Below are 54302 nucleotides of genomic sequence, written 5' to 3'. Positions count from 1 at the left end.
GATATGTACGGCCCCACCGTGGGTGACCGGGTCCGCCTCGGCGACACCGAGCTATGGATCGAGGTGGAGCGCGATGCCACCCACTACGGCGACGAGGTGAAGTTCGGCGGCGGCAAGGTGATCCGCGACGGCATGGGGCAGAGCCAGCGTCATGACGACGGCGTGATGGACACCGTGATCACCAACGCCCTGATCCTCGATTGGTGGGGCATCGTCAAGGCCGATGTGGGGCTCAAGGCCGGGCGCATCAAGGCCATCGGCAAGGCCGGCAATCCGGATACCCAGCCGGACGTGGAGATCGTCGTAGGTCCGGGCACCGAGGTGATCGCCGGCGAGGGCAAGATCCTCACGGCGGGCGCGCTCGACGCCCATATCCACTTCATCTGTCCGCAACTGGTGGAGGAGGCGCTGATGAGCGGCATCACCACCATGCTGGGCGGCGGCACCGGGCCGGCCACGGGGTCAAATGCCACCACCTGCACGCCGGGGGAGTGGCACCTCGGCAAGATGCTCCAGGCGGTGGACGACCTGCCCATGAACATCGGCCTGCTGGGCAAGGGCAACGCCAGCCTACCCGAGGCGCTGGAGGCCCAGCTCGAGGCCGGGGCCATGGGCCTCAAGCTCCACGAGGACTGGGGCACCACCCCGGCATCCATCGATAACTGCCTCTCGGTGGCCGAGCGCTACGACGTCCAGATCGCCATCCATACCGACACCCTCAACGAATCGGGCTTCGTCGAGGATACCCTGGCGGCGTTCAAGGAGCGCTGCATCCATACCTACCACACCGAGGGCGCCGGGGGCGGCCACGCACCGGACATCCTTACCGCCTGCGCCAAGGAGTACGTGCTGCCGTCCTCCACCAACCCGACGCGGCCCTATACGGTCAACACCATCGACGAGCACCTCGACATGCTGATGGTGTGCCACCACCTCGACCCGAACATCCCCGAGGACGTGGCCTTCGCCGACTCGCGGATCCGCCGCGAGACCATCGCCGCCGAGGATATCCTCCAGGACCTGGGGGTGATCTCGATGATCGCTTCCGACTCCCAGGCCATGGGGCGGGTCGGCGAGGTGGTGTGCCGCACCTGGCAGACCGCCCACAAGATGAAGGTGCAGCGCGGCCTGCTGCCGGAAGACGCGGCGCTGGGTGCCGACAATTTCCGCGCCAGGCGCTATATCGCCAAGTACACCATCAACCCGGCCATCACCCATGGGATCAGTCACGAGGTGGGCTCGGTGGAGGTCGGCAAGCTGGCCGACCTGGTGCTCTGGGACCCGGCCTTCTTCGGCGTCAAGCCGGCGCTGATCCTCAAGGCGGGGATGATCGCCGCGGCGCCCATGGGCGACCCCAACGCCTCCATCCCCACGCCCCAGCCGGTGCACTACCGCTATATGTTTGGCGCCTTCGGTCGTGCGGCCAGCCAGACCCGGCTGACCTTCGTCAGCCAGGCGGCCCTGGACGCCGGCATCAAGGAACGGCTGGGCCTGGCGAGCGAGCTTTCCGCCTGTCGCAACGTGCGCGGCGTGCGCAAGGCCGACATGAAGCTCAACGACGCCTGCCCCGACCTGAAGGTCGACCCCCAGACCTACGAGGTGCGGGCCGACGGCGAGTTGCTGACCTGCGAGCCGGCCACCGAGCTGCCGCTCGCCCAGCGTTATCACCTTTTCTAGGAGCCCATATGTTGAGACTGACCGAACGGCTGGGGCCCATCGCGGCGGATCGGGCCAGCGATACCCTGACGCTGCCCTATGAGCGGCGCATGCTGGGCCGCCTCAAGGCGACGAGCGATGCCGGACGCGAGCTCGGCCTGTTCCTGGACCGCGGCCCGGTGCTGCGCGACGGTGAGGGCCTGGGTGCCGCGAGCGGCGAGGTGGTGATCGTCAGGGCGGCCGTCGAGCCGGTGGTCACCGCACGGGTCGTCGCCGGGCTGCCACTGGCGCGGCTCGCCTACCACCTGGGCAACCGCCATGTGCAACTGGCGCTGGGCGAGGACGCGCGCGGCGGCTTCGTGCGCTTCCCGCCGGACCATGTGTTGGAGGAGCTGGCCGAACGGCTGGGGGCGAGCCTCGAACGTGTCGATGCCCCCTTCGACCCGGAGCCGGGCGCCTATCGGCAACCGGGCGGGCACTCTCATTCACACGGCCATGATCACGAACCAGGACATCACCATGCCCACTGAATTGGTCGACCTGCCGAGTGGGGGGCAGGGCGACGATCTGGCACTGCTGGGCCTGCTGCAGCTGGTCAGCCCGGCGTTGCCGATCGGCGCCTTCGCCTTCTCCCAGGGGCTGGAGAGCGCCTTCGAGCTGGGCTGGGTGAGCGACGAGGCGAGCCTCGGTGACTGGCTCGCCGGCGTGCTCGACGATGGCCTGACCCGCTGCGAGCTGCCGGCGCTGGCGCGCCTGTACGCCGCCTGGGCCGAGGGCGATGACGAGGCGCTGGCCGAGTGGGACGCCTGGCTCGCCGCCAACCGCGAGACCGCCGAGCTCGTCGCCGAGGATGCCCGACTGGGCAGCAGCCTGGCACGGCTGCTGGCGAGCCTCGACTTGCTGCCGGAGAGCCCTTCGCGGGAGGCGCCGGCGCTGCCTGCGGGCGCCGGCTATGTGACCGTCTTCGCCTGGGCCGCCCGGTGCCGCGGGGTGCCGGTGCGCCAGGCGCTGCTCGGCTTCGCCTGGGCCTGGCTGGAGAACCAGCTGACGGTGGCCTGCAAGGCGCTGCCGCTGGGCCATACCGCCGCCCAGCGCCTGGTGGAGCGGCTGCGACCGGCGCTGGTGGCCGCGGTGGATGAGGCGCTCTCGCTGCCCGACGACGAGCTCGGCCCGGCACTGCCCGGCCTGGCGCTGGCCAGCGCCCTGCACGAGACCCAGTATTCGCGGCTGTTCAGAAGTTAGCGCCGAACGTCAAGACAGGACGGCAGGGCGATCACTGGCGAATCCACCTCGCGCGGCCGGAGGGCCAGGGTTTCGGCCGCGTGGCGTGGTGAGGCCAGTGGGTCGCCCGTGCCGGAAAGGCAAACGATTGAAGCATGCATGAGGAGAGAAAAAGATGACACATTGCCTGCGCGTAGGCGTCGGCGGCCCGGTGGGTTCCGGCAAGACGGCACTGCTCAAGCAGCTCTGCCTGGCGCTGCGCGACCACTACGATATCGCCGTGGTCACCAACGATATCTATACCCGCGAGGATGCCGACTTCCTGCTCAAGCACGAGGCGCTACCGGCGGATCGCATCCTCGGCGTGGAGACCGGTGGCTGTCCGCACACCGCCATCCGCGAGGACGCCTCCATGAACCTCGCCGCCATCGACGACCTCCAGGCGCGCCATCCCGACCTGGAACTGGTGCTGGTGGAGTCCGGCGGCGACAACCTCTCGGCCACCTTCAGTCCGGAACTCTCCGACCTCACCCTCTACGTGATCGACGTCTCCGCCGGCGACAAGATCCCGCGCAAGGGCGGCCCCGGCATCACCAAGTCGGACCTGCTGATCATCAACAAGATCGACATCGCCGAACAGGTTCATGCCTCGCTCGAGGTGATGGAGCGCGATGCGAAGACGATGCGCGGCGAGCGTCCCTTCGTGTTCACCAATCTCTACGACGGTGTCGGCCTCGAGGAGATCATCCGCTTCATCCTCGACCGCGGCATGCTGCCGGAGCGCCGGCCCCAGGTCGCCACCACACCCGCCTGATCCCTTTCTGCAACGATGCCCCCAAGACCAGGAGATTCACGATGACCCTCAGGCTTTCTCCCTTCGCTCGTTCCCTCTCCCTGGGTGCTGTGGCCCTGGGGCCGGTCAGCACCGTCCTGGCCCACCCTGGGCATGGCGCCCCAGGGGTCCATGCCCATACCGGCAGCCCCTCGATGCTGGCCGTACTGGCGATCGGCATCCTGGGCGTGGCAGCCATAGCGGCCATGGCCAGGCTCGTCCTGCGTCGTCGCCGGTTGGCACGCCGTCGCTGAAGTCGAGCGATAGCGTCATGCAGCGCGCCCGGCTACGGCCGGGCGCGCTGCGTTCCGGTCGGGTCCCGGGTTATGCTGGCGACGGAGGTCGCCGGCGGGTGCCGGCAGGCAAGGGGCAGGGAGGCAGGCGACATGGCCGAGACGGGGAGGCGACGGATGTGGCCCTGGATATTGGGGGCGGTGCTGCTGGCTTGGGTGGCCATGGGAACCTGGCAGCGCATGAAGCCGCTGCCCGAGGGGCTCGGCCGGGCCGGGCCGGAGCGGCCCGCCGCCGAAGTGCGCTTCCTGGCCGACAGGACCTGGTACGACGCCGCGGGCCGGCGCCACCAGCAGCAGTGGATCTTCGACGAGGTGCTGGCGCTGATCGGCCAGGCCCGCCGCCTGGTGGTGGTCGACATGTTCCTGTTCAACGCCTTCGCCGGCAACGCCGACGGCGAGGACTTCCGGCCGCTCTCCCGCGAGCTGAGCGAGGCGCTGATCGCGGCCCGTCGGCGCCACCCGGGGCTCCGGGCGGTGGTGATCACCGATCCGCTCAATACCCTCTACGGTGGCCTCGAGCTCGAGCATCTCGAGCGGCTGCGCGAGGCCGGCGTACGGGTGGTGGAGACCGACCTGACCCGGCTGCGCGCTTCCAACCCGCTGTGGTCCGGCGCCTGGCACCTGGGGCCGCGCTGGTTCGACAACAGCGCCGGGGCCGGCTGGCTACCCAATGCCCTGGGGCCGGGGCGGGTCACCCTGCGCAGCTACCTGACGCTGCTCAACTTCAACGCCAACCACCGCAAGACCCTGGTGGTCGACCGGGGCGACGACTGGGCGGGCCTGGTGACCTCGGCGAATCCCCACGACGCCAGCAGCCGCCACGGCAACGTGGCGCTGGTGTTCCAGGGGCCGGCGGCCCTGGACCTGCTCGACTCCGAACGGCCGGTGGCGGCCTGGTCCGGCGTCACCCTGCCCGGGCCGTCGGCTCCCGCGGCGGCGGGCGACCTCGCCGGCCCCCGGGTGCAGCTGCTCACCGAGGGCGCGATCCGCGACGCCCTGCTGGCCGCCATCGCCGCCAGTCGCCCCGGCGACCGCCTCGACCTGGCGGTCTTCTACCTGGCCCATCGCGGGGTGATCGAGGCGCTCAAGGCCGCCCGGGCCCGTGGCGCCGAGGTCCGTGCACTGCTCGATCCCAACCGCGACGCCTTCGGCCTGGAGAAGGGCGGCATCCCCAACCGCCCGGTGGCCCGTGAGCTGGCGGCGGCGGGTATCGAGGTGCGCTGGTGCGCCACCCGTGGGGAACAGTGCCACAGCAAGCTGCTGCTGCGTCGCCCCGCCGACGGGGGCGAGGCGGAGCTGATCCTCGGCTCGGCCAACTTCACCCGACGCAACCTCGACGACCTCAACCTCGAGACCAGCGTGCGCCTGGCCGGCCCGACGGACATGCCGGCGTTGATCGACGCCGCGGCCTTCTTCGAGGAGCGCTGGGTCGACACCCCCTCGCGCCATACCAGCGAGCCCTTCGCCGCCCACGACGACGCCACCGCCTGGCAGAGCTGGCGCTACCGGCTCATGGAGGCAACGGGACTTTCTACCTTCTGACGGTTGAAGACGCTCGACCCTCTGAGGGGCGTCAGTCGACGTGGGTCACCGCCTGACGCCGCGGGTCGACGTGCCAGGGCAGGCCGAGGCGGGCGTTGCGCTCCAGCTCGGCGATCACCTGGGCACCCAGCAGCAGGATGACGGCGCCCACCTCGAGACTGAGCAGCACCACGATCAGGGTGGCCAGGGAGCCGTAGACGGCGTTGACCAGCGACAGGTTGGCGAAGTAGTAGACCAGCAGCAGGCGTACCCCCTCCCACAGCAGGGCGGCGACGAAGCCGCCGATCACCGCGCGACGCAGGGCGATCTTGACCACCGGCAGCACCTTGTAGATGGCGCTGAACAGGGCGAAGACCCCCAGGAAGCTGGTCAGGTTGAGCATCGGCTCGGAGAGGCCCGCCAGGGGCAGCTGGCGATCGAAGAGCGCCAGCCACAGGGCATTGACGGCGCTGCCCAGGCTCACCAGCAGGGTAAGCAGCAGCAGGCCGGCGCCCAGCACCAGCATGAAGGCGTAGGGCAGCAGCACCGAGACCCAGATGCTGCGCCCGTGGTGGGTGTCCGGGGCATGGAAGAGGATCGCCAGGGCGTCTTCCAGCATGCGGAAGGCGAAGGAGCTGAACAGCAGCAGCACCGGCAGGCCCAGGATGCCGATGACGTCACGGGAGTCGAGCAGGCTGCGCACGGCGTCGATCAGTACCTCGGCATGGGCCGGGGCCAGATGCTGGGCCTGCACCGCCATGACCTCGAGCAGGTGCTGCTCGTCCACCACCCGGGCCAGCAGCACCACCAGCAGGGCGAACAGCGGCACGATGGAGAGCAGGATGTTGTAGCCCACGCCGCCGGCCAGCAGGATGCCGCGGTTGCGCAGGAAGGCGGTGAGCACGCGCCAGGCGAAGCGCCCCGTCCGCCTCAGCGGCGGGGGGAGAGACGGCTTGCGGGAGGCGGGGAAGGGCGTCATCGCGCGGTCCATGGCGGCGTGTCACTCCAGCATAGGCCGCGGGCTGCCTGCCGAGTCAATGGCGGTATCGCGATCGAGTTGCGTCATCACGACTACCCTTGGACTCATGGGACACTTCATGATGATTATCGGTCGTGGCATGCGGGCCGCATGGCGGCGGGGTCGCAGGGGGCCGGCCTGGCCGGCGCTGCTGACCCTGTTGCTGTTGGCCGGCTGTGCGGGGCGGCTGGTGCCCCCGGAGGAGCCGGTGGCGCCGGTGACCGTCTACCTGCTGGATCACGGTCGCCACGCCAGCCTGGTATTGCCTCGCGAGGATGGACGCCTGGCGCGCTACAGCTATGGCGACTGGCATTGGTACGTGGAGGGGCGGCGCGGTCTCCTGAGCGGCCTGGCCGCCCTGCTGTGGCCCACGCCGGGTGCCCTGGGGCGCGGCCTGGGCGAGGGGGACGGCGATCCACGGGCCCTGGCGCCGGAGGGGGTCGAGCGGGTTCACTCCCTGCGGGTGGAGCGCCGGCGGGTCCAGGCCCTGCGGCGGCGTCTGGATGCCCGCTTCGCGGCGGCCGGGGCGGCCCCGGTTCGCAGCGCCGACTTCGGCCTGGACTTCGTGCCCCATCCGCGCGCCTACTGGTTCCCCCACCAGTCCAACCTGGTTGTGGCGGACTGGCTGCGAGAGCTGGGCGTCGAGGTGGGCGGCTCGCCCTGGTTGTCCGACTGGCGTCTGGTGCCCGGCTCGGCGGCGTTCTGAGCGAGTCGCCGTTGGCTGCAACTTTCTCCCTTGCGGTCGGCTCTGTATGCTGATTGAGGCAGTATCCGGGCCGGTGCGCCGCGGCGAACCGGCGAGACGCAAGGTTGAAGCAGAGAAGGAGAGGTCCCATGACGGAAACCTCGCAGTCATCACCCTTCAAGGACAACCGGGTCAGGGCGCTGGCGGCCGTGGCGGTGGTCGCCGTGATCTGGGCCATCATCGCCCAGTCCAGCGCCGGTTCCCATCAGGAGGCGCGAGAGGCCCTCGAGGCCGAGTTCGAGGTGCTGGAGTCGCGCAACCAGTCCCTCTCCAGCCAACTGGAGGAGCACGACCAGGCCGGCGAGGAACTCGAGGCGCTGGAATCGCAACTGACCGAGCTCGACGAGCAGCGCGAGACGGCCGCCGCCGACCTCGAGGCGCGCCAGGCCGAGATCGGCGAGGCCGAGACGCGCCTCGAGGAACTGCGGGCATCGCGCGAGACCCTGGAAGCCGACGTCGCCTCCCTGGAGGAGGAGCAAGCCTCGGCGCAGGAGGCACTGACGGCCCTGCAGGAAGAGCATGATGCCGTCGATCAGGCGCGCCAGGATGCCGAGGCGGCCCGCCAGGAGGCCGAGGCCGCGCGTCAGCAGGCCGAAGAAGAGCGTCAGGCCGCCGAGCAGGCGCGCCAGCAGGCCGAACAGGCGCGCCAGCAGGCCGAGGAGGCGCGCCAGCAGGCCCAGGCCGATCTCGAGGCCCTCGAGGAGGAGATCGCTGCGGCACGCGACGAGCGCGACGGCCTGCAAGAGGAGATCGAGGTCCACCAGGCCGAGCGCGACGATCTCGAGGCGACCCTGGAGGAGCTCGCCGCCGAGCGTGACGAGCTGAACCAGGCGGTCGAGTCGGCCCGCCAGACCCGCGACGAGACCGAGGGCGATGTCCAGGCCGCCCGCACCGAACTCGAGGACCTGAAAATCGCCATCGGCATCGGCCGCGACGAGGTCGCTACCCAGGAGGGCGAGGTCGAGCGCCGCGAGGAGCAGCTCGAGCGCCTGGAGCAGCAGCTGGACACCTGGCGCAGCGAGCTGACCGAGCTCGAGGCCGGGGTCGGCGGCGCGGAGACCGAAGAGGCCACCGGAGAGGAAGAGGCCACCGGAGAGGAAGAGGCCACCGAGGAGCAGGAGGCCGCCGCGGAGTAGGCGGCCTCGTCTTCCACCCCACTGCGACGGCGGGCCGGGAGGCCCGCCGTCGTACGTCCTGCGCCTTGTGTGGTCAACGGGGTGGACGGGTATACTGACCAGATACTGTCGGCCCTGCCGGCAGAGTCGAACCACCAGCGAAGGAGCAGGACGTGATCGAAGGGGTCAAGCACATCGTCGCCGTGGCATCCGGCAAGGGCGGGGTCGGCAAGTCCACCGTCGCCGTCAACCTGGCACTGGCCGCGGCCGCCGAGGGCTACCGCGTGGGTATCCTCGATGCCGACATCCACGGCCCCAGCCAGGCCCGGATGCTGGGCGTGGGCGAGGGGGTGCGCCCCCAGGAGGCCGGCGAGAACCGCATGCGCCCGCTCGAGGCCCACGGCATCCAGGCCATGTCCATGGCCTTCATGGTCGACATCCGCGAACCCATGGTATGGCGCGGGCCCATGGTGGCCGGCGCCTTCCAGCAGTTGTTGACCCAGACCCAGTGGGACGACCTGGACGTGCTGTTCATCGACATGCCGCCGGGCACCGGTGACATCCAGCTCACCCTGGCCCAGAAGGTGCCGGTGGACGGCGCGGTGATCGTCACCACACCCCAGGACATCGCCCTGCTCGACGCCCGCAAGGGCATCGAGATGTTCCGCAAGGTGAACGTCCCGGTGCTCGGCGTGGTGGAGAACATGAGCCTGCACCTCTGCTCGAACTGCGGCCACGCCGAGCCGATCTTCGGCGAGGGAGGCGGCGAGCGCATCGCCGAGGAGTACCAGACGCGCCTGCTGGGGCGCCTGCCGCTGACGCTGGCCATCCGCGAGCAGGTGGATGGCGGGCGGCCCAGCGTGGTGGCCGAACCGGATGGCGAGGTGACCGCCACCTTCCGCGACATGGCTCGCCAGGTGGCCGCGCAACTGGCCGCCCAGTCGCCCGAGGGGCCGAGCATCTCCTTCAGCGACGACTGAGCGGCAGCCGCCGCCCTACCTCCTTCCGGGGAGGCCGTGACGCCCGCTTCCGGGGCCGCTATCATGGCGGCCCCGGCGCCGTCAGGCCCCCGTTCCCACTCCAGCAGGAAGCGTCCCGATGAGCATCAAGTCCGACAAGTGGATCCGCCGCATGGCCGAGCAGGAGGGCATGATCGAGCCCTTCGAGGCCGATCAGGTTCGTTACGTCAACGATCGCCGGGTGATCTCCTACGGGACTTCCAGCTACGGCTATGATGTGCGCTGTGCCGACGAGTTCAAGGTGTTCACCAACATCCACTCGGCGGTGGTCGACCCCAAGGCCTTCGACGACAAGAGCTTCGTCGACGTCAAGGGCGACGTCTGCGTGATCCCGCCCAACTCCTTCGCCCTGGCGCGCACCGTGGAGTACTTCCGCATCCCGCGCAGCGTGTTGACCATCTGCCTGGGCAAGTCCACCTATGCGCGCTGCGGGATCATCGTCAACGTGACGCCGCTGGAGCCCGAGTGGGAGGGCCACGTGACCCTGGAGTTCTCCAACACCACCAACCTGCCGGCCAAGATCTATGCCAACGAGGGCGTGGCCCAGATGCTGTTCCTGGAATCCGATGAGGTGTGCGCGACCTCCTACAAGGACCGCGGCGGCAAGTACATGGGACAGCGGGGGGTCACGCTTCCCCGCACCTGAGCCCGGGCCCAGGAGCTTGAAGCGGGAAGAGCGGCGCTTCGCGGCTGGAAGGGCCGGGCTTCGCCCGGAGGTTTAAGCCTGAAGCTGGAAGAAAAACCTTGACCCAGGCGGTGGAGGTTTCATGCTCCCTTCCAGCTTCCAGCTTCCAGCTTCCAGCTTCCAGCTTCCAGCTTCCAGCTTCCAGCTTCCAGCTTCCAGCTTCCAGCTTCCAGCTTCCAGCTTCCAGCTTCCAGCTGTCAGTCCTCGTCCAGCTCCTCCGCCGCATCGGCGTGGGACATGCGTAGCCCCTGGGGCGGCAGTGGGGTGCCGTCGAAGGTGGCGCCGCCGGCGGTGAACTGCAGCCGCCCCTCCAGACACCACTTCACGGCGATGGGGTAGATCAGGTGTTCGCGGGCGTGGACCTTCTGCTTGAGGCTCTCCTCGGTCTCGCCCTCGGCCACCTCGACTGCCGCCTGCAGCACCACCGGGCCGCCATCGAGCTCCTCGGTGACGAAGTGCACGCTGCAGCCGTGCTCGGTGACGCCGTCGGCCAGGGCCCGGGCATGGGTGTTCAGGCCCTGGTAGTCGGGCAGCAGGGAGGGGTGGATGTTGATCAGCCGACCCAGGAAGCGCTGCACGAAGCGCGGGCTGAGGATGCGCATGAAGCCCGCCAGTACCACCAGGTCGGGCTCGTGGCGCTCGATGACCTTGATCAGGGCGCCGTCGTAGGCGTCGCGGCTGTCGTACTCGCGATGGGGCAGCACCACGGCGTCGATGCCCGCCTCCCGGGCGCGCACCAGCCCGTAGGCATCGGGCTCGTTGGAGATCACCGCGACGATCTTGCCGCCCAGCCGCTCGTGGACCTGCTCGTCGATCAGCGCCTGGAGGTTGCTGCCGTTGCCGGAGATCAGCACCACCACCCGGCGGGCATCCGTCGGCTCGGGGGTGAAGTCGCGCAGGGTGTCGCTCGCGTGGTTCTCGCTCATGCCGACAGGTTCTCCAGCACCACGCGCTCGCCGCCTTCCGTGCCGGCGACGATCTCGCCGATGCGATAGACCGCCTCGCCCTGGGCCTGGAGGTGGGCGCGGGCCTGGTCGGCCTTCTCGGCCGGCACCACGATCACCATGCCGATACCGCAGTTGAGCACGCGGTACATCTCCTCCTCGGCGACGTTGCCCTGGTCCTTGAGCCACTCGAACACCGCCGGACGACGCCAGGCCTCCACGTCGACCCGTGCCGCGAGCCCCTCCGGCAGCACCCGCGGCAGGTTCTCGGTGAGGCCGCCGCCGGTGATGTGGGAGAGCGCATGGACCGGCACGCCGCTCTCGCGGATCAGCGACAGCAGCGGCTTGACATAGATGCGGGTGGGGGCCATCAGGGCGTCGGCGAGGGGGGCGCCATCGATGGCGGTGTCGAGGCTGGCGCCGCTCACCTCGAGGATCTTGCGGATCAGCGAGTAGCCGTTGGAGTGCGGCCCGGAGGAGGCCAGGCCGAGCAGGACGTCGCCCTCCGCCACGCGGCTGCCGTCGAGGATCTCGGACTTCTCGACCACCCCGACGCAGAAGCCGGCCAGGTCGTAGTCGTTGCCCGCATACATGCCGGGCATCTCGGCGGTCTCGCCGCCGACCAGGGCGCAGCCCGCCTGCTCGCAGCCTGCGCCGATGCCGCTCACCACGTCGGCGGCGATGTCCACGTCGAGCCGGCCCGTGGCATAGTAGTCGAGGAACAGCAGCGGCTCGGCGCCGGCCACCACCAGGTCGTTGACGCACATCGCCACCAGGTCGATGCCGATGGTGTCATGGCGGCCCAGGTCCATGGCCAGGCGCAGCTTGGTGCCGACGCCGTCGGTGCCGGAGACCAGCACCGGCTCCCGGTAGCCGCCGGGCAGCTCGCAGAGTGCACCGAAGCCGCCCAGCCCGCCCATCACCTCGGGGCGGGCGGTGCGCTTGGCGACGCCCTTGATGCGGTCGACCAGGGCATTGCCGGCATCGATGTCGACGCCGGCGTCCTTGTAGCTGAGCGAGGGGCGTGGGGAGGAATCGGTCATCTGGGATCCTGTCGGGTCGTGATCGGCATGTCGACGGCGCGCCGTGCGGGCCGCTTCATGGTGGGCAAGTCAGGGTGCGAATTGTAGCATCACGTCAGGCGACTGGCAGCCTGTCGGTCGCGGCGTGACAGGGAGGTGGAAGATGCGCAGGCAGTGGTGGGTGGTAATCGGCGTCCTGGCGTTGGCGCTATGGTTCTTCATCAGCATCGAGCCGGTGCTGATGCCCTTCTTCGTCAGCATGGTGCTGGCCTATCTGGGCGACCCCCTGGCCGATCGCCTCGAGGCGCGGGGGCTGTCGCGGCGGCTCTCGGTGTCGCTGGTGTTCCTGCTGCTGACGCTGATCATCGTGGTGGGCCTGCTGCTGGTGGTGCCGGTGCTGGGGCGCCAGTTGGGGCAGTTGGTGGAGGCCTTGCCGGCGGTGCTCAACTGGGTACAGGAGACCGTGGTGCCCCGGGTCCAGTCGCTGACCGGCCTGGACCTCTCCACGGATATCGACCAGCTGCGCCAGGCGGTGGTCGACAACTGGAAGGAGACGGGCACCTTCGCCGCGACCCTGCTCTCCCAGGTGTCGCGCTCGGGGCTGGCGCTGCTGGGCTGGATCGGCAACCTGGCGCTGATCCCGGTGGTGACCTTCTACCTGCTGCTGGATTGGGACATCATCGTCGCCAAGGTGCGCGACTGGTTGCCGCGTCGCTGGGAGGCCACCGTCATCCGCCTCGCCGGGGAGTGTGACGAGGTGCTCTCGGCCTTCCTGCGGGGCCAGTTGATCGTCATGCTCTGCCTGGGCATCATCTACGCCATCGGCCTGACCCTGCTGGGCGTACGCTTCGGCCTGCTGATCGGCCTGCTCTCGGGGCTGGCCAGCATCGTGCCCTACCTGGGGGTCATCGTCGGCATCAGCGTGGCCGGCCTGGTGGCCTTCTTCCAGGGCGGCGACTGGCTGATGTTGCTGGGCGTGGCGGCGGTGTTCGGCCTCGGTCAGGTGGTGGAGAGCGTGCTGCTGCAGCCCAAGCTGCTCGGCGACAAGATCGGCCTGCACCCCGTGGCGGTGATCTTCGCGGTGCTGGCCGGCGGCAACCTCTTCGGTTTCACCGGGGTGCTGCTGGCGCTGCCGGCGGCGGCGGTGATCATGGTACTCTTGCGGGAACTCAACGACCGTTACAAGCACAGTCCCTTGTACGACGAGACGCTCTCCCCCCACCACGACGAGGAGTCGCCATGAGGCGTGCGCCGGCACAGCTGCCGTTGGGTGTCGGGCTGCGTGACGATGCCACCTTCGTCAATTTCTTTCCCGGGCCCAATGCCAGCCTGGTGGATCGCCTGACTCGCCAGTTCGACCCCGACGGCGAGCCCTTCCTCTACCTCTGGGGGGCGCCCGGCGTGGGGCGCAGTCACCTGCTGCAGGCCGCCTGCCACGCCGCCTCGGACCGCGGGCGGCGCGCCCTCTACCTGCCGTTGGAGGAGTTGGGCCATTTCCCGCCGCTGATGCTGGAGGAGATCGAGCGCCTCGACCTGGTGGCCATCGACGACCTGGAGCGGGTGGTGGGGCGCCGGCGCTGGGAGGAGGCGCTGTTCCACGCCTTCAATCGCCTGCGCGACGCCGGCAAGCGCCTGGTGGTGGTCGCCGAGGCCCCGCCGCGCCGGTTGCCGGTGCAACTGCCCGACCTGGCCTCGCGACTGACCTGGGGGGTGACCTTCCACGTCCAGGGGCTGGACGATGCGGGCCGCCTGGCGGCCCTGCAGCTGCGTGCCGGGGTTCGCGGCATGCAGCTGGCCGACGAGGTGGCCCGCTACATCCTGCATCGTGGGCCGCGACGCCTGGACGAACTCTTCGGGATGCTCGAGGACCTGGATCGTGCCTCGCTGTCGGCCCAGCGCAAGCTGACCATCCCCTTCGTCAAGCAGGCGCTGGGCTGGTAGGGCTCACTGCTCGCTGCACAGCCAGTCGGTATCGAAGCGGAAGGCGTTGAGGATGTCGTCCTGGGTGAAGCCGTAGCCGCTCAGGGTGTCCTCCCAGGCCTGGGTGTTGCGGTAGTCGAGCAGCGCCTCGTTGAAGGCGTCGCGCAGCGATTCGGCGTCGAGCGGGAAGGCGAAGCCCCCCCAGCTGCGCACCATCTCGCCGTCCACCTCGGGATCGACGAAGTTCTGCGCGACCTCCACCTGGCGGTCCCGTTCGGCCAGTTGGCTGACCGTCAGCCCCGTGCCGGCGTAGGCTTCCGCCTCGCCGTCGAGGATCGTGTCGATCGCCTGGGCATTGCTGTCGATCGCCACCAGGCGGCTCTCGGGTACGCCGAGCGCGGTCAGGATATCGACCTGGGTGGCGCCCGAGAGCACCGCGACGCGGATGTCGTCGCGCTCGGCGAAGGCGTCGTAGGCGTTGATCTCGTGGGGGTTCGCGGCTCTCACCAGCAGCCCCTCGCCATAGGAGGTGTTGGGTTCGGAGAAGAGCACCCGCGCGCAGCGATCGGGGCGGATGGCCATCTCCGCCGCCGCCATGTCGAACTCGTCTTCCTCGAGCCCGGGGATCAGGTCGTCGAAGTCCACGACCTGCCACTCGATCCGCTCGATGCCCAGCTGTTCCAGCAGGTGCCGAGCCACCTCGGGGCCGGCGCCGCGCCCCTCGCCATCCTCGTCCAGGTAGCCATAGGGCTCCTCATCCGCCACCGCCACACGGATATGGCCGCGCTCGCGAATCTCCTCGAGCGTGGCCGCCTGGGCGGCGGTGGGCAAGGCGAGCAGAACCGCCAGCAGCGGAATGCCCAGGCCGCCGGTGGGGGTAGCGATGCGTGTCGTCCTGTCCATGTCGATCCTCCTGAAACGCGGATATCGTCCCCGCGTGGGGCGCGATACTCAGCTTCCAGCCTAGCAGCCACCCGGCCGTCCTTCTCGCGACAAGCGGTGGAATACGGCAGGCGGCGGGAGGGCACCGCAGCGGGATCGGTGCCGAGCCGTCAGCGGCTCAGCTCGACCTCGCGCCGCTGGCCCTTGCCCAGGCCGACCTGGCGGATGACCACCCGGGTCTGGCCGCTGGCCGGGTCGCGGCCGCTGCCGGAGACGTAGAACTCCCCGGCAGGGAGATCGGAGACGCGGAAGTGACCATTGCCGTCGGTGCGCGTGGTGCGGGTGTATTCGCGGGCTCGGGGATCGGCGGGTTCCACTGCGATGCCCGCCAGCGCCTTCTCGGCGGCCTCGGCGGAATAGGTGGTGACCGGGGCCACCGAGATGCCGGCGCCGGCGATCGGCCGGCCACTCAGGGTGAGGCGCCCGCTGATCACGCCGCTGCCGTGCTTCTCCAGGGCGGCATATTCAGCCTCGGGGAAGGCGACCTCGCGGGGGGCCCGGCCGGGGGTGGGCTGGGGTTCTTCCTCGCGGGGCTCCGGCGGGCGTTCGCCGCGCTCGATGACCTCGATGCGCTCGGTAGGGGACGGGGTGGGGGGCACGATCTCGCAGCCGGCCAGCAGCAGGCCCGATAGCGCGAACGGTATCCAGCGTTTCATCGGTTCTCTCCCTGATCGGTGGCGCCCTGTGCCTGACGGGAGGGTAGCGCAAACGCTGGCCGGCGGGGATCCTTCGGCACACAAAAACGCAGACCGCCGCTCGAGGAGCGGCGGTCTGGCATCCGTCGACGCCGGCGAGCCGGCGTCATCGGGGGCTTACTGCTGGACGGTCTTGCTGGCGGTCGTCTGCGCCTGCTTGACGTTCTCTTCGGTCAGCTTCTGGCTCTGCTGGACGAAGTCCTGCTGCAGGGAAACCACCTTCTCGGCGTCGCCCTTCAGGCGCTCGGCGAGGTCCTTGGCGACCTTCTGCTGGCCTTCCATGTAGCTGCGCAGGCCCTCGGCGTCCTTGACGCTGAGCAGGGTGCGCAGCTGGGCCAGGCCGGTGTCGGTGTAGGCCTTGGTGGCGTCCAGCTGGGCGTGGGCCAGCTTCTCGCTGTAGTCGACGGCCAGGTTGGCGTAGGCGCGGGCCGGGCCGAAGAACAGGGATTCGACCTGCTTGGTGTCGAAGGCCTTGGTATCGAAGTTGAAAGCGTTCAGCATGGTGGAACCTCCAGGTTTCACGTTTTGGCGGTGAGCGGCATCACCGCTCTGTTGCAATGCACAATAGCAGCCTCTCTTGTGCATTGCAACATGCCGGGAAAGATTCGTCATCGCCAGCACGCCACCTTGCCGGATGACGCCGCCGGCCCCATGGTGAGGGGGAGTGCGCCACCACGATCAGGAGGAGAGCGCCATGAGCGACAAGCGCATCGAACGCGACAGCATGGGCGAGCTCGAGGTGCCGGACGGGGCCCTCTATGGCGCCCAGACCCAGCGCGCCGTGAACAACTTCCCGGTGTCGGGGCAGCCCATGCCGCCCGCCTTCATCCACGCCATCGCCCGCATCAAGCTGGCCGCGGCGCGGGCCAACCGGGACCTGGGGCTGCTGGATGCCGAGCGCGCCGCGGCCATCGTCGCCGCTGCCGAGGCGGTCATCCGCGGCGAGCACGACGACCAGTTCCCGGTGGACGTCTTCCAGACCGGCTCCGGCACTTCCAGCAACATGAACGTCAACGAGGTGCTGGCCCACCTGGCCAGCCGCGATGGCCTTCAGGTGGGACCCAACGACCACGTCAACATGGGCCAGTCGAGCAACGACGTCATCCCCACCGCCATCCATGTCTCGGCGGCCGTGGAGGTGACGGGGGAGCTGCGCCCGGCGCTGGTCCACCTGCGCGAGATCCTCGACGCCCGGGCCGCGGAACTGGACGGCGTGGTCAAGACCGGCCGTACCCACCTGATGGACGCCATGCCGCTGCGCTTGGGCCAGGAACTGGGCGGCTGGTCGAGCCAGGTGGGGCAGGCCATCGAGCGCCTGGATGGCGCCCTGGTGCGGCTGTGTCGGCTGGCCCAGGGCGGAACGGCGGTAGGCACCGGAATCAACGCCCATCCCGAATTCGCCCAGCGCATGGCGGCCCAGCTCTCCGAGCAGACCGGGCTGGCCTTCGCGCCCAACGACAGCTTCTTCGCCAGCCTGGCCTCCCAGGATGCCGCGGTGGAGCTCTCCGGCCAGCTGCGCGGGCTGGCCTGCGTGGTGATGAAGATCGCCAACGACCTGCGCTGGATGAACTCCGGGCCCCTGGCCGGGCTCGGCGAGATCGAGCTTCAGGCCCTGCAGCCGGGCAGCTCCATCATGCCCGGCAAGGTCAACCCGGTGATTCCCGAATCCGCCGCCCAGGCCGCCGCCCAGGTGATCGGCCTGGACACGGCGGTGACGGTGGCGGGGCAGAGCGGCAACTTCCAGCTCAACGTGATGCTGCCGCTGGTGGCCCATAACCTGCTGACCGGCATCACCCTGATGAGCAACACGGCGCGGCTGCTCGCCGACCGCGCCATCGCCACCTTCAAGGTCCGCGAGGACAACCTGGCCGGGCCGCTGTCACGCAACCCCATTCTGGTGACGGCGCTGAACTCGGTGATCGGCTACGACGCCGCGGCGGCCATCGCCAAGCGGGCCTACCAGGCCGGCAGACCGATCATCGAGGTGGCCGAGGAGCAGACCGAGCTGTCGCGGGAGGAACTGGAGCGGCTGCTCGACCCGGCGGCGCTGACCCGGGGCGGGATACCTGAATAAAGCGGGAAGATCGGCGCTTCGGGCTCAGGTCTCCTGCTCGCGCTGCTTGCCTTCGCGGATCGTGGCGCGCGCCTCGTGATGCTCGTCGCGGTCCGCCTCGGGGGTGTCGTGCTCGTCGGCCCGTGAGGGGCGGTGGCAGAGGGTCGCGAGGATCGGGAAGTGGTCGGAACCGAAGCCCGGCAGGCGGCGCAGCGCCTTCAGGGTGAAGTGCTCGCTGGTGAAGATATGGTCCAGGGGCCAGCGCAGCAGCGGGTAGTGGGCATGAAAGGTACTGAACATGCCGCGGCCGCGGCGTGGGTCGAGCATGCCGCTGACCCGGCAGAAGAGCCGGGTGGTGCGCGACCAGGCCACGTCGTTCAGGTCGCCGGCCACCAGAGTGGGCACCGGGTTCTCGTGGATCTGCTTGCCGATCAGCAGCAGCTCGGCATCGCGCCACAGCGACTCCTCGCTCTCGCCCGGGGCCGGGGGGCGCGGGTGCACGGCGTGCAGGCGGATCTCCTCGCCGCAGGGCAGGGTCACGCCGGTCTCGATGGAGGGAATGTCGTCCTGGATGCGCCACTCGATGCGCGGGTCCACCAGCGGTAGCCGCGAATAGAGGTGCATGCCGTAGAGGTTGTCCAGGGGGATCTTCACGGCATGCGGCCAGTCGGCGTCCAGCGCCTCGTCGAGTCGTGCCTGCCACCAGGCGTCGGACTCCAGGGTCAGCACCATGTCAGGGTCGTGCCGCTGGATCAGCGCGACCAGCCCTTCGGCGTTGCGGTTGGGGGTGAGCACATTGGCGATCAGCAGGGTCAGGCAGCGCCGTTCATGGCCGGGTTCGGCGCCCTGCACCTGCACCGGCCAGAAACGCGTCCAGGGCAGGATGTAGGCGAGCTGGATCACCAGGGTGGCGAGGGTCGCCGTCCGGGTGATCCAGGACCAGGGGGGCTCGGACCACCAGGCGGCGAGCAGGATCGCCAGGGCCAGGGCGGCGAGCTGCAGGCGCGGGAACTCGGCGGCGCGGATCCACCACCAGGTCACGGGCAGCCGCGGCAGCAGTGTCACGCCCAGCAGCAGCAGACCAAGCAGGGCCAGGATCGGGGACAGCATGGCACGACTCCCTTCGTCGAGATGGCCCGAGCATACCCCGCCGGCATGCCGGTCGACGAGCGGCGGAGCCTTCAGGCGAGCGCCGCGCGGGGAAGGCCCGGACGCGCGCTGCGGGCGTTCAGGTAGGCGGCCAGGCGCCGGCGCTGGGGGGCGGTGACGCGCACGTCGAGCTTGGTGCGCCGCCACAGGATGTCCTCGACGCGCTCGGCCCACTCGCGCGCGACGAGGTAGTCCACCTCGCGGGCGGTGAGCCCGGCACCGAAGGCCTCGCCGAGGTCGGCCTCGGCGCCGGCACCGGCCAGGAACTCCCGGCACAGCGAGCCATAGCTGCGCGCGAAGCGTCCCGCGCGCGTCTCGCCGAGCCAGGGGTAGTCGGCGAGCAGTGCCGCGGCGAAGGACGCCGGGTCGTCGATGTCGCCGCCGGGCAGCGGCGCCGTGGATGTCCAGGGGCGGCCCATGTCGGGCAGATGCGGTGCCAGGCTGTCCAGGGCGGCCTCGGCCAGCTTGCGGTAGGTGGTGATCTTGCCGCCGAAGATCGACAGCAGCGGGGCGCCCGAGTCGTCCAGCGACAGGGTGTAGTCGCGGGTCATGGCCGAGGGCTCGGCGGACTCGTCGTCACACAACGGCCTGACGCCCGAGAAGGTGCGGATCACGTCGTCGTGGGTGAGCCGGTGCCGGAAGTGGTCGTTGACCACGCCCAGCAGGTAGTCGATCTCCTCCTCGTCGGCGGCGACCTCGGCCGGGTCTCCGCGGTAGCGGCGGTCGGTGGTGCCGATCAGGCTGAAGTCGTTCTCCCAGGGCAGCACGAAGACGATGCGGCCGTCGTGGTGCTGGAGAATGAAGGCGCGGTCGTCGTGATTGAGCCGTGGCACGATCAGGTGGCTGCCCTGGATCATGCGGATGGTGTAGCGGGAATCGCGGCCGGCCTGCCGGCGCACCACCCGTTCCACCCAGGGACCGGCGGCGTTGACCAGGGTCCGGGCGTGGCGCAGGAAACGCGCGCCGCTGCGCGTATCCTCGAGCTCGACCTCCCACCGGCCGTTCACCTCACGGGTGGCGATGCAGCGGGTGCGCACCAGGATCTCGGCCCCCTGGTCGGCGGCCTGTCGGGCGTTGAGTACCACCAGGCGGGCATCGTCCACCCAGCAGTCGGAGTACTCGAAGCCGCGCCGGATGCCGGGTGCGAGTGGCGACCGCGGGCCGAAGCGCAGGGCCCGGGAGCCCGGCAGCCGCTTGCGCCGGCCCAGGTGGTCGTAGAGGAACAGGCCGGCGCGGAGCATCCAGGCCGGCCGCAGGTGCGGCCGGTGGGGCAGGATGAAGCGCATCGGCCGGATGATGTGCGGTGCCTTGGCGAGCAGTATCTCGCGCTCGTGCAGCGCTTCACTCACCAGGCGGAACTCGCGGTGCTCCAGGTAGCGCAGGCCGCCGTGGATCAGCTTGCTGCTGGCCGAGGAGGTGGCCGACGCCAGGTCGCCCTGCTCGCACAGGGCCACCGACAGGCCGCGGCCGGCCGCGTCGTTGGCGATGCCGGTACCGTTGATGCCGCCGCCGACGACGAACATGTCCAGGGGCGGCGTCTGGTGACTGTGCTGCATGCTTGCCCTCCATCGGGTGTCGACCGTGCACGGGAGCGTGGTGTTTCGTAACCGAAAATATAGGATTCAAAATAGAACATCAAGTGGATGAAAGCGAACCCGACGGTTTCGCTTTCCCGTGTCGACGGGGGAGGGCGATGCCTCAGTCGGCGATATGCAGCGCCACGTCGTGGCTCTCCATCAACTGGCAGATGGGCTGGGGCGGGCGGCGGTCGGTGAAGAGGGCATCGATCTGGGTGACGTTGCCCTGGCGCACGGAGGGGTTGCGGTGGAACTTGGAGTGGTCGGCGGCCAGGTAGACCTGGCGCGAGTTCTGGATGATGGCCTGGGCGACGCGCACTTCCTGGTAGTCGAACTCCAGCAGCGAGCCGTCCTCGTCGATGCCGCTGATGCCGATGAGCCCGAAGTCCACCTTGAACTGGTTGATGAAGTCGATGGTCGCCTCGCCGATGATGCCGCCGTCGCGGGAGCGCACCTGGCCGCCGGCGATGATCACATTGAAGTCTTCCTTGTGCTGCAGGATCGCCGCCACGTTGAGGTTGTTGGTGATCACCTCCAGGGCACGATGGCGCTCGAGCAGGGCCTCGGCGACCACCTCGTTGCTGGTGCCGATGTTGATGAACAGCGAGGCGTGGTCGGGGATGCGGTTCACCAGCAGCCGGGCGATGCTACGCTTGGCATCCAGGTTGAGGGTCTTGCGCGTGGCATAGGCGGTGTTGACGGTGCTCGATTCGAGGCCCGCGCCGCCGTGCACGCGGCGGATCATCCCCTCCTCGGCCAGGGCGTTGAGGTCGCGACGGATGGTCTGGGGGGTGACGGTGAAGTGGTCGGTGAGCTGCTCGATGCTGGCGTAGCCCTCGCGGCGGACCAGTTCGACGATGGCGTCGTGGCGTTGTTGCTGATTCATGGCGTCTCCCTGTGGCTGGCGCCAGTGTAGGCGATGGCGAGGCGGTTAGGCAGTGACGGCGCGGTGGCGTGCGACCATGGTCGTAGAGATTTCCGAACACGGCGCGGTACCCTGAATGATTATAAACGAACATTTTCCACAGGAGCCTCCATGGGCGACTATCTGCTTGCCATCGACCAGGGCACCACCAGTTCGCGCGCCATCCTCTTCGACCGTTCGGGTCGCAACCTGGCCTCGGCGCAGCGCGAATTCCCCCAGCACTTCCCCCGCGACGGCTGGGTGGAGCACGACCCTGAGGCGATCTGGGAGAGCGTGCTGGCCACCTGTCGCGAGGCGATCGAGCGGGCCGGGGTCGGGCTCGACGAGGTAGTCGGGGTGGGTATCACCAACCAGCGCGAGACCACCCTGCTGTGGGATCGGGTCACCGGTGAGCCGCTGCACAACGCCATCGTCTGGCAGGACCGGCGTACCGCCGACAGCTGCCAGGCGCTGCGCGAGGCCGGCCACCTGGATGCCGTGCAGTCGCGCACCGGGCTGCTGATCGATCCTTACTTCTCGGCCACCAAGCTGGCCTGGCTGCTCGACAACGTGGCGGGGGCCCGCGAGCGCGCCGAGCGTGGCGAGCTCGCCTTCGGCACGATCGACACCTTCCTGATCTGGCGCCTGACCGGGGGGCGGGTGCACGCCACCGATGCCACCAATGCCTCGCGTACCGCCCTGTTCAACATCCACGAGCAGCGCTGGGATCCGGAGCTGCTGGCGCTGTTCGGCATCCCCGACTCGCTGCTGCCCGAGGTGAAGGATTCCAGCGACGACTTCGGTCGCGTCGACGCCCGCTGGCTGGGCGGTGAACTGCCCATCGCCGGCGTGGCCGGGGACCAGCAGGCGGCGCTGGTCGGCCAGGCGTGCTTCTCGCCGGGCATGGGCAAGAGCACCTACGGCACCGGCTGCTTCATGATCGTCAACACCGGCGACAAGGCCGAGCGCTCGCGCAATCGCCTGCTGACCACCGTCGGCTACCGCCTGCACGGCAGGCCTACCTACGCCATGGAGGGCAGCATCTTCGTTGCCGGGGCCACGGTGCAGTGGCTGCGTGACGGCCTGCGGTTGTTCGCCGACGCCGCCGAGACCGAGGCCCTGGCCCGTCGGACGCGCTCGGGGCACAGCGTCTACCTGGTGCCGGCCTTCACCGGCCTGGGTGCCCCCCACTGGGACCCCAAGGCGCGCGGCGCCATCTTCGGCCTGACCCGCGACACCGGCATCGCCGAGATCGTCGCCGCCGGCCTGCAGGCGGTCTGCTACCAGACCCGCGACCTCCAGGCCTGCATGAGCGACGACATGGCCGCGACACCCGACACCCTGAGGGTCGATGGCGGCATGGTGGCCAACAACTGGGTCATGCAGTTCCTGGCCGACATGCTGGGCCAGCAGGTGGATCGCCCCACGGTGCTCGAGACCACCGCCCTGGGGGCCGCCTACCTGGCCGGGCTGCGGCTGGGCTGGTACCGGGACCTCGACGAGATCGCCGGCCTCTGGCAGTGCGAGAGGCGCTTCACGCCGCAGATGGACGCGGCCGAGCGCGAACGGCTCTATCGCGGCTGGCAGGAGGCGGTCGAGCGGGTCAAAAGCGACCGCTGAAGGCTTGCAAAATGCTGGCGAATCGGTACTATATGCATCCGTTGCCGGGGCGGTGAAGCCGCCTCGGCGGCCGCTTCGGGTCGAGGCAGGACCATAGCTCAGTTGGTTAGAGCGCCACGTTGACATCGTGGAGGTCGGCGGTTCAAATCCGCCTGGTCCTACCACCGCACTGCGACTCGATGACAGCCTCCAGGACCATAGCTCAGTTGGTTAGAGCGCCACGTTGACATCGTGGAGGTCGGCGGTTCAAATCCGCCTGGTCCTACCAGCTTCGACGCGACGCCCCGCAGCCCTGCTGCGGGGCGTCGTGCTATGTGAGCTCGCTGTGCGCGACGAACACCGCCGCCAGGGCCTCGATGCCGGCCCGGTCGGCGTCGCCGAAGCGCCCCTTCAGCGGGCTGTCCAGGTCCAGAACGCCCCACAGGCGGTCCCCCGCCACGATTGGCACCACCAGCTCGGCGTTGGAGGCGGCGTCGCAGGCGATATGCTCGGCCACGGCGTGGACGTCATCCACTCGCTGGGTCTCGCGCGTGCGCGCCGCCGCCCCGCACACCCCCCTGTCGAAGGGGATGGGGTGGCAGGCCGGCTTGCCCTGGAAGGGGCCCAGCGCGAGCACTTCCGGCTCGCGCTGCAGGTAGAAGCCGACCCAGTTGAGGTGGGGGATCTCCTGCATCAGGAAGGCGCAGGTCTGGGCGCTGTTGGTCAGCCAGTCGCGGGTGTCGAGCAGGGCCGCGAGCTGGCGGGCGAGCAGGGCGTAGTCGGGCATCATGGGGTTATTTCCAGCCGGGCACCGCCTGCGCCCCGAACAGCTCCTCGGCCTTGGCCTCGACCTCGTCGGTCTGGTAGGCCGCGACCAACTGTTGGATCGCCTCGCGCTCCTCGTCGCCGGCACGCACGGCGATCAGGTTGACGTAGGGCGATTCCGGCCCTTCCTTGATCAGGGCGTCGTCCAGGGTCAGGCCGGCGGGCTGGGCGAAGGTGTTGTTGATGAAGGCCAGGTCCACGTCGGGCAGTACCCGCGGCAGCTGGGCGGCCTCGATCTCGCGGAACTCGTAGTCGTGGGGGTTGGCCACGACGTCCAGGGGGGTGGCCTCCAGGTTCTCCGGGTCGGCGAGCTCGATCAGTTCCAGGTTGTGCATCAGGATCAGGGCGCGGCCCTCGTTGGAGGGGTCGTTGGGCAGGGCGATGGTGGCCCCGTCCGGCAGCTCCTCGATGCTGTCGTACTTCTCGGAGTAGGCGCCGATCGGGTAGACGAAGGTGTAGCCGGCCACGGCGAAGTCATAGCCGCGGTCCTCCACCATGGAGCGCATGTAGGGCTCGTGCTGGTAGGCGTTGGCGTCCAGGCTGCCGTCGGCCAGGGCAGCGTTGGGGGTGACGTAGTCGGTGAACTCGATGATCTCCACCTCCAGACCGTACTCGCGGCTGGCGATCTCGGCGGCCACCTCCATTACCTCGGTCTCGGGGCCGGCGACGGTGCCGACCTTGATGGCGTGCTCGTCGGCCAGGGCGCTGCCCGCGCCCAGGGTGAGGGTGGAAGCCAGCAGGGCGTTGAGCAGTGTCTTGCGCATGGGACGATACCTCCTGTTCATGATGATCCGATTCTAGCGGAATAAGTAAACGGTTTTTAATAGTTTCTTGATATTGAATGAAGGGGCGGCATCACTCATTTGTGGTCGCTCTTGCGTACCAAGTAGTCCCCCAGGCTCTGGAAGCCCTGGACCATCACCACCAGGATCGCCACCGTGATCAGCATGATGGTGGGGTTGAAGCGGTTGTAGCCGTAGCGGATGCCCAGGTCGCCGAGCCCGCCGCCGCCCACGGCGCCGGCCATGGCCGAGTAGCTCACCAGGGTCACCACGGTAACGGTCAGCGCCGTGAAGATGCCGCCGCGGGCCTCGGGCAGCAGCACCTTGGCGATGATCTGCCAGGGCGTGGCGCCCATCGACTGGGCGGCCTCCACCAGGCCGGGATTGATCTCGTTCAGTGCCCCTTCCACCAGGCGGGCGATGAAGGGGATGGCGGCGATGGTCAGCGGCACGGCCGCGGCGTTGGTGCCGATCGAGGTGCCCACCAGCATCCGCGTGAAGGGGATGATCGCCACCATCAGGATGATGAAGGGAATCGAGCGGCCGACGTTGGTGATCACCCCCAGCACGGCGCTGAGCGCCGGCTGGGCCAGCACCTGGCCGGGGCGGGTGACATAGAGCAGCACCCCGAGCGGGATGCCCGCCAGGGCGGAAATGGTGCCCGAGACGGCCACCATGTAGAGGGTGTCGAGGGTGGCCTCGAGGATCAGGTCAATCATCGCGCTGGACATGGCCGAGCACCTCCACGTGCAGGTCATGGGATTCGAGGTAGGCGAGGGCCTCGCGGGTCTTCGCCGGTGGCCCCATCAGTTCGGCGATCATCAGGCCCAGGGTGCGCTCCTGGATCGACTCCACCTTGGCCTGCAGGATGCTGACGTCGACGCCGCACTCCCGGGCCAGCCGCGAGATCAGTGGCGTGGAGACGGCGTCGCCGGAGAAGGCCAGCCGGACCACCGGGTGGGAGCGCTTACCGGGCGCCTCCTCCAGGCGCTCGATCAGCGCCCGGGGCGGTTCGAGCTTGAGGAAGTCGTTGAGGAAGTCGCGACCCAGGCGGGTGCGCGGGGCGGTGAAGAAGTCGCCCACCTCGGCCTCCTCGACGATCCTGCCGTCGGAGATCAGGCTGACTCGGTGGCAGATCGACTTGACCACCTCCATCTCGTGGGTGATCAGCAGGATGGTCAGGCCGAGCTTGTGGTTGATATCGCGCAGCAGGGCGAGGATCGAGCCGGTGGTCTGGGGATCCAGCGCCGAGGTCGCCTCGTCACACAGCAGCACCTTGGGGCGACTGGCCAGGGCCCGGGCGATGGCCACGCGCTGCTTCTGGCCACCGGAGAGCTGGGCCGGGTACTGGCTGGCCTTGTCGGCCAGGCCCACCAGCTCCAGCAGCGGGGTCACCCGCTCGCGGATCGCGCCGCGCTGCATGCCCATCAGCTCCAGGGGCAGGGCCACGTTGGCGAAGACCGTGCGGTTGGTCAGCAGGTTGAAGTGCTGGAAGATCATGCCGATGCCGTGGCGCGCCTCGTTGAGTGCGGCGCCGGACAGGCCGGTGAGGTCCCGGCCGTCGACGGTGACGATGCCGGTGGTGGGGCGTTCCAGCAGGTTGACGCAGCGGATCAGCGTCGACTTGCCGGCGCCGGAGAGGCCGATCACGCCGTGGATCCGGCCCTGGGGAATCTGCAGGTCGACGTCCTTCAGGGCGTGGACGGCTTGGGCGCTGTCGCCTCGCCTCGGATAGTAGGTCTTGGAAACGTTGTGGAGTCGGATCATGGAAGCCACCGCGGGTGGGGCGCCGGGCGGGCGAGTGCGGCGGGCGAAAAAAAGGCCACCCTTGGAGCCTGCCGAGTCTAACGCTGATCGACTGCGAATCCCGGGCTTTCGGCCAGCTTCATGCGATCTGTCTCGTTAAATAGCGGGCTATTCGCCTCGATAGATCGATAAATCTGACTCGAAATCCGTGCTTCTCGTGACGATCGGTCAAACCCGGCTGGCTCCATGCGGGTGGCCATCAACGCTGGACACACCCTTTTAGCTGCACTTCACGACATGACGCCGTCATGTCGCTGGCGCCCGCAAGCCGGGTACAAATCGGCGCCGTTCAATGTAGCGGGCAAGCATAGGGATAGTGTCTCGTCCTGTCAATCGGCGGGAGAATTGTTAGGGGCTATTGCGCCGATACTCAGCAAATCATGCTAGGAAATCGGCTTATATGGCGGATGTTGCTGTGAATGCCGGCCATGGACGCCGGTGTGAAGAATTTCCTACACTCATGTCCTTCGCGCCCCGCCCGGGGCGCCCGCAGTCGAGGAGTCGCCATGTTCACTGGCATCGTGCAGGGCACCGCCGAGGTGGTCGCCATCCAGGAGGCCGAGGCCTTCCGTACTCATGTCGTCGTGCTGCCCGAGGCGCTGCGCGAGGGGCTCGAGCCAGGCGCCTCGGTGTCCCACAACGGGGTCTGCCTGACGGTGACCGCCATCGACGGCGAACGGGTCAGCTTCGACCTGATGCGCGAGACGCTGCGGGTCACCAACCTCGGTGACCTGGCGGTCGGGGACAGGGTGAACATCGAGCGCGCGGCACGCTTCGGCGACGAGATCGGCGGCCATGCCATGTCCGGCCACGTGATGGCCATGGCCGAACTGGTGGAGCTCGACGAGGCACCCCACAATCGTCGGCTGTGGTTCGAGGTGCCCCGGGCCCTGGGCCGCTTCCTGTTCGACAAGGGCTACATCGGGGTGGACGGCATCAGCCTGACCATCGGCGAGGTGCACCCCGCCGGCGTCGCGCACGGGCCGGGCTTCTGCGTCGACCTGATCCCCGAGACCCTGGCGCGCACTACCCTGGGGCGGCGGGGGCCGGGGGATCGCGTCAACATCGAGATCGATCCCCAGACCCAGGCCATCGTCGAGACGGTGGAGCGCCTGCTCGAGGCCCGCGGTGCCTGAAGGGCGGGCACTGCGTCGGGAGTGCGTTGGTCGTGGCGGGTGGCGAATGGAACGTCAATTGCTTAACTAGGGCTGATGAGGCCGTCGGCCGCCGCCCCTCATCTCGCATCACCGGGGGGCTTTGGGTACCATGGGCGGCTTTTTTCGCACCCCGGACCCTTGCCACGTCCACGCGCAGGAAGACCACCATGCTGAAACGCCTGATCGACAACCAGTTCAAGCTGGCCGAGCACCACACCGACGTGAAGACCGAGGTCATCGCCGGGATCACCACCTTCCTGACCATGGCCTACATCATCTTCGTCAATCCCAGCATCCTCGCCGAGGCCGGCATGGACGCCGGGGCGGTGTTCGTCGCCACCTGCCTGGCCGCGGCCCTGGGTTGCCTGATCATGGGGCTGTGGGCCAACTACCCCATCGCCCAGGCGCCCGGCATGGGCCTCAACGCCTTCTTCACCTACGGCGTGGTGCTGGGCATGGGTTACAGCTGGGAGGCGGCGCTGGGGGCGGTGTTCTTCTCCGGCTTCTGCTTCTTCCTGCTGAGCATCTTCCGGGTGCGCGAGTGGATCATCAACGCGATCCCCATGTCGTTGCGGCTGGGCATCGCCGCGGGCATCGGCCTCTTCCTGGCGATGATCGCGCTCCAGAACGCCGGCATCGTGGTCGCCAACGAGGCCACCTACGTCGCCCTGGGCGATCTCTCCGAGCCGGCCGCCCTCTATGCCCTGCTGGGCTTCTTCGTGATCACCGCCCTGGCCTACCTCAGGGTCACCGGGGCGGTGATGATCGGCATCCTCGGGGTCACGGTGCTGGCGATGATCCTCGGTCACAACGAGTTCGGCGGCCTGATGTCCATGCCGCCCTCCATCGCGCCCACCTTCCTGGCCCTGGACCTGGCCGGAGCCCTGGACGTGGCCATGCTCAGCGTGATCTTCGCCTTCCTGTTCGTCGACCTCTTCGATACCTCCGGCACCCTGATCGGGGTGGCCCATCGCGGCAAGCTGCTCGACGAGAACGGCAAGCTGCCGCGCATCGGGCGGGCGATGATGGCCGACTCCAGCGCCTCCATGGCCGGTGCCGTGCTGGGGACCTCCACCACCACCAGCTACATCGAGTCCACCGCTGGCATCGTCTCCGGCGGACGCACCGGCCTGACCGCCGTGGTGGTGGCCGTGCTCTTCCTGATCAGCCTGTTCTTCGCGCCCCTGGCCGGCTCGATCCCGGCCTATGCCACCGCCGGCGCGCTGCTCTACGTGGCGGTGCTGATGGCCGGCAGCCTGGCCCACGCCGACTGGGAGGACCCCACCGACGCTGCGCCGGTGCTGATCGCCGCCCTGGCCATGCCGCTGACCTTCTCCATCGCCGAGGGCATCGCCCTGGGCTTCATCAGCTACGCCGCCATCAAGTCGCTCTCCGGCCGCTTCCAGGACCTCAACCCGGCGGTGGTCGTGCTGGCGCTGTTGTTCGTGGCCAAGTTCCTGTTCCTCGACTGACCATCCACCTACCGAGACCCGCGATGAGCATCTACGGCGACTATATCAAGTCCGTGATCCGCACCGTCCCCGACTGGCCGCAGTCGGGGGTCAACTTCCGTGATATCACCCCGCTGCTGCAGAACAGCGCGGCCTTCCGCAAGCTGATCGACAGCTTCGTGCACCGCTACCAGGAGATGGACATCGACGCCGTGGCCGCCATCGATGCGCGCGGCTTCATCGTCGGTGCGCCCCTGGCCTACGAGCTGGGCTGCAGCTTCGTGCCGGTGCGCAAGAAGGGCAAGCTGCCGTTCAAGACCATCAGCGAGACCTACACCCTGGAGTACGGCGAGGCCGAGGTGGAGCTCCACTCCGACGCCTTCCGCCAGGGCGATCGCATCCTGATCGTCGACGACCTGATCGCCACCGGTGGCACCATGCTGGCCGCCGCCAAGCTGATCAGCCGCAGCGGCGGCCAGGTGGTGGAGACGGCCACCATCATCGACCTGCCGGATCTCGGCGGCGCCGAGAGGATCCGCGAGGCCGGCTTCGGCGTCTTCGCCGTCTGTTCCTTCACCGAGGACGAGTGACCATGAGCAGCACCCGTTACCACCAGCACTTCACCGTCTCCTGGGACCAGCTGCACCGCGACGTGCGCGAGCTCTGCCAGCGCCTGATCGAGCGCGACTTCAAGGGCATCGTCGCCATCACCCGCGGCGGGCTGATTCCCGCCGCCCTGATCGCCCGGGAGCTCAACGTGCGGCTGATCGACACCGTCTGCATCAAGAGCTACGACCACATGGAGCAGGGCGGGCTCGACGTGATGAAGGGCGTCGACCACGACGGCGGCGGCTGGCTGCTGGTCGACGACCTGGTGGACACCGGCAAGACCGCCCGTGCGGTGCGCGAGATGCTGCCCCGGGCACACTTCGTCACCGTCTATGCCAAGCCCGAGGGCAAGCCGCTGGTCGACCAGTACCTCACCGAGGTGGCCCAGGACTGCTGGATCCAGTTCCCCTGGGACATGGGCGTGGCCTACGTGGAGCCCCTGGCCGACCAGGTCAGGCGCTGAGCCATGGCTGGTGGTCCGCTACCCGACAGCTGGCAGCAGTGGCTGGGTGCCGAGTTCCAGGCCCCCTACATGCAGGCGCTGCGCGACTTCCTGGCCAGCGAGAAGGCCGCCCGGAAGGTCATCTACCCGCACTCCTCGCAGTGGTTCCGAGCCTTCGAGCTGACGCCCCTGGACGCGGTCAAGGTGGTGATCCTCGGCCAGGATCCCTACCACGGCCCCGGCCAGGCCCATGGGCTGTGCTTCTCGGTACGTCCCGGGGTGCGTATCCCGCCATCGCTGGTCAACATCTACAAGGAGCTCGAGGCCGACGTGGGCTTCCGCCCGGTGAACCACGGCTGCCTGGAGCACTGGGCGCGCCAGGGGGTGCTGCTGCTCAACACCTCGCTGACGGTGGAGCAGGGCAATGCCGGTTCCCACCGCGGCCAGGGCTGGGAAACCTTCACCGATCGTGCCATCCAGACCGTCAACGCCCACGCCGGCCCCGCGGTGTTCCTGCTGTGGGGCAGCCATGCCCGGCAGAAGAAGGCGCTGGTCGACACCTCCCGGCACCTGGTGCTGGAGTCGCCGCACCCCTCTCCGCTCTCCGCCCACCGCGGCTTCTTCGGCAATCACCACTTCTCGCGGGCCAACGCCTTCCTGGCGGAGCAGGGCCGCGAGCCCATCGACTGGCAGCTACCCGAGAGGTCACCATGAGCGTCCACGCCATCCGGCACCCCCTGGTCCAGCACAAGCTGGGCCTGATGCGTGAAGCCGGCATCAGCACCAAGAGTTTCCGCGAACTGGCCGGCGAGCTGGCCAAGCTGCTCACCTACGAGGCGACCCAGGACCTGGAACTCGAGACCCAGGCGATCGACGGCTGGAGCGGCGAGCCGATCCCGGTGCAGCTGCTCAAGGGCAAGAAGGTCACCATCGTGCCCATCCTGCGCGCCGGCCTGGGCATGCTCGATGGCGTCACCGACCTGATTCCCAGCGCACGGGTCAGCGTGGTGGGGCTCTACCGCGACGAGGAGACCCTGGAGCCGGTGCCCTATTTCGCCAAGTTCGCGAACGACCTCGACGAGCGCCAAGCCATCGTCATCGATCCCATGCTGGCCACCGGCGGGACCATGGTCGCGACCCTGGACATGCTGCGCGAGCGTGGTTGCCAGCACATGAAGGTGATCGTGCTGGTGGCCGCCCCCGAGGGCCTCAAGCGCGTCCAGGAGGCCTATCCCGACATCGAGATCTATACCGCGTCCGTGGACGACCACCTCGACGAGAACGGCTACATCGTGCCCGGCCTGGGCGATGCCGGCGACAAGATCTTCGGTACCCGCTGAGCCACACCGGCTCCCTCGTGATCCACGGCTCCATGTTCAGAGGTGAGCATGGGGCCGCCTGCTTTTCGCCTTCCGTCATCGCCGCCTTTCCTGCGCCTAAAGTATAATATCGAATAAATTGTTTATAAAACAAAGGCTTGAATAGTTATTGTGGTGCCATGGGGCGGAGTCTCGAATTTTCGTTAATGAACACGCGTGTCAATAAACCGCGTCTGTTCTAAGGTAGCTAGGCGTCGGCTTCGATCGTCGTGCACCAACAACGAACAATCGAGATTCGTCATGTCATTGATCCTGGAAAACATCGACCTGAAGGTCGGTGGCGAGTCCCACATCACGGACGTGAACCTGGAACTCCAGCCCGGTTCCTTCAACGTCCTGCTGGGACGGACCCTGGCCGGGAAGACGACCCTGATGCGCCTGATGGCGGGGCTGGACACCCCGACCCGCGGGCGCGTGCTGATGAACGGCCAGGACGTCACCGGGGTGTCGGTACGCCACCGCAACGTGTCGATGGTCTATCAGCAGTTCATCAATTACCCCGCGCTCAGCGTCTACGACAACATCGCCTCGCCGCTCAAGCTGGCCAGGGTCTCCGCCGCGGAGATCGACCGCCGGGTCCGCCAGACCGCAGAAATGTTGCATATCGAACATCTGCTCGACCGCCTGCCCCTGGAGCTGTCCGGCGGCCAGCAGCAGCGCACCGCCATGGGGCGGGCGCTGGTCAAGGATGCCGACATCGTGCTCTTCGACGAGCCGCTGGTGAACCTCGACTACAAGCTGCGCGAGGAATTCCGCGAGGAGCTGCGGGCACTGTTCAGCAAACGCCACTGCATCGCCGTCTACGCCACCACCGAGCCCGCCGAGGCCCTGGCCCTGGGCGGCCATACCGCGGTACTCCACGAGGGACGCCTGCTGCAGTACGGGCGCACCGAGGACGTCTATCACCGTCCCCGGGACATCCTTGCCGCGGAGATGTTCTCCGAGCCGCCCATCAATATCCTGCGCGGCATCGTCTCGGGCTCGGAGGTGACCTTCGACCGCCGGATGCACTTCCCGCTCAACGACGACCTGCGGCGCCTGGCGCCGGGGGAGTATCGCTTCGGGGTGCGTCCCGCCCATGTCTCCCTGGCGCCGCGCGCCGAGGACGATATCGAGGTACGCATGACCGTCGAGATGGCCGAGATCAGCGGCTCCGAGACCTTCCTGCACGTGGCCAGCGAGCTGTTCCACCTCACCGTGCACCTGGAGGGGGTCCACGAGTTCGACCCCGGCCAGGCGATCACCCTCTACATCCCCACCCACAAGGTCTATGCCTTCGACCGTGCGGGTGCGGTGGTCCACATTCCCAGCCACGCGGGGAGGGCATGACATGGCCGAGATCACGTTGAAGGGCCTGGCCCACTCCTACCTGCCGCAGCCGACCTCCCCCGGGGACTACGCCATCCGCGAGATGGACCACGTCTGGCAGCAGGGCGGCGCCTATGCGCTGCTGGGCCCCTCCGGCTGCGGCAAGTCGACCCTGCTCAACATCATCTCGGGGCTGCTGGAGCCCTCCAGCGGCGAGGTACTGTTCGACGGCGAGCGGGTCAATTCGCTGCCCCCCGAGGCACGCAACATCGCCCAGGTGTTCCAGTTCCCGGTGGTCTACGACACCATGACCGTCTATGACAACCTGGCCTTCCCCCTGCGCAACGTCGGCACCCCGGCCGGCAGGGTCCACGAGCGCGTCCTGGAGGTCGCCGACGTCCTCGAGCTCACCGCCCAGCTCAAGCGCAAGGCCAAGAACCTCACCGCCGACGAGAAGCAGAAGGTCTCCATGGGCCGTGGCCTGGTGCGCGACGACGTCTCGGCGATCCTCTTCGATGAGCCGCTCACCGTCATCGACCCCCAGCTCAAGTGGAAGCTGCGCCGCAAGCTCAAGGAGATCCACCGGCGCTTCAACATCACCATGGTCTACGTGACCCATGATCAGCTCGAGGCCTCCACCTTCGCCGACAAGATCGCGGTGATGTACGAGGGGCAGGTGGTCCAGTTCGGCACCCCCCGGGAGTTGTTCGAGGCCCCCAACCACACCTTCGTCGGCTACTTCATCGGCAGTCCCGGCATGAACTTCCTGGAGGTCGCCCTCCGCGACGGTCGCGTGGTGTCGGGCGCGGTGTCGCTCAGCGTGGCGCCCGCCGTGCACCGGGCCGTGGCCGAGGCCCGCTCCACCAACCTCAAGCTGGGCATCCGCCCCGAGTTCGTCGAGGTGCACCCCGCGCCGGTGGAGGACGCCATGGAGGCCCGGGTGGAGGACGTCCAGGACCTGGGCACCTACGCCATCGTCCAGCTCAGGCTGGGCGAGATTGCCCTCAAGGCCAGGGTCGAGGAGGACGAGCCGCTGCCGGAGGAGAGGGCCTGGCTGCGCTTCCCGGTCGAGCGGCTCGGCCTCTATGTCGACGAGTTCCGTGTGGAGATTCCCCATGAATGACAAGCTCTACAACAACCGGGCCTGGTGGTTGATCCTGCCCATGCTGCTGCTGGTGGCCTTCTCCGCCATCATCCCGCTGATGACGGTGGTGAACTACTCGGTACAGGACGTCTTCGACGCCCATACCCGCTTCTTCACCGGCACCGAGTGGTTCCGCGAGACCCTCAACGACCCGGCGCTGCAGGCGGCCCTGCTGCGTCAGTTCGCCTTCTCGCTGACGGTGCTGGCCATTGAGGTGCCGCTGGGCATCAGCATCGCCCTGCTCATGCCCCGGAAGGGCTGGCAGGCCTCGGCGGTGCTCATCCTGGTGACCATGCCGTTGCTGATCCCCTGGAACGTGGTGGGCAGCATCTGGCAGATCTTCACCCGTGGCGACATCGGCCTGATGGGCTGGGGGCTGCGCGAGCTGGGCTACGGCTACAACATCACCCGCAGCGCCGCCGATGCCTGGGGCACCATCATCCTGATGGACGTCTGGCACTGGACGCCACTCATTGCGCTGCTCTGCTACAGCGGCCTGCGCGCCATCCCCGATGCCTACTACCAGGCGGCGCGCATCGATCGGGCATCCAGGTGGGCGGTGTTCCGCTACATTCAGCTGCCCAAGCTCACCAACGTGCTGGTCATCGGCGTGCTGCTGCGCTTCATGCACTCCTTCATGATCTATGCCGAGCCCTTCGTGCTCACCGGCGGCGGGCCGGGCAGCTCGACCACCTTCCTCAGCCAGACCCTGACCACCATGGCCATCGGCCAGCAGGACCTGGGCCCCTCGGCGGCGTTCTCGATCATCTACTTCCTGATCATCCTGCTGGTGTGCTGGATCTTCTACACCGCCATCATGAATCTCCAGAAAGACAAGCAGAACAAGGGGGCCTGACATGACCAGATCGATGCCCACCACGCCGGATGCGGTGCGCAAGCAGGCCGCCGCGGCCGATGCCAGGCGCCGTCGCGAGGCGCGTCCCGTGTCCCGCCAGTGGCGACGCCGGGGGCTGATGGCCGCCTACATCCTCTTCGTGTTGCTGCCGATCTACTGGCTGCTCAACATGTCCTTCCAGTCCAACAGCGAGATCCTCGGCGCCCTGACGCTGTGGCCCCAGGACTTCACCCTGGAGCACTACACCAGGATCCTGACCGACTCGAGCTGGTACATGGGCTACGTCAACTCCATCGCCTACGTGGTGATGAACATGCTGATCAGCATCAGCGTGGCGCTACCCGCGGCCTACGCTTTCAGCCGCTATCGCTTCATCGGCGACAAGCACCTGTTCTTCTGGTTGCTGACCAACCTGATGGCGCCCCCGGCGGTCTTCCTGCTGCCCTATTTCCAGCTCTACTACACCGTCGGGCTGTTCGACACCCACGTGGCCGTGGCGCTGGCCCACTGCCTGTTCAACATCCCGCTGGCGGTATGGATCCTCGAGGGCTTCATGAGCGGGGTGCCCAAGGAGATCGACGAGACCGCCTTCATCGACGGCTACAGCTTCCCGCGCTTCTTCGTGAAGATCTTCATTCCGATGATCAGCTCCGGCATCGGCGTGACCCTGTTCTTCCTGTTCATGTTCTCCTGGGTGGAGTTGCTGCTGGCCAGCACGCTCACCTCCACCGGCGCCCAGCCCATCGGCTCGGTGATGACCCAGACCAAGGGCGCCTCGGGCATCGACTGGGGGACGCTGTCGGCGGCGGGGGTGCTCACCATCCTGCCCGGCATCATCGTCGTCTACTTCGTGCGCAACCACATCGCCAAGGGTTTCGCCCTGGGCCGCACCTGAGGAGGAAAGCGTCATGGAATGGATGGTCTGGACCACGCCCACGGCGGTCTTCTTCGCGGCCATCGCCGCCATCCTGCTGGGCATGACCGCCTGGGAGCTCGCCTCCCCGACGGTGGAGCGCAAGGGCTTCCTGCCGATCGCCACTACCCGCGGCGACCGGCTGTTCATCGGGCTGCTCTCCGCGGCCTACATCCACCTGGCGGTACTGGGCTTCACGCCGCTCAACCTCTGGCTTGCCCTGGGCATCTCGATCCTGTGGCTCGGGATCCTGCTGCGCTGGGGCTGACAGGGAAACACTGCCGATTTGGGCGGCGTTTCCACCCCCTGGACGGAACGTTCAGGGACGAACCTTCACCATCCGAGAGGTCATCATGAAACCGACAACAACGCGACTCTCCCTCATCGCCGCCGGCGTGCTGCTGGCCAGCGGCGCGCTGCACGCCGACGAGCACGACGCCCGGGCCATCGCCGAGCGGTTGGTGGACGAACACTTCCAGGACTCCACGCTCTCCCGGGAGGAGCAGATCGAGGAGTTGCTGTGGTTCGCCAGGGCCGCCGAGCCGTTTCGCGACATGGAGATCAGCACCGTCGCCGAGGGCCTGACCACCCACATCTACGAGCGCGACGTGCTGGCCGAGGCCTTCACCGAGCTCACCGGCATCGAGGTGACCCACAACATCATCGGTGAGGGCGACGTGGTCAACAACATGCAGACCCAGATGCAGTCGGGGCGCAACATCTACGACGCCTACGTCAACGACTCCGATGCCATCGGTACCCACATCCGCTACGGCACCACCATCAACCTCAGCGAGGCGATGGACAACGAGTGGGCCGACTATACGCTGCCGACCCTCGACCTGGACGACTTCATCGGCCTGCAGTACGGCACCGGGCCGGACGGCAGCCTCTACCAGCTGCCCGACCAGCAGTTCGCCAATCTCTACTGGTTCCGCTACGACTGGTTCCAGCGCGAGGACCTCCAGGAGCAGTTCCGCGACATCTACGGCTACGACCTGGGCGTGCCCACCAACTGGACCGCCTACGAGGACATCGCCGAATTCTTTACCGAGCACGTCGGCGAGATCGATGGCGAGACGGTCTACGGCCACATGGACTACGGCCGCCGCGATCCCTCGCTGGGTTGGCGCTTCCACGACTCCTGGCTCTCCATGGCCGGCATGGGCAGCCCCGGCGTGCCCTTCGGCAACCCGGTGGACGACTGGGGCATCCGCGTCAACGAGGCCAGCGAGCCGGTGGGCGCCAGCGTCAGCCGCGGCGGGGCCACCAACTCGCCGGCCTCGGTCTATGCGGTGACCAAGATGGTCGAGTGGCTCGACAAGTACGCGCCACCCGAGGCCCAGGGCATGACCTTCGGCGAGGCCGGCCCGGTGCCCGCCCAGGGCAACGTCGCCCAGCAGATCTTCTGGTACACCGCCTTCACCGCCGACATGACCGATCCCGGCCTGCCGGTCACCGAGGAGGACGGCACGCCCAAGTGGCGCATGGCCCCGTCGCCCGCCGGCCCCTACTGGGAGGAGGGCATGAAGGTGGGCTACCAGGACGTGGGTTCCTGGACCTTCTTCGATTCCACGCCGGAGGATCGTCGCACCGCCGCCTGGCTGTTTGCCCAGTTCACCGTGTCCAAGACGGTGTCGCTGGAGAAGCTGATGGCCGGCCTGACGCCGATCCGCGAGTCGGACATCTTCTCCGAGCAGATGACCGAGATGGCGCCCCGGCTGGGCGGCCTGGTGGAGTTCTACCGCAGCCCCAACGAGTCCAACTGGACGCCGTCCTCCACCAACGTGCCCGACTACCCCCGCATGGCGCCGCTGTGGTGGCAGAACCTGGCCCCGGCGGTCAGCGGCGAGATCTCGCCTCAGGAGGCGCTCGACAACCTGGCCGGCGACCTGGACAGCGTCATGGCGCGCCTGGCGCGGGCCGGGGTCTTCGAGGTCTATGCGCCCAACCTCAACGAGGAACGGGATCCCCAGGAGTGGCTCGACGAGCCGGGCTCGCCCAAGGCCAAGCTCGACGACGAGCGACCGCAGGGCGAGACCGTGCCCTACGACGAGATGATGGAGGCGTGGATGGCGGCCGGCACACGCTGAGGCGGCGCGTCGCCGCCGGCTCCCGGCCCGACCGGGAGCGTCCACAAGGCTGTGACCGGCTGCCCGAACGGGACCCAGGCCCCGCTCGGTTGGCGCCGAGCGGGGTTCTTTGCTTCTAGGAAGGGCAAGAGATGCAACTCAGAGAGAACAACCTGCGCAAGCTTCCCGAGCGCCGCTTCGACGTGCTGGTGATCGGCGGGGGCATCAACGGCGCCGCAGCGGCCGCCGCCCTGAGCGGCAAGGGCGTCGGCGTGGCGCTCGTCGACAGGGGGGACTTCGCCGGCAGCACCAGCATGCACTCCTCCAACCTGGTGTGGGGCGGCATCAAGTACATGGAGAGCGGCGACTTCGCCCTGGTACGCAAGCTGTGCCGCAGCCGCAATCATCTGATCAAGAGCTATCCCTCCTCGGTACAGGAGATCCGCTTCCTCACCACCATCAACCGTGGCTTCCGCCACCATCCGCTGGTGCCCTGGGCCGGCACCTGGCTCTACTGGCTGATGGGCAATGCCTTCACGCGCCCCCCGCACTACCTGAGGCCCGCCGCCCTCAAGGCCCGCGAGCCGATCATCGACGTCGACTCGGCGGTCGGCGGCTTCGAGTATTCCGATGCCTACCTCCACGACAACGATGCCCGCTTCGTCTTCAATTTCGTGCGCGGCGCCCTGGACTTCGGCACCGTGGCCGCCAACTACGTGGAGTGCCTCGAGGCGCGGCGGGAGGAGGGGGGCTGGGTCACCCGTGCCCGGGACGTCATGACGGGAGCGACCTTCGCGATCCGCTCCCGGGTGCTGATCAACGCCGCCGGCCCCTGGGTCGACACGCTCAACCGGCGCTGCGGGCAGTCCACCGAGCACCACCACGTCTTCTCCAAGGGCATCCACCTGATCGTGCCGCGGCTCACCGCGAGCCGGCGGGTACTGGCCTTCTTCGCCGACGATGGTCGGCTGTTCTTCGTGATCCCCATGGGACCGCGGACCTGCATCGGCACCACCGACACCCGGGTAGAGGCGCCGGAGGTCGAGGCCACGGAGGAGGACATCCGCTTCGTGCTCGACAACATCAACAAGCGCCTGGCGCTGTCGAAGCCGCTGGACGAGGGCGACATCATCGCCACCCGCTGCGGCGTGCGACCACTGGCGGTGAGGCCCTCCGGGGGCGACGACCGCGACTTCCTCAACCTGTCGCGCAAGCATGCCATCGATCTGGATCGCGCGCGGGCCCACCTGAGCATCTTCGGCGGCAAGCTCACCGACTGCCTCAACGTCGGCGAGGAGGTCGTCGAGGCGGTGCAGGGCCTGGGCATCGAGGTGCCCTATCCCGGGCAACGCTGGTACGGCGAGCCGGACGCCTCGGTGCGCGAGGCCTTCCTGCACCAGGCTAGGCTGATGGACCTCGATGCGCTGACCGACGAACACGCCTCGGAGCCCCTCAGCCAGCGCCTGTGGCGACGCTACGGGGCCCAGGCCATCGAGATGCTGGAGACGATCCGCCAGGACGAGCGCCAGGCCGAGGTGCTGATCGAGGGCACCGAGTACCTGCGCGTGGAGCTGGAACAGGCGCGGCGTCGCGAGATGGTCACCCGGCTCGAGGACTTCCTGCGCCGCCGCTCCAAGGTCTCGCTGGTGGTGCCGGAGGAGACGATCCGGCGTTCGCCGGGGCTGCGCGAGGCCTGCGAGATCCTGTTCGGCGAGGCGGCCGAGCGGCGCCTCGCCGAGTACCTGGAGGGAGCGCCGGAGGCGCGGCGTGAGAAGAGGGTGGAGGAGGGCGGCTAGCCCGCCGTCGTGCGTGCATGGCGGGGCTGCTAGAATGCCGCGCGATCCGTCCCTCCTTCACCTGCCTGGAGCCTTGTGATGACCGACACCGCGGCGGCGCTGCCCACCGACTCCCTGCCTCGCACCCTGCTCACCGGAGTCCAGATGCTCTTCGTGGCCTTCGGCGCCCTGGTGCTGGTGCCGCTGCTCACCGGCCTCGACCCCAGCGTGGCGCTGTTCACCGCCGGCCTGGGGACCCTGGTGTTCCACGCCGTGACCCGGGTGACGGTGCCGGTCTTCCTGGCCTCGTCGTTCGCCTTCATCGCCCCCATCCAGGGCTCGGTGGCCAGCTTCGGCATACCGGCCACCCTGGGCGGCCTGCTGGTCGCGGGCCTCGTCTACGTGGCGATCTCCCAGGCGGTGCGCCTCAAGGGAACCGCCTGGCTGCATCGCCTGCTGCCGCCGGTGGTGGTGGGGCCGGTGATCATGGTGATCGGCCTGGCGCTGGCTCCGGTGGCGGTGGACATGGCCACCGGCGAGACCAGCGAGCACATCGGCTATGGTGCGGCGCTCTTCCTCTCCATGGCCAGCCTGCTGGTGACCCTGGTGCTGGCGGTGTTCGGCCGCGGCATCGCGCGCCTGATCCCGATCATGGGCGGTATCGCCAGCGGCTATGCCCTGGCGCTGCTGATGGGCCTGGTGGACTTCACCCCGGTGCGTGAGGCGGCCTGGCTGGCTATCCCCGAGTTCACCGCGCCGAGCTTTCACTGGGCGGCGATCCTGTTCATGATCCCGGTGGCCATCGCCCCGGCGGTGGAGCACATCGGCGACATGATCGCCATCGGCTCGGTGACGCGCACCAACTACCTGGAGAGACCCGGGCTGCACCGCACCCTGCTGGGCGACGGCCTGGCCACCTCCACGGCGGCGCTGTTCGGCGGCCCGCCCAACACCACCTACTCCGAGGTCACCGGGGCGGTGACCCTGACCCGCGCCTTCGATCCGCGCATCATGCTGGTGGCCGCGGGCTTCGCCGTGGGCCTGGCCTTCGTGGCCAAGCTCGGCGCCCTGCTGCAGACCATTCCCGGCCCGGTGATGGGCGGCATCATGACCCTGCTGTTCGGCTCCATCGCCGTGGTGGGCATGAACACCCTGGTGCGCGCCGGCCACTCCCTGACCGCACCGCGCAACCTGGTGGTGATCTCGCTGATCCTGGTGTTCGGCATCGGCGGCATGCAGGTGGGCGGCGGCCAGTTTACCCTGCAGGGGGTGAGCCTGGCCGCCCTGGTGGGCATCCTCCTCAACGCGGTGCTGCCCGGTGCCGAGGAGGAGTAATCAATCCCGGTAGCGGCGGGTCAGGTCACCGTAGGCGTCGATGCGGCGGTCTCTTAGGTACGGCCAGATGCGCCGCACCTCCTCGCCGCGCTCCATGTCCAGGGTCACCAGCAGCCGCTCGGCCTGGGCCCCGGCGTGGGCCAGCAACTCTCCTTGGGGCCCGGCGATGAAGCTGCCGCCCCAGAAATCGATGCCGGGGCTCACGCCGGAGTGATCCGGTTCGTGGCCGACCCGGTTGGCGACCACCACTGGCAGGCCGTTGGCCACGGCGTGGCTGCGCTGGATCAGCGTCCAGGCGTCCCTCTGGCGGCTCTTCTCGGCGTCGTCGTCCGGTGGGTGCCAGCCGATGGCGGTGGGGTAGAACAGCAACTCCGCCCCGGCCAGGGCCATCAGCCGCGCCCCCTCCGGGTACCACTGGTCCCAGCACACCAGCACGCCGAGCCGGCCCACCGAGGTGTCGATGGGCACGAAGCCCTGGCCGCGACCGTCGTCGGCATCGCCCGGGGTGAAGTAGAACTTCTCGTAGAAGCCCGGATCGTCGGGGATGTGCATCTTGCGGTAGTGACCCACCGCGCCCTGCCGCTTGTCGTAGACCACGGCGGTATTGTGGTAGAGGCCGGCGGCCCGGCGCTCGAACAGCGAGCCCACCAGCACGATGTCGAGTTCGGCGGCCAGGGCGGCGAGCCGCTGGCCGGTGGGGCCGTCGAGGGGCTCGGCCAGGTCGAACAGCTCGGTGTCCTCGTACTGGCAGAAGTAGTGGGTGGCGTGCAGTTCCTGCAGCAGCACCAGCTCGGCGCCGGCATCGGCCAGCTCGCGGATGCCGGCCTCGCTCTCGGCCAGGCTGCGGGCCTTGTCGGGCCAGGCGGGCTGCTGGACCAGGCCGACCTTAAGGTGTCGGGACATGATGAAGTCTCCTCGAATGTTCAATGCTCGAGGCTGTTCCGGCGAAAAGCCTACGACTACCTCTTCGACTTTTCCCCGGCGCTTCTCGCTCAGTTGGACGAAGCCAGGCTGCCCTGGGGCAGTTGCATGGTCAGGCAGTGCAGACTGCCATGCTGGCGGATCACGCTGCGGCAGTCGATGGGCACGATGTCGCGATCCGGGAAGGCCTCGGCCAGGGCGGCCAGCGCCCGGGCGTCGGCGGCATCGCCGTAGATCGGGGCCAGCACGGCGCCGTTGATGATCAGGAAATTGGCATAGGTGGCCGGCAGCCGATGGCCGTCCTCGGGGGCGCGGCAGGGACGCGGCCAGGGCAGGGGTATCAGCCGGTAGGGCTCGCCGTCGGCCCGTCGCAGGGCCCTGAGTTCCGCCTCCATGGCGGCCAACGCCGGGTAGTGGGGGTCGGCCTCGTCGTCGCAGCGCACGTAAGCGATGGTGCCCGGATCGCAGAAGCGCGCCAGGGTGTCCACGTGGCTGTCGGTGTCGTCGCCTTCCAGGTGCCCGCTGGCAAGCCACAGCACCCGGGTGACCCCGAACTCCTCGTGCAGGCGCTCCTCCATCGCCCGACGGTCGAGGCCCGGGTTGCGGTTGGGGTTGAGCAGGCACGCCTCGGTGGTGAGCAGGGTGCCCTCGCCGTCGCTCTCGATGGCCCCACCCTCGAGCACCAGGTCGCGCTCGCGGACGGGGCAGGCGTAGGCACCGGCCGCGGCCAGCCGCCGGGTCAGGGTATTGTCCCGCGGGGCGGGGAACTTGCCGCCCCAGCCGGTGAAGACATAGTCGTGCAGCCTGAGGCCATCGGCATGCTCCACCGCCAGCGGGCCATGGTCGCGGGCCCAGGTATCGTCGGCCCCGGCCACCACCAGGTGCAGGCGCTCGGTGGGGACCCCGAGGTGGGCGAAGCGCGTGGTCAGGTGGCGGCGGGTGGCGGGGTCGGGCACGCTGACCAGTACCGCCTGATAGCGGGCGATGGCCACTACCATGGTCTCCAGGGTGGCCTCGATGCGCTCGAGCATCGGCGCCCAGTCGCTCTCCGGGCCGGGCCAGGTCAGTTGTACGGCATCCTGGGGGTGCCATTCAGGAAGCAGGCGTCTGGGCATGGGGCCCTCGTCGAGTCCGGGACAGGGGTGTCTCCTCGCCAGCGTGGCCGAAGCGGCGACGATGGCGCAAGGAAGCGCAATTTAGGGCCGCCGACACCAAGATGCAAGGGGTGTGGAAGTGTGTCGCGGCCCGGTGCAGAGCCCGGCAAAAAGCCGTACCATGGGCGCCCGCTGACAAGGAACGCCAACATGCTCGACCGTCTGCCTTTTCTGATCGGGTTGCGCTACGTGCGCGCCAAGCGCCGCAACCACTTCATCTCCTTCATCTCCCTGACCTCCATGCTGGGCCTGATGCTCGGCGTGGCGGTGTTGATCCTGGTGCTCTCGGTGATGAACGGCTTCGACCACGAGCTGCGCACCCGCATCCTCGGCATGGTGCCCCATGCCAAGATCGAGTCGCGCAGCGGCATGGAGGAGTGGCAGCCGCTGGCCGAGCAGCTCATGGAGCGCGAACGGGTGATCGGCGCGGCGCCCTACGTGGAGCAGCAGGGCATGTTCTCGGTGGGCGGCCGCAACGAGGGGGCCATGGTCAATGGCATCCACCCCGAGTGGGAGGACCGCGTGTCGATCATCGGCGAGCACATGCAGGAGGGTAGCCTGGACGACCTCGAGCCCGGCGAGTGGAACATCGTGCTGGGCTCGATCCTGGCGCGTCGCCTGGGGGTCGGGGTCGGCGATCGGGTGACCCTGCTGGTGCCCGAGGCCTCCATTACCCCGGCCGGAGTCTTCCCGCGGCTCAAGCGTTTCACGGTCAGCGGCGTCTTCAGCGTGGGCGCCGACCTGGATGCGGCCCTGGCCTACGCCAACATCGAGGACATGCAGACCCTGGCGCGCCTGGGCGACGCCGTGGGAGGGCTGCGCCTGGAGCTCGACGACCTCTTCGCCGCCGGCGCCGAGACCCGTGCCATCGTCAACGAGCTGGGGCCGAACTACCGCGGCTACGACTGGACATACTCCCATGGCAACCTCTTCCAGGCGATCCAGATGGAGAAGCGCATGATCGCGCTGCTGCTCACCGTGATCATCGCCGTGGCGGCCTTCAACATCGTCTCCACCCTGGTGATGGTGGTCACCGACAAGCACGCCGACATCGCCATCCTGCGCACCATCGGCGCCACGCCGCGGTCCATCATGGGCATCTTCGTGGTCCAGGGGCTGGCCATCGGGGTGATCGGCATCCTGGTGGGGGTGGGGCTCGGGGTGCTGCTGGCGCTGACCATCGCCGATCTCATCGACTGGGTGGAGACGGCGTTCGGCATCCAGTTCCTCGACGCCGGCGTCTATTTCATCAGCAACCTGCCCTCGCGGCTCCACTGGGAGGACGTGCGCAATATCGTCGCCGCCGCCCTGGGCCTGACCTTCCTGTCGACCCTCTATCCCGCCTGGCGCGCGGCGCGCGTGCAGCCGGCCGAGGTACTGCGCTATGAGTGAGGCAAGCATGCAAGCGACTCGCCAGGAGACCACCCCGCGCACCGGGGACCCGATGCTGGCCTGCATCGACCTGACCCGCACCTATCGCGAGGGTCCCCAGGACCTCACCGTGCTCGACGGCCTGTCCCTGGAGGTGCGGGCCGGCGAGCGGGTGGCCATCGTCGGCAGCTCCGGCTCGGGCAAGACCACCCTGCTCAACCTGCTGGGCGGGCTCGATCGCCCCAGCCGCGGCGAGGTGCGCATCGCCGGCGAGTCGCTACTGAACCTGGGCGAGGCCGCCCTGGGACGCTTCCGCAACCGCCATATCGGCTTCGTCTACCAGTTCCACCACCTGCTGGCGGAGTTCACGGCGCTGGAGAATGCCGCCCTGCCGCTGATCGTGCGCGGCCTGCGCAAGGCGGCGGCCGAGGCGCGGGCCCGCGAGCTGCTGGGGAAGGTAGGCATGGCGGCACGCGCCGACCACAAGCCCGGTGAACTCTCCGGTGGCGAGCGCCAACGGGTGGCCATCGCCCGGGCGCTGGTCACCGACCCCAGCCTGGTGCTGATGGACGAGCCCACCGGCAACCTGGACCAGCACACCGCGGCCAACATCCTGGCGTTGATGGACGAGCTGGCGCGCACCACCGCCTGTGCCTTCGTCATCGTCACCCACGACCCGGCGGTGGCCACCCACCAGGATCGCGTATTGCGCCTCGACGAGGGGCGTCTGGCCGCGGACTAGTCGTCCTCGCCGCGGCGACGCCGCCGCCGCGCCTTCCAGCTACGCGATACCTGCCAGCGCCACAGTAGCCGGATCAACAGGTTGCCGAGGATCGCCAGGATCACTGCGGTCGCCACCGAGCCCAGCGCCAGGGCGGGGAGGATGTCGCTCATCTTCTCCGCTACCCAGCGCGTGGTGAGTCGCTGCGGGGCCTCGCGCGCCGGGATGTCCATCAGCCAGGCACCGAGCCGGTAGTTGCCGTAGAAGATCAGCGGCATGGTCAGCGGGTTGGTGATCCACACCAGGGCCACCGAGAGGGGCAGGTTGCAACGCACGACCCAGGCCCCCAGGGCCGCCACCGCCATCTGGAAGGGAATCGGCAGCATGGCGCTGAACAGGCCCACGGAGAAGGCGTTGGCGACGCTGCGCCGGCCCAGCACCCAGAGGGCCGGATTGCCGATCAGGTGGCCCATGAAACGCAGCGAGCGCTGGCGCCGCAGGGTCTCGGGGTGGGGCATGTAGCGCTGGAGCAGGCGGCGCGGCATGTCATCGGGCTCGCGGCATCGGGATGGCGACTATTATCCATACAAGGCTTCGTCGTCGCCATGACACGGCGTTCATGACCTGTGAACGCCGGCCCAACCTGGAGCAAGGGAATGCCGCCTGGCCTGGCCCTTCCCCTGGCCCTCGCCGTACTGGCCGGCGTGGGGCTGGGCGCCGATCCGCCCCCGGGCCTGTGGGAAGGCCTGGGACTGGCCTTGCTGGCCGCGCTGGCCCAGCGCCGTGCATGGGCGGCGGGGCTGGTCGCGGTCATTGCCTGGGTGGCGGCGAGCCTGCTGCTGGCCCGGGGGGCCGAGCTGCCCGACGGCCTGCTGGGCCAGGACCTGGCCGTGGAGGGGCGACTGGTGACGGTCTCTCCGGGAGGGCGCCTGACGCGTCTGACCCTGGAGGTCGAGCGCTGCCGCCCGCTGGTGGAGGGGCGCCGGCCCTGCGACCGTCTGGAGCGGATCCGCGTCAATGCCTACCAGGCCCCGCCCATGCGCGCCGGCGAGCGCTGGGCGTTCGCCGTGCGTCTGCGTCCGCCGGCGGGGCTCGCCAACCCCGGCACCTTCGACTACCGTGCCTGGCTGTGGCGGGAGGGCATCCAGGCGACCGGCTATGTGCGGCACGATCCTGCGCCGCGACGCCTCGCGGCTGCTCCGTCGTCGCCGCGGCAGCTGGCGCTGGAGTACCTGGACAGCCGCGACCTGCCGCCACGGACGGGCCGCTGGCTGGCGGCGCTGACCCTGGGCGCCGGGGAGCGCCTGACCGCCGACGACTGGGACCTGCTCAACGCCAGCGGTACCACCCACCTGATGGTGATCTCGGGGCTCCACGTGGGGCTGGTGGCCGCCTTCGCCCTACTGCTGGGCCGCGGCGCCGCACGCCTGGTCAGCCCCGGACGCTGGCGCCTGGCGGTCTGGCCCTGGTGGCTGGCGGGCCTGGCGGCGACGGGCTATGCCGGCCTGGCCGGCCTCGAGCCGCCGGCCCTGCGCGCCCTGATCATGACCCTGGTAGGACTCTGGGTAGCCAGCGGTCGCCACGCGCCCGGACCCTGGCAGGGCTGGTGGCTGGCGCTCGCCCTGGTGCTGCTGGGCGATCCCCGCAGCGCCTGGCGGCCGGGCCTGTGGCTCTCCTTCGTCGCGGTGGCGCTGCTGGTCCTGATCTGGCAGGGGCGACCGAGACCGCGCGGCCCGGGCGGCTGGCTGTGGGCCCTGGGGCGCAGCCAGTTGCTGCTGGCGCCGCTGATGGCCGCCGCCGTGCTGCTGGCCTTCGCCCGCCTGGCACCGGCCGCTCCCCTGGTCAACCTGCTGGCGGTCCCGTTGGTCAGCAGTCTGCTGGTGCCCCTGGGATTGCTGGGCTGGCTGCTCGCGCCGCTGCCGCCGTTCGGGACGCTCTGCTGGTGGCTCTTCGGCCGGCTCGGCGAGGCCCTGGCGGCCCTGCTGGAAGGGGCGGTGACCTGGCTGCCGCTGTGGATTCCCGACCCCGAGCGGGTCACGCCCCTCGCCCTCACGCTGGGCCTGGCGGCGTTGCTCTGGGCCCTGCCGGGACTCGATGGCCGACTCCGCACGCTCGCCACGCTGCTGCTGGCGCTGGTCCCCCTGAATCCGCTGCCGGACACCCCGGCCGCCGGCGAGCTGCGGGTGCGTATCCACGACGTGGGCCAGGGCCAGCTGGTGGAGCTGCGCAGCGCCGGCTATCGCCTCCTCTACGACACCGGGCCGCGCTTCGCTTCGGGCTTCACGCCCCTGGAGACCCTGTGGCCGCCCGGCCAGCGTTTCGACGCGGTGATCGTCAGCCATGACGATGCCGACCACGCCGGTGGGGTGTCGGCGCTGCGCGAGACGCATCGGGTGGGGCGCTTCCTGGCACCGCCCGGCGAGGTGCCCGGGGTGGCCGCCGAGCCGTGTCGGGCCGGTCGCACCTGGCGGCGCGGCGGGGTACGCTTCCGTTTGCTGTGGCCGCCGCCGGACGTCGCGGGCCTTTCCGGCAACGACCGCGCCTGCGTGCTGGAGGCGAGTGTCGGCGGGCACCGCCTGCTGATCACCGGCGATGTCGGCCGACGGGTGGAGCGGGCGCTGCTGCTGGAGACCGGGGGGCCGGTCACCCTGCTGCTGGCCGGCCACCACGGCAGTGCCACCAGCTCGGGCCCCCAGCTGGTGAGGGCACTGGCGCCGCGCCATGTGGTCTACAGCGCGGGACGCCACAACCCCTTCGGCCATCCCGACGCCGGCGTGGTGAGGCGCTTCCGCCGGGCGGGGGCCTGCCAGTGGAGCACCGCCCTGGACGGGGCGCTGACCTTCACCCTGGGCGGCGGGGCGCCGCCGCGGGTCGCACGGCCGCCGGCCTGGCGGCGGGCCGGTGTCGGAGCCGACTGCCTTGCGTTAGAATCGCCGTGACGACAGGCTGGACCGATGACGGGCATCTTTCGAGGGGAAGCGCATGGACATGATGGAGGCCCTGATCGCCGGGGGCTGGTTGATGCTGCCGCTGCTCGGCTGCTCGCTGCTGGCCACGGTGATCATCATTGAGCGCCTGTGGACTCTGCGCGCCGGCCGTATCGCCCCGCGCGGCCTCGGCCAGGAGGTGTGCACCCTGATCTCCCGGGGGCAGGTCAACCTCTACTGGCTGGAGAGTCACTCGCCGCTGGGCGGTGTGCTGGCCGCCGGCCTGCGCAACACCCGGCTCGGTCACGAACAGGTGAGGGCACGCTTGCAGGAGGCCGCCACCGCGGTGATCCATGACATGGAGCGCTTCCTGAGCCCGCTGGGCACCATCGCCGCCATCGCCCCGCTGATCGGCCTGCTGGGCACCGTGGTGGGCATGATCGAGGTGTTCTCGGTGATCGTCTCCGGCGACGGGGCGAGCCGCACCGCCGATCTGGCCGGCGGCATCTCCCGCGCCCTGGTGACCACGGCGGCGGGCCTCACCGTGGCCATTCCGGCGCTGATGTTCCATCGCTACTTCCTGCGGCGGGTGGAGGATATCACCGTGCGCATGGAGGAGCAGGCCGGCCAGGTGGTGGAGTTCCTCGCCCATTACGGTGGCGACCTGCGGCTGGCCGACCAGCAGGAAGATCCCCGGGACACCGAGCGGCTCGAGGCCGACGGTCGTCTCGCCCCCGAGGTGAAACGGCCGTGAGGTTCCCGCGTACCCGGCGTGATCCCGTGGAGGTGAACCTCACCCCGCTGATCGACGTGGTGTTCCTGCTGTTGATCTTCTTCATGGTCTCCACCACCTTCGAGACCCGCCAGGCCCTGGAACTCACGCTGCCGGAGAGCGTCAGCGGGGTCGCCGCCGAACCCTCGCCGGTGACCCTGGTGGTCGACGCCGAGGGTGATTACCGCCTCGGCGAGCGAGAGCTGACCGCCCGTGCGCTGCCCGAGGCGCTGGCCGCCGAGGCGGAGCAGGCCCGCGAGCACGGCCTGGTGGTGGAGGCCGATGCCCGCGCCCGCCACGCCGCGGTGGTGCGCGCGCTCGACCAGGCCGGCCTGCTGGGCATCCAGCGGGTGCGCATCGCCACCACCGAGACTTCATCCACGCAAGCGGAGACGCCGTGATTCCCATCGGGACTTCCCAACAATCGGGCTGGATGCTCTACAAGCGATTGCTGGGCTACGTGCGCCCTCACTGGCGCGCCTTCGCCCTGGCCATCGTCGGCTATGCCATCTACGCCGCCTCCAGTACCGCCCTGGCCGAGATGATGAAACGGCTGATCGACGGCATCCAGGAGCCCGATACCGCCTTCCGGGTGTTCCTGCCGATGTTCGTGATCGGCATGTTCGCCGCCCGCGGCCTGGGCACCTTCCTCGGCACCTACTTCATGAGCGACGTGGCACGCAACGTGGTCCACGCCCTGCGCTGCGACGTCTTCAACCACATGCTGCACCTGCCGGGGCGCTTCTTCGACAACCACTCCAGCGGCCACCTGATCTCGCGGGTCACCTATCACGTGGAGCAGGTCACCGGGGCCGCCACCAAGGCGTTGACCATCCTGTTGCGCGAGGGGCTCTTCGTCATCGGCCTGGTGACCTACCTGCTGTGGACCAACTGGATGCTGACCCTGCTGTTCCTGACGGTGACCCCGCTGATCGCTGGCGTGGTGAGTTATGCCAGCAAGCGTTTCCGGCGCATCTCCGGGCGCATCCAGGCCTCCATGGGCGAGGTCACCCACGTCGCCTCCGAGGCGCTTTCCGGCTACCGGGTGGTGCGCACCCATGGCGCCGAGGGCTACGAGAAGGCGCGTTTCGCCGCCGCCAGCGAGTACAACCGTCAGCAGAGCATGAAGGAGGCGTTGACCAAGGCGGTCAGCACCCCGGTGATCCAGCTGCTGGTGGCCGTCGCCCTGGCGGTGCTGGTATGGCTGGCCATGTCGCCGGCGCTGATGGCCGACATGACCCCCGGGGAGTTCGTGGCCTTCATCACCGCCGCCTCGCTGATGGCCAAGCCGGTCCGCCAGCTCACCGAGATCAACAGCGAGATCCAGAAGGGCCTGGCCGCGGCGTCCGAGCTGTTCGGGCTGCTGGAGAGGCCGGCGGAGCCCGACGAAGGCACCCGTGACCCCGGACGGCTGTCGGGGCGGGTGGCCTTCGAGGGCGTGCGCTTCGCCTACGGCGAGGGGCAGCCCGAGGTGCTCAGGGGCATCGACCTCAGGGTGGCGGAGGGCGAGATGGTCGCCATCGTCGGCCGCTCGGGCAGCGGCAAGTCGACCCTGGTGGGGTTGCTGCCGCGCTTCTACCGGCCCACCGCCGGACGGGTGCTGATCGACGACGTGCCCCTGGACGACTACCGGCTGGCACCGCTGCGCCGCCAGATCGCCCTGGTGTCCCAGCAGGTGACCCTGTTCAATGCCAGCATCGCCGACAATATCGCCTACGGCGTGCCCGATGCCGACCCCGCGGCCATCGAGGCGGCGGCCCGCGCCGCCCATGCCCATGAATTCATCGAGCGCCTGCCCGACGGCTATGCGACGGTGGTGGGCGACAACGGGGTGATGCTCTCCGGCGGCCAGCGCCAGCGCCTGGCCATCGCCCGGGCCATCTTCAAGGACGCGCCGCTGCTGATCCTCGACGAGGCCACCTCGGCGCTGGACACCGAGTCGGAGCGCCATATCCAGGCCGCCCTGGAGGAGGTCTGCAAGGGGCGCACCACCCTGGTGATCGCCCACCGGCTCTCCACCATCGAGCGTGCCGATCGTATCCTGGTGATGGAACAGGGCGAGATCATCGAGCAGGGCAGCCATGCCGCGCTGCTCGCCCGGGACGGTGCCTATGCGGCCCTCCACCGCCTGCAGTTCCAGGAGGCCGACCCGGCATGAGCGGGGCCGGCGAGCGCTGGTTGGCCGCCGCCTACCGCGGCGCTGCCTGGCTGCGGCTGCTGCGCCCCCTGGAGGCGCTCTATCGCCGGGGCGTGGCGCGCCGCACGGCGGCCTACGCCAGCGGTCGCCGGGCGGTCTGGCGTGCCCCCGTGCCGGTGATCGTGGTCGGCAACCTGACCCTGGGCGGCACCGGCAAGTCGCCGTTGGTGGCCTGGCTGGTACGCTTTCTGGAGGAGCGCGGCCGGCGGCCGGGCATCCTCTCGCGCGGCTATGGCGGGCGTGGCGAACGTTATCCGCTGCGGGTCACCGCGCGGACGCCGGTCGCGGCCTGCGGCGACGAGCCGCGCATGCTGGCCGACCAGACCGGCGTGCCGGTAGTGGTGGATCCCGACCGGCCCCGCGGGGCCCGGCGACTGCTGGAGGAGGGCTGCGATATCCTGGTGGCCGACGACGGCCTCCAACACCTGGCGCTGGCCCGCGACCTGGAGCTGGTAGTGGTGGACGGCGCGCGCGGTTTCGGCAACGGCCGCTGCCTGCCGGCGGGTCCGCTGCGCGAGCCGCTTACCCGGCTCGGCTCGGTGGATGCCGTGCTGGTCAACGGCGAGGCGGCCTTCGAGGTGCCGCCGGGCGCCTTCACGATGCGCCTGGTGCCGTCGGCCTGGCGACGCCTGGGCGACGGCGAGCGCCGGCCACTCGATCCGCCGCCCTTCGCGGGCGCGGTGCACGCCGTGGCCGGGATCGGCCGGCCGGCACGCTTCTTCGAGACCCTGGCCGGGCTCGGCGTCGAGGCGATTCCACACTCCTTCGGCGACCACCACGCCTACCGGGCCGAGGAGCTCGACTTCGGCGACGCCCGGCCGCTGGTGATGACCGCCAAGGATGCCGTCAAGTGCCGTGGGCTCGCCCCCGACGCCAGCTGGGTGCTGGAGGTGACCGCCGAACCCGGCTCCGCCTTCGTCGCCTGGCTGGAGGCCAGGCTGGCCGAGCCGGGTGCCGCACGGGGAGACGACAACGACACGACCCTGCGAGTCGGGCAGACCCCGGCTCGCCACCAAGAGCGAGGTGCATGAGATGGACAAGGAGCTGCTGGCCATGCTGGTCTGCCCGCTGTGCAAGGGCAAGCTCAGGTACCACCGCGAGGCCGGGGAGCTGCACTGCCTCTACGACGGCCTGGCCTATCCGATCCGCGACGACATCCCGGTGATGCTGCCGGAGGAGGCGCGGCCGCTGTCCGTCGACGAGAAGCTTCGCGAGTCGCCCGGACGCACGGGGGAGGCCTGATGGCCGCGGGCGAGTTCATCGCGGTGATCCCGGCGCGCTTCGCGTCCTCGCGGCTGCCGGGCAAGCCCCTGGCGGAGATCGCCGGTGAGCCCATGGTGGCCCATGTCTGGCGGCGCGCTAGCGCGAGTCGCGCCAGCCGGGTGGTGGTGGCCACCGACGACGCACGCATCGAGGCGGCGCTCGCCCCCCTGGGCGCCGAGGTGGTGATGACCCGCGCCGACCACCCGTCGGGGACCGACCGCCTGGCCGAGGTGGCCGAGCGGCTGGGGCTCGCCGACGCCGCCGTGCTGGTCAACGTCCAGGGCGACGAACCGCTGATTCCCGCGTCGCTCATCGACCAGGTGGCCGAACGACTCTTCGATGACCCCGGTGCCTCCATCGCCACCCTGGCCGAGCCGATCACCGAGGTGGCGACGCTGTTCAACCCCAACGTGGTGAAGGTGGTACGGGCCGAATCGGGTCGTGCCCTCTACTTCTCCCGGGCCCCCCTTCCCTGGCATAGGGAAGCCTGGGACCGTGGTGCCCGCCCCGAGCGCCTGGAGGCCGACGCCTGGCTGCGCCATATCGGCCTCTACGCCTATCGGGCGAGCTTCCTGGCCGACTACCGCGGCTGGCCGCCGGCGCCCCTGGAGCAGTTGGAGCAGCTCGAGCAGCTGCGTGCCCTGCACCACGGCCACGCCATCCAGGTGGCGCTCGCCGGCGAGCCGCATCCTGCCGGGGTCGATACCGCCGAGGACCTGGCCCGGGTGCGGGCGCTGCTCGCCCACGAGACATCCCAAGGAGGTGACTGATGCGCGTCCTCTTCGTCTGCCTGGGCAACATCTGCCGCTCGCCCACTGCCGAGGGGGTCTTCCGCCGCCTGCTCGAGGAGCGCGGCCTGGCTGGCCGGGTCAGCGTGGACTCCTGCGGCGTCGGTCCCTGGCACGTCGGCGAGGCGCCGGACCCCCGCGCCCGCGAGGCCGCGGCGCGGCGCGGCCTCGATCTCTCCGACCTGCGTGGCCGCCAGCTGGCCGATGCCGACTTCGAGCGCTTCGACTACCTGCTGGCCATGGACCACGACAACCTGGCCGAGCTGGAGCGGCGGCGTCCGGCGGGCTGCGAGGCCCGTATCGGCCTCTTCCTCGAGTTCGCCGAGCGCCCCGGTGAGGCGGTGCCCGACCCCTACTTCGGCGGCGAGGGCGGTTTCGAACGGGTGCTCGATCTGATCGAGGCCGCTTCCCGTGGGCTGCTGGCCGAGATCGAGGCCCGCCTGGAGCCCCCGTCTTGAGCCTCGTCCCGAGCGCCGACCACGACCTGAGCCGGTCCAACACCCTGGGCCTGCCCTGCGTCGCCGAGCGTTTTGCGGCAGCGGGGAGCCTGGCCGAGCTACGGGAGGCGCTGGCCCTGGCCCATAGCCGCTCGTGGCCGCTGACCCTGCTGGGCGGCGGCAGCAACCTGATCCTGCCCGAGCGTCTGCCCGGCCTGGTGGTTCGGCCGGCCCTGCGGCGCTGGTGGCTGGAGGAGGAGCGGGGCGACATCGTCCGCGTCCAGGTCGAGGCGGGGGTGGTATGGCACGACCTGGTGATGGCGCTCGCCGGGCGCGGGCTCTGGGGCATCGAGAACCTGGCGCTGATCCCCGGCCACTGCGGCGCCGCACCGATCCAGAACATCGGCGCCTACGGGGTCGAACTCTGCGAGGTGCTGGAGGCGCTGCAGGTGGTGCACCTGGATGATGGCCGCGAGGCCTGGATGACACCGGCGCAGTGCGCCTTCGGTTACCGCGACAGCGTCTTCAAGGGCGAGCTGGACGGCCGCGTGGCCATCACCCGGCTGTCGATGCGGCTCTCCCGGCGGCCCCGGCCGCGGCTCGGCTATGGCGACCTGGCCTGCCGGCTGGGCGAGGCCCCGAGCCCGCTGGAAGTGGCCGAGGCGGTGTGCGCCATACGGCGCGAGAAGCTGCCCGACCCGGCGACGCTGGGTAATGCCGGGAGCTTCTTCAAGAATCCGCTGGTCCCGGCCGGACAGGCCGAGCGACTGCTCGCCGCGCATCCGGACATGCCACACTTCCCCCAGCCCGGCGGCCGGGTCAAGCTCGCCGCCGGCTGGCTGATCGATCGCTGTGGCCTCAAGGGCTGGCGCGAGGGACACTTCGGAGTCCATGACCGCCAGGCCCTGGTGCTGGTGCACCACGGCGGCGGTAGTGCCAGGGAACTGCTGGCCTTCGCCGAGCGGGTGGCCGGCGAGGTGGGTGAAC

The 54302-nt window shown here is 69.2% G+C and carries 54 protein-coding genes, 2 tRNA genes and 1 pseudogene (1 of these 57 running past the window's edge); 41 read left to right on the top strand and 16 right to left on the bottom strand.

Annotation, left to right across the window (positions count from 1 at the left end; translation table 11 throughout):
• The 6 genes from ureC to QWY80_RS12420 all read left to right on the top strand — a co-directional run.
• Nucleotides 1-1677, top strand: the 3' portion of a protein-coding gene (gene ureC / locus QWY80_RS12445) for an urease subunit alpha (protein ID WP_290231924.1). It extends 27 nt beyond the left edge of the window; the window shows 1677 of its 1704 coding nt (coding positions 28-1704); its start codon lies off the left edge, out of view; it ends in the stop codon at nucleotides 1675-1677.
• An 8-nt stretch (nucleotides 1678-1685) separates the two neighbouring features.
• Nucleotides 1686-2186 (top strand): urease accessory protein UreE, encoded by a 501-nt coding sequence (gene ureE, locus QWY80_RS12440; protein WP_290231922.1) that lies wholly within the window; start codon nucleotides 1686-1688, stop codon nucleotides 2184-2186.
• Entirely contained in the window at nucleotides 2176-2898 is a 723-nt protein-coding gene (locus QWY80_RS12435; RefSeq protein ID WP_290231920.1) for an urease accessory protein UreF, read from the top strand. The genes ureE and QWY80_RS12435 overlap by 11 nt, the downstream gene beginning before the upstream one ends.
• A gap of 154 nt (nucleotides 2899-3052) precedes the next feature.
• Nucleotides 3053-3691 (top strand): urease accessory protein UreG, encoded by a 639-nt coding sequence (ureG, locus tag QWY80_RS12430; RefSeq protein ID WP_290231918.1) that lies wholly within the window; start codon nucleotides 3053-3055, stop codon nucleotides 3689-3691.
• Between the two features lie 41 nt (nucleotides 3692-3732).
• On the top strand, nucleotides 3733-3963 hold the full coding sequence (locus QWY80_RS12425; RefSeq protein ID WP_290231916.1) for a hypothetical protein: 231 nt from the start codon (nucleotides 3733-3735) through the stop codon (nucleotides 3961-3963).
• Nucleotides 3964-4119: 156 nt separating this feature from the next.
• Nucleotides 4120-5544, top strand: a complete 1425-nt coding sequence (locus tag QWY80_RS12420) for a phospholipase D family protein (RefSeq protein ID WP_290231915.1) — start codon at nucleotides 4120-4122, stop codon at nucleotides 5542-5544.
• 31 nt (nucleotides 5545-5575) lie between these two features.
• On the opposite strand, the gene QWY80_RS12415 is transcribed toward QWY80_RS12420, so the two are convergent.
• Complete coding sequence (locus QWY80_RS12415; RefSeq protein WP_435389368.1) at nucleotides 5576-6514, bottom strand: YihY/virulence factor BrkB family protein; 939 nt, start codon at nucleotides 6512-6514, stop codon at nucleotides 5576-5578.
• A 106-nt stretch (nucleotides 6515-6620) separates the two neighbouring features.
• Here QWY80_RS12415 and QWY80_RS12410 point away from each other — a divergent pair, with 106 nt between their 5' ends.
• The 4 genes and pseudogenes from QWY80_RS12410 to dcd all read left to right on the top strand — a co-directional run bounded on the left by QWY80_RS12410 (nucleotide 6621) and on the right by dcd (nucleotide 10066).
• Complete coding sequence (locus QWY80_RS12410; protein WP_290231913.1) at nucleotides 6621-7247, top strand: hypothetical protein; 627 nt, start codon at nucleotides 6621-6623, stop codon at nucleotides 7245-7247.
• 128 nt (nucleotides 7248-7375) lie between these two features.
• Nucleotides 7376-8422 (top strand): coiled-coil domain-containing protein, encoded by a 1047-nt coding sequence (locus tag QWY80_RS12405; RefSeq protein WP_290231911.1) that lies wholly within the window; start codon nucleotides 7376-7378, stop codon nucleotides 8420-8422.
• A gap of 149 nt (nucleotides 8423-8571) precedes the next feature.
• A pseudogene (gene apbC, locus QWY80_RS12400) lies at nucleotides 8572-9381 on the top strand (iron-sulfur cluster carrier protein ApbC); the annotation flags it as partial.
• 118 nt (nucleotides 9382-9499) lie between these two features.
• Complete coding sequence (dcd, locus tag QWY80_RS12395; RefSeq protein ID WP_290231909.1) at nucleotides 9500-10066, top strand: dCTP deaminase; 567 nt, start codon at nucleotides 9500-9502, stop codon at nucleotides 10064-10066.
• Between the two features lie 236 nt (nucleotides 10067-10302).
• Here dcd and purN read toward each other — a convergent pair whose 3' ends face one another.
• On the bottom strand, nucleotides 10303-11031 hold the full coding sequence (gene purN / locus QWY80_RS12390) for a phosphoribosylglycinamide formyltransferase (protein ID WP_290231906.1): 729 nt from the start codon (nucleotides 11029-11031) through the stop codon (nucleotides 10303-10305).
• A complete protein-coding gene (purM, locus tag QWY80_RS12385) occupies nucleotides 11028-12092 on the bottom strand; it encodes a phosphoribosylformylglycinamidine cyclo-ligase (protein WP_290231904.1) in 1065 nt (354 codons plus the stop codon). Before purM ends, purN begins: the two co-directional genes overlap by 4 nt.
• Before the next feature lie 142 nt (nucleotides 12093-12234).
• Here purM and QWY80_RS12380 point away from each other — a divergent pair, with 142 nt between their 5' ends.
• Both QWY80_RS12380 and hda read left to right on the top strand, forming a co-directional pair.
• Nucleotides 12235-13314, top strand: coding sequence for an AI-2E family transporter (locus tag QWY80_RS12380; RefSeq protein ID WP_290231902.1), 1080 nt, complete (start codon nucleotides 12235-12237; stop codon nucleotides 13312-13314).
• Nucleotides 13311-14012 carry a DnaA regulatory inactivator Hda gene (gene hda, locus QWY80_RS12375; protein ID WP_290231900.1) on the top strand — a complete coding sequence of 234 codons (702 nt, stop codon included), beginning with the start codon at nucleotides 13311-13313 and terminating at the stop codon, nucleotides 14010-14012. Before QWY80_RS12380 ends, hda begins: the two co-directional genes overlap by 4 nt.
• Nucleotides 14013-14015: 3 nt before the next feature.
• Here hda and ehuB read toward each other — a convergent pair whose 3' ends face one another.
• The 3 genes from ehuB to QWY80_RS12360 all read right to left on the bottom strand — a co-directional run bounded on the left by ehuB (nucleotide 14016) and on the right by QWY80_RS12360 (nucleotide 16129).
• Nucleotides 14016-14894: an ectoine/hydroxyectoine ABC transporter substrate-binding protein EhuB gene (ehuB, locus tag QWY80_RS12370; protein WP_290231898.1), complete on the bottom strand. Its 879-nt coding sequence runs from the start codon at nucleotides 14892-14894 to the stop codon at nucleotides 14016-14018.
• A gap of 149 nt (nucleotides 14895-15043) precedes the next feature.
• Nucleotides 15044-15589 (bottom strand): hypothetical protein, encoded by a 546-nt coding sequence (locus QWY80_RS12365; protein ID WP_290231896.1) that lies wholly within the window; start codon nucleotides 15587-15589, stop codon nucleotides 15044-15046.
• A 156-nt stretch (nucleotides 15590-15745) separates the two neighbouring features.
• Complete coding sequence (locus QWY80_RS12360; protein WP_290231894.1) at nucleotides 15746-16129, bottom strand: phasin family protein; 384 nt, start codon at nucleotides 16127-16129, stop codon at nucleotides 15746-15748.
• A 193-nt stretch (nucleotides 16130-16322) separates the two neighbouring features.
• Between QWY80_RS12360 and QWY80_RS12355 the strand changes: the two genes are divergently transcribed.
• Nucleotides 16323-17702: a class II fumarate hydratase gene (locus QWY80_RS12355; protein ID WP_290231892.1), complete on the top strand. Its 1380-nt coding sequence runs from the start codon at nucleotides 16323-16325 to the stop codon at nucleotides 17700-17702.
• Between the two features lie 24 nt (nucleotides 17703-17726).
• On the opposite strand, the gene QWY80_RS12350 is transcribed toward QWY80_RS12355, so the two are convergent.
• From QWY80_RS12350 to QWY80_RS12340, 3 genes are all read right to left on the bottom strand, one after another.
• The gene (locus QWY80_RS12350) at nucleotides 17727-18791 is read right to left on the bottom strand and encodes an endonuclease/exonuclease/phosphatase family protein (RefSeq protein WP_290231890.1); all 1065 of its coding nucleotides are present in this window, start codon (nucleotides 18789-18791) and stop codon (nucleotides 17727-17729) included.
• Nucleotides 18792-18862: 71 nt separating this feature from the next.
• Nucleotides 18863-20386 (bottom strand): glycerol-3-phosphate dehydrogenase, encoded by a 1524-nt coding sequence (gene glpD, locus QWY80_RS12345; protein WP_290231889.1) that lies wholly within the window; start codon nucleotides 20384-20386, stop codon nucleotides 18863-18865.
• 142 nt (nucleotides 20387-20528) lie between these two features.
• Entirely contained in the window at nucleotides 20529-21293 is a 765-nt protein-coding gene (locus QWY80_RS12340) for a DeoR/GlpR family transcriptional regulator (RefSeq protein ID WP_290231888.1), read from the bottom strand.
• A 150-nt stretch (nucleotides 21294-21443) separates the two neighbouring features.
• Here QWY80_RS12340 and glpK point away from each other — a divergent pair, with 150 nt between their 5' ends.
• The 3 genes from glpK (at nucleotide 21444) to QWY80_RS12325 (ending at nucleotide 23199) form a co-directional block, all read left to right on the top strand.
• Complete coding sequence (glpK, locus tag QWY80_RS12335) at nucleotides 21444-22931, top strand: glycerol kinase GlpK (protein WP_290231887.1); 1488 nt, start codon at nucleotides 21444-21446, stop codon at nucleotides 22929-22931.
• Nucleotides 22932-23018: 87 nt separating this feature from the next.
• Nucleotides 23019-23095: transfer RNA gene (locus QWY80_RS12330), tRNA-Val, on the top strand.
• Between the two features lie 27 nt (nucleotides 23096-23122).
• Nucleotides 23123-23199: transfer RNA gene (locus tag QWY80_RS12325), tRNA-Val, on the top strand.
• Nucleotides 23200-23241: 42 nt separating this feature from the next.
• On the opposite strand, the gene QWY80_RS12320 is transcribed toward QWY80_RS12325, so the two are convergent.
• The 4 genes from QWY80_RS12320 to QWY80_RS12305 form a co-directional block, all read right to left on the bottom strand.
• Complete coding sequence (locus QWY80_RS12320; protein ID WP_290232593.1) at nucleotides 23242-23697, bottom strand: GAF domain-containing protein; 456 nt, start codon at nucleotides 23695-23697, stop codon at nucleotides 23242-23244.
• 7 nt (nucleotides 23698-23704) lie between these two features.
• On the bottom strand, nucleotides 23705-24499 hold the full coding sequence (locus tag QWY80_RS12315; RefSeq protein WP_290231886.1) for a MetQ/NlpA family ABC transporter substrate-binding protein: 795 nt from the start codon (nucleotides 24497-24499) through the stop codon (nucleotides 23705-23707).
• A gap of 95 nt (nucleotides 24500-24594) precedes the next feature.
• On the bottom strand, nucleotides 24595-25248 hold the full coding sequence (locus QWY80_RS12310; protein ID WP_290231885.1) for a methionine ABC transporter permease: 654 nt from the start codon (nucleotides 25246-25248) through the stop codon (nucleotides 24595-24597).
• Entirely contained in the window at nucleotides 25229-26284 is a 1056-nt protein-coding gene (locus tag QWY80_RS12305) for a methionine ABC transporter ATP-binding protein (RefSeq protein WP_290231884.1), read from the bottom strand. Before QWY80_RS12305 ends, QWY80_RS12310 begins: the two co-directional genes overlap by 20 nt.
• Nucleotides 26285-26829: 545 nt before the next feature.
• Between QWY80_RS12305 and QWY80_RS12300 the strand changes: the two genes are divergently transcribed.
• The 14 genes from QWY80_RS12300 (at nucleotide 26830) to QWY80_RS12235 (ending at nucleotide 40764) form a co-directional block, all read left to right on the top strand.
• On the top strand, nucleotides 26830-27459 hold the full coding sequence (locus tag QWY80_RS12300) for a riboflavin synthase subunit alpha (protein ID WP_290231883.1): 630 nt from the start codon (nucleotides 26830-26832) through the stop codon (nucleotides 27457-27459).
• A gap of 188 nt (nucleotides 27460-27647) precedes the next feature.
• Nucleotides 27648-28952, top strand: coding sequence for an NCS2 family permease (locus QWY80_RS12295; RefSeq protein WP_290231880.1), 1305 nt, complete (start codon nucleotides 27648-27650; stop codon nucleotides 28950-28952).
• A gap of 23 nt (nucleotides 28953-28975) precedes the next feature.
• A complete protein-coding gene (locus QWY80_RS12290) occupies nucleotides 28976-29521 on the top strand; it encodes an adenine phosphoribosyltransferase (protein ID WP_290231878.1) in 546 nt (181 codons plus the stop codon).
• 2 nt (nucleotides 29522-29523) lie between these two features.
• The gene (gene gpt / locus QWY80_RS12285; protein ID WP_290231876.1) at nucleotides 29524-30003 is read left to right on the top strand and encodes a xanthine phosphoribosyltransferase; all 480 of its coding nucleotides are present in this window, start codon (nucleotides 29524-29526) and stop codon (nucleotides 30001-30003) included.
• Nucleotides 30004-30006: 3 nt separating this feature from the next.
• On the top strand, nucleotides 30007-30696 hold the full coding sequence (gene ung, locus QWY80_RS12280) for a uracil-DNA glycosylase (RefSeq protein WP_290231874.1): 690 nt from the start codon (nucleotides 30007-30009) through the stop codon (nucleotides 30694-30696).
• On the top strand, nucleotides 30693-31322 hold the full coding sequence (upp, locus tag QWY80_RS12275) for a uracil phosphoribosyltransferase (RefSeq protein ID WP_290231872.1): 630 nt from the start codon (nucleotides 30693-30695) through the stop codon (nucleotides 31320-31322). Before ung ends, upp begins: the two co-directional genes overlap by 4 nt.
• A 279-nt stretch (nucleotides 31323-31601) precedes the next feature.
• Nucleotides 31602-32690 carry an ABC transporter ATP-binding protein gene (locus QWY80_RS12270; protein ID WP_290231870.1) on the top strand — a complete coding sequence of 363 codons (1089 nt, stop codon included), beginning with the start codon at nucleotides 31602-31604 and terminating at the stop codon, nucleotides 32688-32690.
• A 1-nt stretch (nucleotide 32691) separates the two neighbouring features.
• Nucleotides 32692-33792 (top strand): ABC transporter ATP-binding protein, encoded by a 1101-nt coding sequence (locus QWY80_RS12265; protein WP_290231867.1) that lies wholly within the window; start codon nucleotides 32692-32694, stop codon nucleotides 33790-33792.
• Nucleotides 33785-34669 carry a carbohydrate ABC transporter permease gene (locus QWY80_RS12260; protein WP_290231865.1) on the top strand — a complete coding sequence of 295 codons (885 nt, stop codon included), beginning with the start codon at nucleotides 33785-33787 and terminating at the stop codon, nucleotides 34667-34669. Before QWY80_RS12265 ends, QWY80_RS12260 begins: the two co-directional genes overlap by 8 nt.
• A gap of 1 nt (nucleotide 34670) precedes the next feature.
• Nucleotides 34671-35564: a carbohydrate ABC transporter permease gene (locus tag QWY80_RS12255; RefSeq protein ID WP_290231863.1), complete on the top strand. Its 894-nt coding sequence runs from the start codon at nucleotides 34671-34673 to the stop codon at nucleotides 35562-35564.
• A 13-nt stretch (nucleotides 35565-35577) separates the two neighbouring features.
• Complete coding sequence (locus tag QWY80_RS12250; protein WP_290231861.1) at nucleotides 35578-35850, top strand: DUF2160 domain-containing protein; 273 nt, start codon at nucleotides 35578-35580, stop codon at nucleotides 35848-35850.
• A gap of 85 nt (nucleotides 35851-35935) precedes the next feature.
• Nucleotides 35936-37675, top strand: a complete 1740-nt coding sequence (locus QWY80_RS12245; RefSeq protein ID WP_290231858.1) for an ABC transporter substrate-binding protein — start codon at nucleotides 35936-35938, stop codon at nucleotides 37673-37675.
• Between the two features lie 131 nt (nucleotides 37676-37806).
• Nucleotides 37807-39450 (top strand): glycerol-3-phosphate dehydrogenase/oxidase, encoded by a 1644-nt coding sequence (locus tag QWY80_RS12240; RefSeq protein WP_290231856.1) that lies wholly within the window; start codon nucleotides 37807-37809, stop codon nucleotides 39448-39450.
• A gap of 78 nt (nucleotides 39451-39528) precedes the next feature.
• Nucleotides 39529-40764, top strand: coding sequence for a uracil-xanthine permease family protein (locus QWY80_RS12235; RefSeq protein ID WP_290231853.1), 1236 nt, complete (start codon nucleotides 39529-39531; stop codon nucleotides 40762-40764).
• Here the strand turns inward: QWY80_RS12235 and QWY80_RS12230 are convergent, their stop codons facing one another.
• Nucleotides 40765-41667, bottom strand: coding sequence for a carbon-nitrogen hydrolase (locus tag QWY80_RS12230; protein WP_290231851.1), 903 nt, complete (start codon nucleotides 41665-41667; stop codon nucleotides 40765-40767).
• An 89-nt stretch (nucleotides 41668-41756) separates the two neighbouring features.
• Entirely contained in the window at nucleotides 41757-42800 is a 1044-nt protein-coding gene (locus tag QWY80_RS12225; protein ID WP_290231849.1) for an agmatine deiminase family protein, read from the bottom strand.
• A 189-nt stretch (nucleotides 42801-42989) separates the two neighbouring features.
• Here QWY80_RS12225 and QWY80_RS12220 point away from each other — a divergent pair, with 189 nt between their 5' ends.
• The gene (locus QWY80_RS12220; protein ID WP_290231847.1) at nucleotides 42990-44231 is read left to right on the top strand and encodes a lipoprotein-releasing ABC transporter permease subunit; all 1242 of its coding nucleotides are present in this window, start codon (nucleotides 42990-42992) and stop codon (nucleotides 44229-44231) included.
• A 7-nt stretch (nucleotides 44232-44238) separates the two neighbouring features.
• Nucleotides 44239-44952 carry an ABC transporter ATP-binding protein gene (locus QWY80_RS12215; protein WP_435389367.1) on the top strand — a complete coding sequence of 238 codons (714 nt, stop codon included), beginning with the start codon at nucleotides 44239-44241 and terminating at the stop codon, nucleotides 44950-44952.
• On the opposite strand, the gene QWY80_RS12210 is transcribed toward QWY80_RS12215, so the two are convergent.
• On the bottom strand, nucleotides 44949-45476 hold the full coding sequence (locus QWY80_RS12210) for a DUF2062 domain-containing protein (RefSeq protein ID WP_290231844.1): 528 nt from the start codon (nucleotides 45474-45476) through the stop codon (nucleotides 44949-44951). The genes QWY80_RS12215 and QWY80_RS12210 overlap by 4 nt on opposite strands.
• 111 nt (nucleotides 45477-45587) lie before the next feature.
• Here QWY80_RS12210 and QWY80_RS12205 point away from each other — a divergent pair, with 111 nt between their 5' ends.
• The 9 genes from QWY80_RS12205 to murB all read left to right on the top strand — a co-directional run.
• A complete protein-coding gene (locus QWY80_RS12205) occupies nucleotides 45588-47870 on the top strand; it encodes a DNA internalization-related competence protein ComEC/Rec2 (protein WP_290231842.1) in 2283 nt (760 codons plus the stop codon).
• 43 nt (nucleotides 47871-47913) lie between these two features.
• Nucleotides 47914-48612: a MotA/TolQ/ExbB proton channel family protein gene (locus tag QWY80_RS12200; protein WP_290231840.1), complete on the top strand. Its 699-nt coding sequence runs from the start codon at nucleotides 47914-47916 to the stop codon at nucleotides 48610-48612.
• Nucleotides 48609-49031, top strand: a complete 423-nt coding sequence (locus QWY80_RS12195) for an ExbD/TolR family protein (protein WP_290231838.1) — start codon at nucleotides 48609-48611, stop codon at nucleotides 49029-49031. The genes QWY80_RS12200 and QWY80_RS12195 overlap by 4 nt, the downstream gene beginning before the upstream one ends.
• 32 nt (nucleotides 49032-49063) lie before the next feature.
• Nucleotides 49064-50788, top strand: a complete 1725-nt coding sequence (gene msbA, locus QWY80_RS12190) for a lipid A export permease/ATP-binding protein MsbA (protein ID WP_290232587.1) — start codon at nucleotides 49064-49066, stop codon at nucleotides 50786-50788.
• A complete protein-coding gene (lpxK, locus tag QWY80_RS12185; protein ID WP_290231836.1) occupies nucleotides 50785-51858 on the top strand; it encodes a tetraacyldisaccharide 4'-kinase in 1074 nt (357 codons plus the stop codon). The genes msbA and lpxK overlap by 4 nt, the downstream gene beginning before the upstream one ends.
• A 1-nt stretch (nucleotide 51859) precedes the next feature.
• Nucleotides 51860-52069, top strand: a complete 210-nt coding sequence (locus QWY80_RS12180) for a Trm112 family protein (RefSeq protein ID WP_290231834.1) — start codon at nucleotides 51860-51862, stop codon at nucleotides 52067-52069.
• Entirely contained in the window at nucleotides 52069-52860 is a 792-nt protein-coding gene (gene kdsB, locus QWY80_RS12175) for a 3-deoxy-manno-octulosonate cytidylyltransferase (protein WP_290231832.1), read from the top strand. Before QWY80_RS12180 ends, kdsB begins: the two co-directional genes overlap by 1 nt.
• On the top strand, nucleotides 52860-53336 hold the full coding sequence (locus QWY80_RS12170) for a low molecular weight protein-tyrosine-phosphatase (protein ID WP_290231830.1): 477 nt from the start codon (nucleotides 52860-52862) through the stop codon (nucleotides 53334-53336). Before kdsB ends, QWY80_RS12170 begins: the two co-directional genes overlap by 1 nt.
• The coding region (gene murB / locus QWY80_RS12165; protein WP_290231828.1) for a UDP-N-acetylmuramate dehydrogenase at nucleotides 53333-54302 on the top strand (970 nt) is incomplete at its 3' end. The genes QWY80_RS12170 and murB, both read left to right, overlap by 4 nt.

This window comes from Halomonas ramblicola (genome assembly GCF_030409215.1).
GTDB lineage: Bacteria > Pseudomonadota > Gammaproteobacteria > Pseudomonadales > Halomonadaceae > Halomonas > Halomonas ramblicola.
Note: the sequence above shows the minus strand (reverse complement) of the source record. Positions and strands in the feature narration are given on the sequence as shown.

What these genes read in the sequence shown, in the direction of transcription:
- ureE (WP_290231922.1), top strand. Translation starts at nt 1,686, where the DNA reads ATGTTGAGACTGACCGAACGGCTGGGGCCCATCGCGGCGGATCGGGCC.
- QWY80_RS12435 (WP_290231920.1), top strand. Translation starts at nt 2,176, where the DNA reads ATGCCCACTGAATTGGTCGACCTGCCGAGTGGGGGGCAGGGCGACGAT.
- ureG (WP_290231918.1), top strand. Translation starts at nt 3,053, where the DNA reads ATGACACATTGCCTGCGCGTAGGCGTCGGCGGCCCGGTGGGTTCCGGC.
- QWY80_RS12425 (WP_290231916.1), top strand. Translation starts at nt 3,733, where the DNA reads ATGACCCTCAGGCTTTCTCCCTTCGCTCGTTCCCTCTCCCTGGGTGCT.
- QWY80_RS12420 (WP_290231915.1), top strand. Translation starts at nt 4,120, where the DNA reads ATGTGGCCCTGGATATTGGGGGCGGTGCTGCTGGCTTGGGTGGCCATG.
- QWY80_RS12415 (WP_435389368.1), bottom strand. Translation starts at nt 6,514, where the DNA reads ATGGACCGCGCGATGACGCCCTTCCCCGCCTCCCGCAAGCCGTCTCTC.
- QWY80_RS12410 (WP_290231913.1), top strand. Translation starts at nt 6,621, where the DNA reads ATGATGATTATCGGTCGTGGCATGCGGGCCGCATGGCGGCGGGGTCGC.
- QWY80_RS12405 (WP_290231911.1), top strand. Translation starts at nt 7,376, where the DNA reads ATGACGGAAACCTCGCAGTCATCACCCTTCAAGGACAACCGGGTCAGG.
- dcd (WP_290231909.1), top strand. Translation starts at nt 9,500, where the DNA reads ATGAGCATCAAGTCCGACAAGTGGATCCGCCGCATGGCCGAGCAGGAG.
- purN (WP_290231906.1), bottom strand. Translation starts at nt 11,031, where the DNA reads ATGAGCGAGAACCACGCGAGCGACACCCTGCGCGACTTCACCCCCGAG.
- purM (WP_290231904.1), bottom strand. Translation starts at nt 12,092, where the DNA reads ATGACCGATTCCTCCCCACGCCCCTCGCTCAGCTACAAGGACGCCGGC.
- QWY80_RS12380 (WP_290231902.1), top strand. Translation starts at nt 12,235, where the DNA reads ATGCGCAGGCAGTGGTGGGTGGTAATCGGCGTCCTGGCGTTGGCGCTA.
- hda (WP_290231900.1), top strand. Translation starts at nt 13,311, where the DNA reads ATGAGGCGTGCGCCGGCACAGCTGCCGTTGGGTGTCGGGCTGCGTGAC.
- ehuB (WP_290231898.1), bottom strand. Translation starts at nt 14,894, where the DNA reads ATGGACAGGACGACACGCATCGCTACCCCCACCGGCGGCCTGGGCATT.
- QWY80_RS12365 (WP_290231896.1), bottom strand. Translation starts at nt 15,589, where the DNA reads ATGAAACGCTGGATACCGTTCGCGCTATCGGGCCTGCTGCTGGCCGGC.
- QWY80_RS12360 (WP_290231894.1), bottom strand. Translation starts at nt 16,129, where the DNA reads ATGCTGAACGCTTTCAACTTCGATACCAAGGCCTTCGACACCAAGCAG.
- QWY80_RS12355 (WP_290231892.1), top strand. Translation starts at nt 16,323, where the DNA reads ATGAGCGACAAGCGCATCGAACGCGACAGCATGGGCGAGCTCGAGGTG.
- QWY80_RS12350 (WP_290231890.1), bottom strand. Translation starts at nt 18,791, where the DNA reads ATGCTGTCCCCGATCCTGGCCCTGCTTGGTCTGCTGCTGCTGGGCGTG.
- glpD (WP_290231889.1), bottom strand. Translation starts at nt 20,386, where the DNA reads ATGCAGCACAGTCACCAGACGCCGCCCCTGGACATGTTCGTCGTCGGC.
- QWY80_RS12340 (WP_290231888.1), bottom strand. Translation starts at nt 21,293, where the DNA reads ATGAATCAGCAACAACGCCACGACGCCATCGTCGAACTGGTCCGCCGC.
- glpK (WP_290231887.1), top strand. Translation starts at nt 21,444, where the DNA reads ATGGGCGACTATCTGCTTGCCATCGACCAGGGCACCACCAGTTCGCGC.
- QWY80_RS12320 (WP_290232593.1), bottom strand. Translation starts at nt 23,697, where the DNA reads ATGCCCGACTACGCCCTGCTCGCCCGCCAGCTCGCGGCCCTGCTCGAC.
- QWY80_RS12315 (WP_290231886.1), bottom strand. Translation starts at nt 24,499, where the DNA reads ATGCGCAAGACACTGCTCAACGCCCTGCTGGCTTCCACCCTCACCCTG.
- QWY80_RS12310 (WP_290231885.1), bottom strand. Translation starts at nt 25,248, where the DNA reads ATGTCCAGCGCGATGATTGACCTGATCCTCGAGGCCACCCTCGACACC.
- QWY80_RS12305 (WP_290231884.1), bottom strand. Translation starts at nt 26,284, where the DNA reads ATGATCCGACTCCACAACGTTTCCAAGACCTACTATCCGAGGCGAGGC.
- QWY80_RS12300 (WP_290231883.1), top strand. Translation starts at nt 26,830, where the DNA reads ATGTTCACTGGCATCGTGCAGGGCACCGCCGAGGTGGTCGCCATCCAG.
- QWY80_RS12295 (WP_290231880.1), top strand. Translation starts at nt 27,648, where the DNA reads ATGCTGAAACGCCTGATCGACAACCAGTTCAAGCTGGCCGAGCACCAC.
- QWY80_RS12290 (WP_290231878.1), top strand. Translation starts at nt 28,976, where the DNA reads ATGAGCATCTACGGCGACTATATCAAGTCCGTGATCCGCACCGTCCCC.
- gpt (WP_290231876.1), top strand. Translation starts at nt 29,524, where the DNA reads ATGAGCAGCACCCGTTACCACCAGCACTTCACCGTCTCCTGGGACCAG.
- ung (WP_290231874.1), top strand. Translation starts at nt 30,007, where the DNA reads ATGGCTGGTGGTCCGCTACCCGACAGCTGGCAGCAGTGGCTGGGTGCC.
- upp (WP_290231872.1), top strand. Translation starts at nt 30,693, where the DNA reads ATGAGCGTCCACGCCATCCGGCACCCCCTGGTCCAGCACAAGCTGGGC.
- QWY80_RS12270 (WP_290231870.1), top strand. Translation starts at nt 31,602, where the DNA reads ATGTCATTGATCCTGGAAAACATCGACCTGAAGGTCGGTGGCGAGTCC.
- QWY80_RS12265 (WP_290231867.1), top strand. Translation starts at nt 32,692, where the DNA reads ATGGCCGAGATCACGTTGAAGGGCCTGGCCCACTCCTACCTGCCGCAG.
- QWY80_RS12260 (WP_290231865.1), top strand. Translation starts at nt 33,785, where the DNA reads ATGAATGACAAGCTCTACAACAACCGGGCCTGGTGGTTGATCCTGCCC.
- QWY80_RS12255 (WP_290231863.1), top strand. Translation starts at nt 34,671, where the DNA reads ATGACCAGATCGATGCCCACCACGCCGGATGCGGTGCGCAAGCAGGCC.
- QWY80_RS12250 (WP_290231861.1), top strand. Translation starts at nt 35,578, where the DNA reads ATGGAATGGATGGTCTGGACCACGCCCACGGCGGTCTTCTTCGCGGCC.
- QWY80_RS12245 (WP_290231858.1), top strand. Translation starts at nt 35,936, where the DNA reads ATGAAACCGACAACAACGCGACTCTCCCTCATCGCCGCCGGCGTGCTG.
- QWY80_RS12240 (WP_290231856.1), top strand. Translation starts at nt 37,807, where the DNA reads ATGCAACTCAGAGAGAACAACCTGCGCAAGCTTCCCGAGCGCCGCTTC.
- QWY80_RS12235 (WP_290231853.1), top strand. Translation starts at nt 39,529, where the DNA reads ATGACCGACACCGCGGCGGCGCTGCCCACCGACTCCCTGCCTCGCACC.
- QWY80_RS12230 (WP_290231851.1), bottom strand. Translation starts at nt 41,667, where the DNA reads ATGTCCCGACACCTTAAGGTCGGCCTGGTCCAGCAGCCCGCCTGGCCC.
- QWY80_RS12225 (WP_290231849.1), bottom strand. Translation starts at nt 42,800, where the DNA reads ATGCCCAGACGCCTGCTTCCTGAATGGCACCCCCAGGATGCCGTACAA.
- QWY80_RS12220 (WP_290231847.1), top strand. Translation starts at nt 42,990, where the DNA reads ATGCTCGACCGTCTGCCTTTTCTGATCGGGTTGCGCTACGTGCGCGCC.
- QWY80_RS12215 (WP_435389367.1), top strand. Translation starts at nt 44,239, where the DNA reads ATGCAAGCGACTCGCCAGGAGACCACCCCGCGCACCGGGGACCCGATG.
- QWY80_RS12210 (WP_290231844.1), bottom strand. Translation starts at nt 45,476, where the DNA reads ATGCCGCGCCGCCTGCTCCAGCGCTACATGCCCCACCCCGAGACCCTG.
- QWY80_RS12205 (WP_290231842.1), top strand. Translation starts at nt 45,588, where the DNA reads ATGCCGCCTGGCCTGGCCCTTCCCCTGGCCCTCGCCGTACTGGCCGGC.
- QWY80_RS12200 (WP_290231840.1), top strand. Translation starts at nt 47,914, where the DNA reads ATGGACATGATGGAGGCCCTGATCGCCGGGGGCTGGTTGATGCTGCCG.
- msbA (WP_290232587.1), top strand. Translation starts at nt 49,064, where the DNA reads ATGCTCTACAAGCGATTGCTGGGCTACGTGCGCCCTCACTGGCGCGCC.
- lpxK (WP_290231836.1), top strand. Translation starts at nt 50,785, where the DNA reads ATGAGCGGGGCCGGCGAGCGCTGGTTGGCCGCCGCCTACCGCGGCGCT.
- QWY80_RS12180 (WP_290231834.1), top strand. Translation starts at nt 51,860, where the DNA reads ATGGACAAGGAGCTGCTGGCCATGCTGGTCTGCCCGCTGTGCAAGGGC.
- kdsB (WP_290231832.1), top strand. Translation starts at nt 52,069, where the DNA reads ATGGCCGCGGGCGAGTTCATCGCGGTGATCCCGGCGCGCTTCGCGTCC.
- QWY80_RS12170 (WP_290231830.1), top strand. Translation starts at nt 52,860, where the DNA reads ATGCGCGTCCTCTTCGTCTGCCTGGGCAACATCTGCCGCTCGCCCACT.